The 57,671-nt window shown below is 49.2% G+C and carries 48 protein-coding genes, 1 CRISPR repeat array and 1 other annotated feature (1 of these 50 running past the window's edge); of the genes, 41 read left to right on the forward strand and 7 right to left on the reverse strand.

The features are described from left to right. Positions 1–666 precede the first annotated feature (666 nt). From iorA to J0X21_RS09685, 23 genes are all read left to right on the forward strand, one after another. A complete protein-coding gene (gene iorA, locus J0X21_RS09575) occupies positions 667–2,421 on the forward strand; it encodes an indolepyruvate ferredoxin oxidoreductase subunit alpha (protein ID WP_206811982.1) in 1,755 nt (584 codons plus the stop codon). Continuing rightward, positions 2,421–3,029, forward strand: coding sequence for an indolepyruvate oxidoreductase subunit beta (locus J0X21_RS09580; protein ID WP_206811983.1), 609 nt, complete (start codon positions 2,421–2,423; stop codon positions 3,027–3,029). The genes iorA and J0X21_RS09580 overlap by 1 nt, the downstream gene beginning before the upstream one ends. Positions 3,030–3,052: 23 nt before the next feature. Further along, positions 3,053–4,402, forward strand: a complete 1,350-nt coding sequence (locus tag J0X21_RS09585) for a phenylacetate--CoA ligase family protein (protein ID WP_206811984.1) — start codon at positions 3,053–3,055, stop codon at positions 4,400–4,402. A 15-nt stretch (positions 4,403–4,417) separates the two neighbouring features. After that, entirely contained in the window at positions 4,418–5,680 is a 1,263-nt protein-coding gene (gene leuC, locus J0X21_RS09590) for a 3-isopropylmalate dehydratase large subunit (protein WP_206811985.1), read from the forward strand. Positions 5,681–5,697: 17 nt separating this feature from the next. Then, positions 5,698–6,198, forward strand: coding sequence for a 3-isopropylmalate dehydratase small subunit (locus J0X21_RS09595; protein ID WP_206811986.1), 501 nt, complete (start codon positions 5,698–5,700; stop codon positions 6,196–6,198). Further along, the gene (locus J0X21_RS09600) at positions 6,195–7,262 is read left to right on the forward strand and encodes a 3-isopropylmalate dehydrogenase (RefSeq protein WP_206811987.1); all 1,068 of its coding nucleotides are present in this window, start codon (positions 6,195–6,197) and stop codon (positions 7,260–7,262) included. The genes J0X21_RS09595 and J0X21_RS09600 overlap by 4 nt, the downstream gene beginning before the upstream one ends. Positions 7,263–7,533: 271 nt before the next feature. Then, on the forward strand, positions 7,534–8,928 hold the full coding sequence (locus tag J0X21_RS09605; protein ID WP_206811988.1) for a LeuA family protein: 1,395 nt from the start codon (positions 7,534–7,536) through the stop codon (positions 8,926–8,928). 183 nt (positions 8,929–9,111) lie between these two features. Next, a complete protein-coding gene (locus J0X21_RS09610) occupies positions 9,112–9,312 on the forward strand; it encodes a CooT family nickel-binding protein (protein ID WP_206811989.1) in 201 nt (66 codons plus the stop codon). Positions 9,313–9,396: 84 nt separating this feature from the next. Beyond that, the gene (gene cbiM, locus J0X21_RS09615) at positions 9,397–10,443 is read left to right on the forward strand and encodes a cobalt transporter CbiM (protein WP_206811990.1); all 1,047 of its coding nucleotides are present in this window, start codon (positions 9,397–9,399) and stop codon (positions 10,441–10,443) included. Further along, positions 10,412–11,350 carry a cobalt ECF transporter T component CbiQ gene (gene cbiQ / locus J0X21_RS09620; RefSeq protein WP_206811991.1) on the forward strand — a complete coding sequence of 313 codons (939 nt, stop codon included), beginning with the start codon at positions 10,412–10,414 and terminating at the stop codon, positions 11,348–11,350. The genes cbiM and cbiQ overlap by 32 nt, the downstream gene beginning before the upstream one ends. Positions 11,351–11,367: 17 nt before the next feature. Further along, positions 11,368–12,189 carry an energy-coupling factor ABC transporter ATP-binding protein gene (locus J0X21_RS09625; RefSeq protein WP_206811992.1) on the forward strand — a complete coding sequence of 274 codons (822 nt, stop codon included), beginning with the start codon at positions 11,368–11,370 and terminating at the stop codon, positions 12,187–12,189. A 99-nt stretch (positions 12,190–12,288) separates the two neighbouring features. After that, positions 12,289–12,612, forward strand: a complete 324-nt coding sequence (locus J0X21_RS09630) for a nitrous oxide-stimulated promoter family protein (RefSeq protein WP_206811993.1) — start codon at positions 12,289–12,291, stop codon at positions 12,610–12,612. A 168-nt stretch (positions 12,613–12,780) separates the two neighbouring features. Next, positions 12,781–13,248 carry a MarR family winged helix-turn-helix transcriptional regulator gene (locus J0X21_RS09635; protein WP_206811994.1) on the forward strand — a complete coding sequence of 156 codons (468 nt, stop codon included), beginning with the start codon at positions 12,781–12,783 and terminating at the stop codon, positions 13,246–13,248. Next, positions 13,235–14,875 carry an MDR family MFS transporter gene (locus tag J0X21_RS09640; RefSeq protein ID WP_236006192.1) on the forward strand — a complete coding sequence of 547 codons (1,641 nt, stop codon included), beginning with the start codon at positions 13,235–13,237 and terminating at the stop codon, positions 14,873–14,875. Before J0X21_RS09635 ends, J0X21_RS09640 begins: the two co-directional genes overlap by 14 nt. 74 nt (positions 14,876–14,949) lie before the next feature. After that, the gene (locus J0X21_RS09645; protein ID WP_206811995.1) at positions 14,950–15,693 is read left to right on the forward strand and encodes a DUF2935 domain-containing protein; all 744 of its coding nucleotides are present in this window, start codon (positions 14,950–14,952) and stop codon (positions 15,691–15,693) included. A gap of 197 nt (positions 15,694–15,890) precedes the next feature. Then, entirely contained in the window at positions 15,891–17,627 is a 1,737-nt protein-coding gene (locus J0X21_RS16080; RefSeq protein ID WP_206811996.1) for a sigma-54 interaction domain-containing protein, read from the forward strand. Between the two features lie 15 nt (positions 17,628–17,642). Further along, positions 17,643–19,856 (forward strand): molybdopterin oxidoreductase family protein, encoded by a 2,214-nt coding sequence (locus J0X21_RS09655; protein WP_206811997.1) that lies wholly within the window; start codon positions 17,643–17,645, stop codon positions 19,854–19,856. 170 nt (positions 19,857–20,026) lie between these two features. After that, a complete protein-coding gene (locus J0X21_RS09660) occupies positions 20,027–20,452 on the forward strand; it encodes a universal stress protein (protein WP_206811998.1) in 426 nt (141 codons plus the stop codon). A 23-nt stretch (positions 20,453–20,475) separates the two neighbouring features. After that, positions 20,476–23,046: a molybdopterin-dependent oxidoreductase gene (locus J0X21_RS09665; protein WP_206811999.1), complete on the forward strand. Its 2,571-nt coding sequence runs from the start codon at positions 20,476–20,478 to the stop codon at positions 23,044–23,046. After that, positions 23,043–23,729, forward strand: coding sequence for a 4Fe-4S dicluster domain-containing protein (locus J0X21_RS09670; protein WP_206812000.1), 687 nt, complete (start codon positions 23,043–23,045; stop codon positions 23,727–23,729). Before J0X21_RS09665 ends, J0X21_RS09670 begins: the two co-directional genes overlap by 4 nt. 23 nt (positions 23,730–23,752) lie before the next feature. Then, the gene (nrfD, locus tag J0X21_RS09675) at positions 23,753–25,003 is read left to right on the forward strand and encodes an NrfD/PsrC family molybdoenzyme membrane anchor subunit (RefSeq protein ID WP_206812001.1); all 1,251 of its coding nucleotides are present in this window, start codon (positions 23,753–23,755) and stop codon (positions 25,001–25,003) included. Positions 25,004–25,392: 389 nt separating this feature from the next. Then, positions 25,393–25,995: an HPP family protein gene (locus tag J0X21_RS09680; RefSeq protein WP_206812002.1), complete on the forward strand. Its 603-nt coding sequence runs from the start codon at positions 25,393–25,395 to the stop codon at positions 25,993–25,995. A gap of 294 nt (positions 25,996–26,289) precedes the next feature. Beyond that, a complete protein-coding gene (locus J0X21_RS09685; protein ID WP_206812003.1) occupies positions 26,290–26,790 on the forward strand; it encodes a hypothetical protein in 501 nt (166 codons plus the stop codon). Between the two features lie 102 nt (positions 26,791–26,892). On the opposite strand, the gene J0X21_RS09690 is transcribed toward J0X21_RS09685, so the two are convergent. Both J0X21_RS09690 and J0X21_RS09695 read right to left on the reverse strand, forming a co-directional pair. After that, positions 26,893–27,564, reverse strand: coding sequence for an SdpI family protein (locus J0X21_RS09690; protein WP_206812004.1), 672 nt, complete (start codon positions 27,562–27,564; stop codon positions 26,893–26,895). Position 27,565: 1 nt separating this feature from the next. Next, positions 27,566–27,841 (reverse strand): autorepressor SdpR family transcription factor, encoded by a 276-nt coding sequence (locus tag J0X21_RS09695; protein WP_206812005.1) that lies wholly within the window; start codon positions 27,839–27,841, stop codon positions 27,566–27,568. 144 nt (positions 27,842–27,985) lie between these two features. After that, positions 27,986–28,232 (forward strand) — a binding site (T-box leader). Positions 28,233–28,286: 54 nt separating this feature from the next. On the opposite strand from J0X21_RS09695, the gene J0X21_RS09700 reads away from it, so the two are divergent. Further along, the gene (locus J0X21_RS09700; protein ID WP_206812006.1) at positions 28,287–29,816 is read left to right on the forward strand and encodes a 2-isopropylmalate synthase; all 1,530 of its coding nucleotides are present in this window, start codon (positions 28,287–28,289) and stop codon (positions 29,814–29,816) included. 48 nt (positions 29,817–29,864) lie between these two features. Beyond that, complete coding sequence (locus tag J0X21_RS09705; RefSeq protein WP_236006193.1) at positions 29,865–31,256, forward strand: C4-dicarboxylate ABC transporter; 1,392 nt, start codon at positions 29,865–29,867, stop codon at positions 31,254–31,256. Positions 31,257–31,489: 233 nt separating this feature from the next. Here the strand turns inward: J0X21_RS09705 and J0X21_RS09710 are convergent, their stop codons facing one another. The 5 genes from J0X21_RS09710 to J0X21_RS09730 form a co-directional block, all read right to left on the reverse strand. Further along, on the reverse strand, positions 31,490–33,649 hold the full coding sequence (locus J0X21_RS09710; RefSeq protein ID WP_206812008.1) for a hydantoinase/oxoprolinase family protein: 2,160 nt from the start codon (positions 33,647–33,649) through the stop codon (positions 31,490–31,492). Between the two features lie 2 nt (positions 33,650–33,651). Further along, the gene (locus J0X21_RS09715; protein ID WP_206812009.1) at positions 33,652–34,218 is read right to left on the reverse strand and encodes an acetone carboxylase subunit gamma; all 567 of its coding nucleotides are present in this window, start codon (positions 34,216–34,218) and stop codon (positions 33,652–33,654) included. A gap of 17 nt (positions 34,219–34,235) precedes the next feature. Beyond that, positions 34,236–36,464, reverse strand: a complete 2,229-nt coding sequence (locus J0X21_RS09720; protein ID WP_206812010.1) for a hydantoinase B/oxoprolinase family protein — start codon at positions 36,462–36,464, stop codon at positions 34,236–34,238. A gap of 35 nt (positions 36,465–36,499) precedes the next feature. Next, positions 36,500–37,837 (reverse strand): MmgE/PrpD family protein, encoded by a 1,338-nt coding sequence (locus J0X21_RS09725; protein WP_206812011.1) that lies wholly within the window; start codon positions 37,835–37,837, stop codon positions 36,500–36,502. A gap of 436 nt (positions 37,838–38,273) precedes the next feature. Then, positions 38,274–39,092, reverse strand: coding sequence for an IclR family transcriptional regulator (locus J0X21_RS09730; RefSeq protein WP_206812012.1), 819 nt, complete (start codon positions 39,090–39,092; stop codon positions 38,274–38,276). A gap of 336 nt (positions 39,093–39,428) precedes the next feature. Here J0X21_RS09730 and J0X21_RS09735 point away from each other — a divergent pair, with 336 nt between their 5' ends. The 16 genes from J0X21_RS09735 (at position 39,429) to cas2 (ending at position 55,530) form a co-directional block, all read left to right on the forward strand. Further along, complete coding sequence (locus J0X21_RS09735; RefSeq protein WP_206812013.1) at positions 39,429–40,616, forward strand: CaiB/BaiF CoA transferase family protein; 1,188 nt, start codon at positions 39,429–39,431, stop codon at positions 40,614–40,616. A 31-nt stretch (positions 40,617–40,647) separates the two neighbouring features. Next, a complete protein-coding gene (locus J0X21_RS09740) occupies positions 40,648–41,805 on the forward strand; it encodes an acyl-CoA dehydrogenase family protein (RefSeq protein WP_206812014.1) in 1,158 nt (385 codons plus the stop codon). A gap of 15 nt (positions 41,806–41,820) precedes the next feature. After that, a complete protein-coding gene (locus J0X21_RS09745) occupies positions 41,821–42,678 on the forward strand; it encodes a 3-hydroxyacyl-CoA dehydrogenase family protein (protein ID WP_206812015.1) in 858 nt (285 codons plus the stop codon). A gap of 11 nt (positions 42,679–42,689) precedes the next feature. Further along, complete coding sequence (locus J0X21_RS09750) at positions 42,690–43,466, forward strand: enoyl-CoA hydratase/isomerase family protein (protein ID WP_206812016.1); 777 nt, start codon at positions 42,690–42,692, stop codon at positions 43,464–43,466. Between the two features lie 66 nt (positions 43,467–43,532). Continuing rightward, positions 43,533–44,723, forward strand: coding sequence for a thiolase family protein (locus J0X21_RS09755; RefSeq protein WP_206812017.1), 1,191 nt, complete (start codon positions 43,533–43,535; stop codon positions 44,721–44,723). A 116-nt stretch (positions 44,724–44,839) separates the two neighbouring features. After that, a complete protein-coding gene (locus J0X21_RS09760; RefSeq protein ID WP_206812018.1) occupies positions 44,840–45,592 on the forward strand; it encodes an alpha/beta fold hydrolase in 753 nt (250 codons plus the stop codon). Positions 45,593–45,704: 112 nt separating this feature from the next. Further along, a complete protein-coding gene (locus J0X21_RS09765) occupies positions 45,705–45,872 on the forward strand; it encodes a hypothetical protein (protein WP_206812019.1) in 168 nt (55 codons plus the stop codon). A gap of 66 nt (positions 45,873–45,938) precedes the next feature. Beyond that, positions 45,939–46,187 (forward strand): hypothetical protein, encoded by a 249-nt coding sequence (locus tag J0X21_RS09770; RefSeq protein ID WP_206812020.1) that lies wholly within the window; start codon positions 45,939–45,941, stop codon positions 46,185–46,187. After that, positions 46,184–46,591: a ribonuclease toxin HepT-like protein gene (locus J0X21_RS09775; protein WP_206812021.1), complete on the forward strand. Its 408-nt coding sequence runs from the start codon at positions 46,184–46,186 to the stop codon at positions 46,589–46,591. The genes J0X21_RS09770 and J0X21_RS09775 overlap by 4 nt, the downstream gene beginning before the upstream one ends. A gap of 729 nt (positions 46,592–47,320) precedes the next feature. Continuing rightward, positions 47,321–48,001, forward strand: a complete 681-nt coding sequence (gene cas5, locus J0X21_RS09780; protein WP_456238515.1) for a CRISPR-associated protein Cas5 — start codon at positions 47,321–47,323, stop codon at positions 47,999–48,001. Continuing rightward, positions 47,991–50,120 (forward strand): hypothetical protein, encoded by a 2,130-nt coding sequence (locus J0X21_RS09785; RefSeq protein WP_206812022.1) that lies wholly within the window; start codon positions 47,991–47,993, stop codon positions 50,118–50,120. The genes cas5 and J0X21_RS09785 overlap by 11 nt, the downstream gene beginning before the upstream one ends. Continuing rightward, complete coding sequence (locus J0X21_RS09790; protein ID WP_206812023.1) at positions 50,113–50,997, forward strand: type I CRISPR-associated protein Cas7; 885 nt, start codon at positions 50,113–50,115, stop codon at positions 50,995–50,997. The genes J0X21_RS09785 and J0X21_RS09790 overlap by 8 nt, the downstream gene beginning before the upstream one ends. After that, complete coding sequence (locus J0X21_RS09795) at positions 50,994–53,186, forward strand: DEAD/DEAH box helicase (RefSeq protein ID WP_206812024.1); 2,193 nt, start codon at positions 50,994–50,996, stop codon at positions 53,184–53,186. The genes J0X21_RS09790 and J0X21_RS09795 overlap by 4 nt, the downstream gene beginning before the upstream one ends. Positions 53,187–53,439: 253 nt before the next feature. Continuing rightward, positions 53,440–54,189, forward strand: a complete 750-nt coding sequence (cas4, locus tag J0X21_RS09800) for a CRISPR-associated protein Cas4 (RefSeq protein ID WP_236006194.1) — start codon at positions 53,440–53,442, stop codon at positions 54,187–54,189. 3 nt (positions 54,190–54,192) lie between these two features. Next, positions 54,193–55,224 carry a type I-C CRISPR-associated endonuclease Cas1c gene (cas1c, locus tag J0X21_RS09805; RefSeq protein WP_206812025.1) on the forward strand — a complete coding sequence of 344 codons (1,032 nt, stop codon included), beginning with the start codon at positions 54,193–54,195 and terminating at the stop codon, positions 55,222–55,224. Positions 55,225–55,239: 15 nt separating this feature from the next. Further along, on the forward strand, positions 55,240–55,530 hold the full coding sequence (gene cas2, locus J0X21_RS09810; RefSeq protein ID WP_206812026.1) for a CRISPR-associated endonuclease Cas2: 291 nt from the start codon (positions 55,240–55,242) through the stop codon (positions 55,528–55,530). 172 nt (positions 55,531–55,702) lie between these two features. Further along, a CRISPR array of direct repeats spans positions 55,703–57,671; the repeat unit is 32 nt; unit sequence GTCGCACCCCTCGCGGGTGCGTGGATTGAAAC (it continues 6,425 nt past the right edge of the window).

Genomic DNA, 57,671 nt, shown 5'->3' on the forward strand with positions numbered 1-57,671 from the left:
GGAGACCACTGGCTGTAAATCTCCGGATATTTGGCAAGGTTTTCGAGGATTTCCGTGCTGGGGGTGCCGGGGTAGGCGGCGGCGACGCGCACGCCGTACTCATAGGCACCGCGGGCAATAGCCTCGTTGCCGGTCATTAAGGTTTTCATTTCCCTTCTCTCCTCCTTGTTCTAAAGACAGCAGAAGTGAACTTGGGTCAAGTGCGTAAGCCAAAATGTATCGAGACAAAATGGCGGGGGCCATTGTCTGAATTTTGAAACCAATATGGTCATAATTCTATCAGAAAAAAACAGGAAGTAAAGAGGGGGATTTTTTTAGCAGAGAAAATTCTGGCGAGGCGAGAGGACAATTTGAGAAGTCGAATTTATGGGTCTAAATATTTAGAAACTTGTGAACATACTGAAACTAAAACCGTTTACCCTCGCTTTTAATCCGCCCAGTACAAAAAAATTACGTTTGACAGAATTCTCAATCTAAATGTCGGAATCTTTTGATATCATATGCTCAACACAACGGAAGTGTAAGAAATTGGGACAGGGAGGTGCGGTTCAAAGCCAAAAGATCAGACAGGAGTTAGGGGAGGTTGCAGGCGGGGGCCACGCAGCACAAGACGACCTAGATTCCTGGAGAGAACAAGAAAGAGACTTAGAGGAGGGGGCACAGAGAATGTCATTGCCAAGTCCAGGCCAGCGTATTCTGATGGCCGGAAACAACGCCATTGCCCAGGGCGCTTATGAAGCAGGAGTGTATTTTGCTTCAGGCTATCCTGGCACTCCAAGTACGGAAATTTTGGAGGTCATTTCCCAGTATTCTGACATACGAGCCCAGTGGGGAGCAAATGAGAAGGTCGCCTTTGATGAAGCGATGGGAGTCGCCATGTCCGGCAAACGGGCCTTATGCTCGATGAAGTATGTCGGACTAAACGTGGCTGCCGATTCTTTCATGGTATTTCCCTTTGCCGGAACCGTGGGCGGGTTTGTCGTAATTTCTGCCGATGATCCCGGAATGTACAGTTCCCAAAATGAACAGGATAACCGCTATTTCGCGCGTCTGGCCCAAGTGCCGATGATTGAGCCGAGCGACCCCCAGGAAGCCAAGGACTTCCTCAAACTGGCGTTCGAGCTGAGCGAGCAGTTTTCCACGCCGGTGCTCTACCGGACATCCATGCGTGTTTCCCACAGCAAAGGGATGGTGACAGTCGGGGAGCGTACGGAAGCTCCCGCGGACAAAAAATTTGTAAAAGACGTTCCCAACTGGGTGGTGCCGATTTTCGCCAAATCCCTGCGGGCCAAACTGGACGCGAAAATGGCCAGGATGGCTGAATTTGCCGAAACCTATCCCCATAACCGCCTTGAAGCAGGCAGCGGCAGGATCGGAATTATTACCAGCGGTGCCTCTTACACCAACGCCAAGGAAGTTTTCCCCGAAGCTCCGGTCTTTAAGCTGGCCTTAACTTATCCCCTGCCCAAGCAAAAGATCCTCGACTTCTGCGCCCAATATGAACAAGTTTATGTGATTGAGGAATTGGAACCGTTCATGGAAGAGCAAATCCGCGCCTGGGGTGTGAATAACATCGTGGGCAAGGATCGCTTGCCGCGTACGGGAGAGTTCAGCGCGGATGTGCTGGCGCAGGCGTTTTTTGAAGAAGAGCCCGTGAAGGATTTTACCGGGGAGTTTGACATTATTGCCCGGCCGCCCCAGCTTTGCCCGGGCTGTCCCCACCGGGGCGCGTATTTGGCCTTGAAGAAGGCCGGGGCCCTGGTAACCGGGGATATCGGCTGTTACACTTTAGGCGCCTTGCCGCCGCTGGGGGCCATGCATACCTCTTTCTGTATGGGAGCCTCGATCGGCAATGCCTTCGGTTTTGAAATCGGGGGCACGGAAAAGGTGGCGGCGGTCATCGGGGACTCGACCTTTATCCACGGCGGGATCCCTTCCCTGATTGACGTTGTGTACAACGGAGGGAATACCACGACCTTAATCCTGGACAACCGCACCACCGGGATGACCGGACACCAGGAGCATCCGGCCACCGGTTTGACCCTGCAGGGCAAAGAAGCGCCGCGCCTGGATCTGGTGGGACTGGTTAAGTCCATCGGGGTTGAGCATGTGCAGGTGGCCGATCCTTTTGATCAGAAAGAGATGTATGCCTCAGTCAAGGAGGCCTTAGAGCATAACGGCCCATCCGTGATTATCACGAACCGGCCCTGTATCTTCGCCCGGGGTGAGAAAACCAGGCCCAAGACCCCGTATGTGATCAACGAGGATAAATGCACACAGTGCGGTGCGTGCCAGCGCATCGGCTGTCCCGGTGTCCTGCCCGGGGAGCAGCCGCGGATTGACGAAGTTTCCTGCACCGGATGTTCACTGTGTGCCCAGGCATGTAAATTCGATGCAATTGGGCTAAAGGGGGATGCGTAATGGCTCAGGTAACGAATATTCTCCTCTGCGGAGTCGGGGGCCAGGGAGTGCTCCTGGCCAGCGAAGTTTTAGCTTTAGTGGCTGCCGAGGAAAAGGCAGAGGTTAAACAAACGGAAGTGCACGGTGTGGCCCAGCGGGGTGGCAGTGTGGTCAGCCATTTGCGTTTCGGGGACAAAGTTTTTTCTCCGACCGTAAGAACCGGCACCGGGGATATCTTAGTCGCTTTTGAAAAGCTCGAAGCGGTGCGCTACGGGCATTATGTCAAACCGGGCGGTTTGATGCTAATCAATGATGTCGAAGTGATGCCCGGACAAATCGGGGAATATAAGCCCTATCCCACTGGGATTAACGAATTTTTGCACAAGAAGGGCTTTACACTCCAGGCCATCCCGGCAACGGCGAAAGCCAAAGAACTCGGAAACCCACGGGTGAGCAGTCTCATCATCCTGGGTGCTTTGTCGGCGCATTTGGATTTGTCGCCTGAAGCTTGGGAAAGGGTGATTGAAAGAAGAATTCCGGCCAAATTGTTGGAAGTCAATCTTAAAGCCTTCCAAGCCGGAGTGGAAATCGGCAAGAGTATGGCCCAAGCCGCGGCGGCCGGCGCGTAAGAATGAAGGAGGGGCAAGAAGAGATGAGAGTCAAGAAACCCGTGACCGGAACGAAACAATGCCTGATTTGGGACCGGGAGCATGAAACCATGCCGCGGCCCAAACTGGAGAAATTACAGCTGGAGCGCCTGCAGCGCACGGTGGAACGCTGCTATGAACGCGTTCCCTTTTACCGGGAAAAAATGGATGAGCTGGGCGTTAAGCCTGAGGATATTGTCACCCTTAAAGATGTGAGCAAACTTCCGTTTACAACCAAATATGACCTGCGGGAAAACTATCCCTTCAAGATGTTTGCTGAACCGATGGAGCGGGTGGTGCGCCTGCATGCTTCCAGCGGCACCACCGGCAAACCCGTCGTGGCCGGGTATACGGCGAAAGACCTGGACACCTGGGCCGAACTGATTGCCCGTGTCTACACTTCCGGTGGAGTCACCAATGCCGATGTGGTGCACAATGCTTACGGTTATGGGCTGTTCACGGGTGGCATGGGTTTCCACTATGGGGCTGAGAAGGTCGGAGCCACCATTGTTCCGGTGTCCGGGGGGCTCACCAAACGCCAGGTGATGCTATGGCAGGATTTCGGAGCCTCGGTGCTCTGTTCGACCCCGTCATATGCCCTGGTTTTAGCGGAACAGGCAGCCGAGATGGGAATTGACACTGCCCGGGACCTGAACCTGCGCGTAGGCTTCTTTGGGGCGGAACCGTGGACTTTGGAAATGAAAAAAGAAATTGAAGAAAAGCTAAACATTGAAGCCTTTGACATTTACGGCCTCACAGAATTAATCGGGCCGGGGGTTTCTTCCGAGTGCCCTTACCATGATGGCTTGCATATCAATGAGGATCACTTCCTAGTTGAGACGATTGATCCGGATACCGGAGAAGTGCTGCCGCCCGGAACTCCGGGAGAGATGGTTCTAACCTCTCTTACGAAAGAAGCCTTCCCGGTCCTGCGCTTCCGCACCCGGGACCGTACCATCATTAACCAGGAGACCTGTGCCTGCGGCCGCACCACGGCCCGCATGATGAGAGTCACCGGGCGCACGGATGATATGCTGATTATCCGCGGAGTGAATGTGTTCCCCTCTCAAATCGAGAGTGTGATTCTGTCCGTGCCGCATCTGGAGCCGCAATACGTGATCGTGGTTGACCGCGGAAGCACGCACATGGATGATCTGGAAGTATTGGTTGAGTGTTCAGAAGATTTATATAACAAGGGCGCGGAAGCTATGAAAGAGGCGCAGGAGCATTTAAGCCGGGAATTACACCAAGTCTTGGCCTTAAATGCCCGCATCAAGGTCGTAGGACCCAAGACCCTGCAGCGCAGTGAAGGCAAGGCCAAACGGGTGGTCGATCTGCGCGAGCTCAGCCATTAAGCGGGGGTGACAAGCATGGGCATGACAATGACGGAAAAAATCCTGGCCGCTCACGCCGGTTTAAGCGAAGTGCGTCCCGGCCAAATCATTAATGCCAAGGTCGATCTGGTCCTGGCCAATGAACTCTCAGCCATTGTGGCGATAGAGGAGTTCGGGAAGATCCGGGGAGCGGACAAAGTATTTGATCCGGGAAAAATTGTGATCGTGCCTGATCACTTTACTCCGAACAAGGATATCCAGTCAGCCAAGGTAGCCAAGGCCGTGCGCGAGTTCGCCCGCAAGCATGAGACACTTTACTATGAAGTAGGCCGGATGGGGATCGAGCATGTGCTTTTGCCCGAGCAGGGCCTGGTACGGCCCGGCATGCTGGTAATCGGCGGGGATTCCCATACCTGCACCTACGGCGGGGTGGGAGCGTTCGCTACCGGAGTCGGTTCGACCGACGTGGCTGTGGCTTGGGCCCTCGGAGAAGTCTGGCTCAAGGTGCCCCCGACCATCCGCATTGAATTCCGCGGGAAAAAACAACCCTGGGTGTCCGGCAAGGATATGATTCTCTATGCTATCGGAAAACTGGGAGTGGATGGCGGCATTTACAGCGCGCTTGAGTTTACCGGAGAAGCAATCAGCGAATTAACGGTAGCGGAGCGGCTGACTATGGCCAATATGGCGATTGAGGCCGGTGCTAAAAACGGGATCTTTGCGGTAGACGCCAAGACGGAAGAGTATGTTAAAAATGCTACGGATAAGCCGTATACCGTATACGCCAGCGACCCGGATGCTCAGTATGCCCAAACCATTGTCTTCGACATGGCGGAAATTGAGCCCCAGGTAGCTTTTCCCCACCTCCCGTCCAATACCAAGCCGATTTCCCAAGTAGGGGAAGTCGAAATCGACCAGGTTGTAATCGGTTCCTGCACCAATGGCCGGATTGAAGATTTGCGCGTGGCAGCTTCGCTATTGAAAGGGAAGAAAATTCATCCCAAGGTGCGCTGCATTGTCATTCCGGGGACGCAAAAGGTGTATATGCAGGCCATGAAGGAAGGACTCTTGGAGACTTTCGTCGAGGCAGACTGCGTGGTATCCACCCCGACTTGCGGACCCTGTGTCGGCGGACATATGGGGATTATGGCCGAGAATGAGCGATGTGTCTCCACCACCAACCGTAACTTTATCGGGCGCATGGGGCATGTAACCAGTGAGATTTACCTGGCAAGCCCGGCGGTTGCAGCTGCCACCGCCCTGGCCGGCAAAGTGATGGACCCGGGTGAGATCAAGTAAGGAGGGGGAGCAAGAGGATGATTGAAGGATCTGTCTGGAAGTTTGGCCGTGACATTGATACGGATGTGATTATTGCCGGCCGTTATTGCAATATTCCTGACCCTAAAGAACTTGCGAAACACGTATTTGAAGACCTCGATCCCACTTTCGCTTCCCGCTTCGTTCCAGGGGATGTGATCGTGGCAGACTCTAATTTTGGCTGCGGTTCCTCAAGAGAAGTCGCGCCTTTGTGCCTGAAGGCTGCCGGAGTGGCAGCCGTGGCGGCGCCGTCTTTTGCCCGTATTTTTTACCGCAATTCCATAAATATCGGACTCCCGATTTTCGAGATTCCGGACATTGCCAAATTTTTTGAGCAAGGGCAAAAGGTAAGGATTGATCCGGCCACCGGCCTGGTCACAAACTTGAGCACATCTCAGTCGTTTACGGCTGCTCCCTTCCCGGAGTTCATGGAGAAGATCATGGCTGCCGGAGGGCTTGTGAATTATGCCAGTGAGCGTTTAGGAGGGAGTAAAGCATGACCGGTTCTAAGCGTAAGTACAAAATCGGAGTAATCGGCGGCGACGGTGTCGGTCCTGAGGTTGTAGCTGAAGGACTGAAGGTGCTGGAACACGTTGCCCGTCAGTTTGGGTTTAGCTATGAAGTGAAGGAATACCCCTGGTCGGCCCAGCACTATCTCGATACCGGGGTCACCATGCCGGAGTCTGTGCTCGAGGAGTATAAGACGATGGATGCCGTTTACCTGGGAGCCCTGGGAGATCCGCGCCTTGAGCCCGGCTTTATTGAACGGCCGGTGATTATGGGACTGCGCTTCGGGCTTGATCTCTATGTCAACCTGCGCCCCATCAAGCTCTATGCTGAGGAATTCTGCCCCCTTAAAGGGAAGAAACCGGAAGACGTGGATATGGTGGTCGTCCGGGAGAATACCGAGGATGCCTATACCGGGATCGGAGGAATTTTCAAAAAAGGAACTCCCGATGAAGTAGCGATTGCCGATATGGTCTTCACCCGCAAAGGGGCGGAGCGGGCCATCCGCTACGCTTTCGAACTGGCCCGCAAACGCAATAAAAAGAAAAAAGTGACCTTAATCGACAAGGCCAATGCCATTCGTGCTATGGATCTCTGGACCCGCACCTTTGAAGAAGTGGGGGAAGAGTATCCGGATATCGAGCGGGATCACGCCTACATTGATGCCGCCTGCATGTGGATGGTGAAAAATCCGGAATGGTTTGATGTGGCTGTCACGAGCAACCTGTTCGGGGATATCATCACCGACATCGGCGCCATGATCCAAGGAGGTCTGGGCATTGCCGCCTCCGGTAATATCCACCCAGGGAAAGTTTCCATGTTTGAGCCCATTCACGGCTCGGCGCCCAAGTACGCGGGCAAAAACGTGGCCAATCCGATGGCAGCTATCGCAGCCATGGGCATGCTCCTCGATTATGTCGGAGAAGCGGAGGCCGCTGCCAAGATTGACCTGGCTTTACGCGGGCTCTTGTCATCCGGCAAGGTCCCGTCCCTGGGGGCGGACTCCGGCCTTTCCACCACCCGTGTCGGGGAAATGGTGAGGGAAGTGCTTGGCTAGGGATAAGGAGTCAGAAGACAGGAGACAGGAGTCAGGAGGAGTTAGGAGACAGAAGTAAGGAGATGGAAGACAGAAGCTCATGATACTCTGAGTACTGACTACTGAATTCTGAGTACTCTTGGAAAACAGGCTTAAAATACAGAACGATATTCCGCCAGCAGAACGGTAGGAGAAATCCCAGCAGGGGATGCTGGGGTACGGTAGTTGCAGAAATTATGGTGGCAGCTGGAGAAGGTTTATTCAGAAAGAAGATAAAAAGGGAGGAATATTTATGCTGCGTGAACCCATAGAGCAACTGCTCCACGGTCCGCTTGAGTTTACCAAGGGGATTCCATTCCCCGATCCGAAAGAACTGCGTATTTATGATTCAACCCTTCGCGACGGGGAACAGATGCCCGGTGTGGCCTACACCCCGGAGCAGAAGCTGGAAATAACCAAGATGCTGAGTGAAATTGGGGTGCATATTATTGACGTTGGTTTCCCGGGGGTGTCTGCCTCCGAGCAAAAGGCACTGCGACTGATTATGGAAGCCAAACGCCGCGGGGAGCTGCGTCCGGATCTTGAGATCGTGGTCATGTGCCGTTCCAACTACCGGGATATAGATGCGACCCTGGAAGTGCTGCAGGAGATTAATATTGCAGCTGAAGAAGTGACCTTCTTTATTTTCACCACCGCTTCCGATCTCCATAATAAGTATAAAATCGGAAAAACCCTGCTTCACCGCGAAGGCATTCCGGAAGAAGAGTGGCTGGATCGCCCCATCGAGTGGTACCGGGAAGCCAATCTTCGCATGATGGAAGATGCCATCCGCTACGCTCGTTCCAAGGGAGTAAAATATATCGAGTTTGGCGGGGAGGACGGTTCGCGGGCTGATATCGGTTACAACATCGAGCTGTTCAAGCGCGGTCTGGCAGCAGGCGGCACCCGGCCCTCTTTCCCGGATACCGTGGGAACACTTTCACCGGAGGCTACGGAATTCTACACTTCGCGCTTAGTGCAAGCGATTCCGGAAGCTCCGCTGCTGGTGCACTTCCACAATGATTTTGGCCTCGGCAGTTATAACACGATTAAGGCGATTCAAAACGGAGCCAGGGCTTTCTGCACTACCGTGGCCGGTTATGGGGAACGCGCCGGCAACGCCCCCCTGCATGAAGTGGTGGTCACACTTAAAGTCCTCTACGGCATTGAGATTCCGGGCTTCAAGTACCATTTGCTGAAAGACCTCTACCGTTTGGTGGAAAGCTATTCCGGGATTCCCGTTCAGGCCCATGCGCCGATCATCGGACCCCAGGTCTTTACCCATGAGAGCGGGATTCATACGGCAGGAGTCTTGATTGACCGCCGCATCTATGAGGCTATTCCATCGGAGCTGGTCGGGCAGCAGCAGCGCTTTGTATACGGTAAGCACTCAGGCGGCCAGATTATTGAATTTGCCTTGAAGCGCATGGAGAAGGAACTCAATGAGGCCGGAGTGCAAGTTACCCAAGAATTGATTGACAAAACCACCTCCGAGATGAAGCGTTTGCGGGAAGCCAAGGCTGCAACCGATTTGCTGCAAAAGCTCATTCATATTTACCATAAAACCCTGGATTCCATCGGGCTGACGGATAAGGATTTATTTGAGACGGCCATGCGCATCAGCAAGGAATTGGAGCAGGGAGCGTAATTAAAAAAAATTAAAATCTTTAAGTGAAGCAGGAAACTTAAAAGATATGTAGAACTATTCTGTATAAAGCAAAATTAATACTTGGAATAAAGGCCATGGAGGTCAAGACCCGGTAAATAGGGTCACTCCTTGGCCTTTTATTGTTTTCAAACCGGTGCATTAAATCAAAGGAGGAATACAGCCATGTGTGAAGCCAATGCGTATCTGCAAGAGGGAGAAGAAGAAGTATTGCTGATGGAGGGAGTGGATGTGATTGAGCCATATGAAGATGGGCTCAGGCTGGTGGATATTTTCGGAAAGCAGAAATTTATCAAAGCAAAGATTAAGGACATGACTTTGTTAAACCATCGCATTATTTTAGAAACCGGTGAAGATAAGAAATAAATTCTGAAAAGGATATGAAGACAAAGCGCGCGAGCTAAAGAAAAGAGTAACGATAGATTAAAATTGAGTGAGGAGGACGATATTATGCACATACCGGATGGGTATCTAAGCCCGCAAACAAACGCTGTTCTGGGCGCCGCAAGCGCCCTGGCCTTAGCGGCGGCTTCCTATAAAACGGCACGGACAGTGAAAGCGAAGTACATCCCCCTCTTATCCATCGGGGCCGCATTCTCCTTTACCATCCAGATGTTCAATATCCCGGTTCCGGACGGGACCACCGCTCATGCTGTGGGCGGCACGCTTTTAACCATTCTCCTTGGTCCATGGGCGGCGATGATTGCGATTTCGGTGGCCTTAACTCTCCAAGCCGTCTTTTTCGGAGATGGGGGAATTCTCGCTCTGGGAGCTAACATTTTTAATATGGGTGTGATTCTTCCCTTTGTAAGTTATGCCATTTATCGGGTCATTGCCGGAAGCAGCACGGTCTCGTCCAAACGGCGTTTGATCGCGGCAGGGATTGCCGGATATATAGGGATCACAGCAGCCGCTGCAATGGCCGGGGTTGAGTTCGGCTTGCAGCCCCTGCTCTTTCATGCGGCGGACGGCACCCCGCTCTACAGTCCTTACGGGCTGAATGTGGCCCTGCCGGCCATGCTTTTTGCCCATTTAACGATCGCGGGTCCGGTGGAAGGAGTGGTTACGCTTTTGGCGGTTGCCTATTTACAGCGTACGAATTCCTCTCTGCTGGCCGCTAATGGGGAAGGAAAAACTCGGAGTTCTATAAGCTGGAAGCGGGTTGCCATTATTTTTGCAGTCCTGGTAGCCCTTAGCCCTCTTGGCCTATTGGCGAAAGGCACAGCTTGGGGTGAATGGAGCGGGGAAGAGATTGGGGCTGCCGTTGGTTTTATCCCAGCCGGTATGGATAAATTCAGCAGTTTCTGGCGGCATTCCATTTTGCCGGATTATGGCCTTAGCGGCTATAACCATTCCTTCTGGCAGCAAACACTTGGTTATCTTTTGTCGGCACTGGGGGCGTTGGCTTTAATCGCCTTGGCAACCATTATCATTCAGCGTATCGCGCGCAGAGGAGGAGACCGTGATGGATCTGCCCCTTTGGCTCCTAGAAAATAGCTCTGGCTTATCGGAAACTTCTCACAAATCTAAGCCTCGCCGCAAGCGGGGCTTTATTCAAAAAACCTTGTCCGATATTGTGCATGTGCTCAGGGATTCATTCTTTTCAGAAGAACTGGCCGTGCGCCCCGGCTTCCTGCAGTCTCTCGATCCCAGGATTAAGATTCTGGCTTTAGTGTCCCTGCTGCTTGCGCTTAACTTAATCAGCCATTTGGGCCTGCTCTGGGGCAGCTATCTCATTTTGCTCGCTCTGGCCGCTGGGTCAGGGATACACTTGGGCTCACTTCTGAAGAAAGTGTGGCTGGTGGTGCCGCTTTTTTCCGGAATCATGGTTTTGCCTTCCGTGTTTAACTGGGTACGCCCGGGAGAGCCCTTGTTTACACTCTTTACGATGAACCAGCCTTGGAGTATAGGCTTTTTGCATCTTCCCGCAACTTTAGCCATTACCAAACAAGGTGTCAACGGAGCAGTGTTATTAGTAAGCCGGGTCGGGATATCGGTCACACTGACCTTGATCATGACTTTGACCACGCGCTGGACAGATTTGCTCAAGGCTTTGCGCTTCTTTTTCGTACCCCGGATTTTTGTCACAACCTTGGAAATGACCTACCGTTATATTTTCGTCCTGATCACGATTCTGGAGGAGATGTTCCTGGCCCGCAAAGCCAGAGACGCCGGACGCTCCTCGACCTCCGAACAGCGGGGCTTTGTAGCTTCGGCCATGGTCGCCTTGTTTGCCCGCTCTTTGCAGATGAGCGAAGAAGTATATGCCGCCATGACTGCCCGCGGCTACAGCGGGGAAGTGTATACCATGAACCGTTTCCGGATGCGCCTGCACGATTGGTTTTTCGCCTCCTTCGTCATTCTGTGTTCTTTCATTCTCTATGTGGCTGACAAAATTCTATAAAAAGGGGGTGGAGCACAATGAAAAAAAATACACAGCAAGATACAGTGACCACTCAGACAGAGCCGATCTTTCATCTTCGGGATGTGTTCTACTCCTATGTTCAAAATGAACTTGTACTTGAGGATATCAATTTAGAGATTCATAAAGGAGAAAGCCTGGTCATTCTCGGAGCCAATGGGAGTGGAAAATCAACCCTCTTAAAAATGCTGTGCGGACTGATTCACCCGACCTCCGGGACGATTGAGGCTTTTGGACGGGAACTGACGGAGAAAAGCCTGCAAGAACCGGACATCCTCAGAGAATTTAGGCAAAAAGTCGGTTTCATCTTTCAGAATTCCGATGCCCAGCTTTTTTCGTCCACAGTCTGGGATGAACTGGCTTTTGCCCCTCTTCAGATTGGGCTCTCCCCGGCGACAGTAAGGGAACGGGTGGAAGATACGGCTGAGTTACTGGGAATTCAGCCTTTGCTGAACCGTTCTCCCCACCGTTTGAGCGGGGGAGAGAAAAAGAAAGTGGCTTTGGCCTGTGTCTTGACCGTTAATCCGGAGGTCTTGTTTTTAGATGAACCGACCAATGGGCTAGATCCCCGCACGCAGTTTTGGCTTGTGGAATTTTTGATCGCGTTGCGCCAGGCTGGGAAGACAGTGATTACCGCTACCCATGATTTAGCGATTGTGGAGGATATAGCGGAACGGATCGTGATTTTCAGTGAACAGCATACCGTGGCTGCAGACGGCAAGCCCTTGGAATTACTTGCGAACAGGGATTTGCTCTTGAATTTGAATCTGATTCATGAGCGCTCGCATTTTCACGTGGGCGGATCCCGGCATCACGGGTAAGAGGAGAACCGGGGGGAGTCAGAAACGAATCGAGAGTCAGAAACATATCAGGAATCAGGAGAAGGAGATAAAGAGTAAGCAGCATGGAGGGGGAGAAAAATGCGTCGGCATTCCCGTATTGATACGGAAAAAGAAATCGTGCAAGCAATGATTACTCTCTATTGCAAGAAAAACCACGGTTCGGCACCGGGATTGTGTCCGGAATGCCAGGAGCTTTTAACCTATGCCCATAAACGCTTAGGCAGCTGCAAATTCGGGGAGGGCAAGCCTACCTGCGCCAAATGCACGGTGCACTGTTACAAACCGGATATGCGGGAACGGATAAAAAATGTGATGCGCTTTTCCGGGCCCAGAATGCTCTATATCCATCCTTTGATTGCTGTCCGGCACTTATGGGATGGGCGCGGCCGCAGAGACAAGTAAAAATCACAATTCAATGAGTTAAAGAAACCGGTCCGCTGCAAACTAAGGCAGTGGGGCCGGTTTTTTGCGCATGTTAGTAAGGATGAAAAAATTACTGGAATTTGCCACTTGACAAAGAAACTTATTTGATAAATAATTTACCAGGTAAACTATTAAGGAGATAAAGTTATGGACAAAAATGAAGCAAGATTTCTAGCCCAGGAAATGGCCCGAACCATGGGGCAGCTGAAACGGGTTGCGATGCGTCCGAGCCCTTGGCATGGGATTAAGCCGAGTGAATTTATGCTCCTGCAGACTTTAATTCATGCCCTGGCCCCGGATGCCAAAGGAATGAAAGTCTCCGATTTAAGCAATGAGCTTCAGATTACGCCTGCAGGGGTGACGCACACTCTTAATTCTCTGGAAGAAGGGGGATATATCGAACGCCTGGCGGATCCGTCGGATAGACGGATTGTACTGGTGCGCCCTACCGCCAAGAGCAGGGAAATGGTGGAATCCATGCACGTCAAGCACCTGGAATTCTTGCAGGAGTTGATCGATTTTTTGGGTGAGAAGAATAGCAAAGAACTGATTCGGCTTCTGACATTAACGATTGACTATTTTAAAGAAAGAAGGAGCAGAGATGGGGAGAAATAAAGAAATGCAGATGCAGATTGAGAAGGAAACAAAAATAGGCGGCTCAAAACGCCGGGTTTTATTGTTAGGCTTGCTCATAGCCATGCTCTTTGCGTCTTTGGATCAAACGATTGTCGGGACAGCAATGCCGCGGGTAGTGGCTGAGCTGCAAGGGCTGGATATCTTCGTCTGGGTTACGACCGCTTACATGCTGAGTTCGACCACGGTGGTGCCGATTGCCGGGAAACTGGCTGACATTTTTGGCCGCCGCATTATGTATGTCTTGGGAATATTTATCTTCATGCTGGGTTCGGCGTTAGCGGGGCAGGCTCAAAGCATGACTGAGCTCATTTTGTCCCGGGGCTTGCAGGGAATAGGCGGCGGGGTCATGATGCCGATGGCCATGACCATCGTCGGAGACATGTTTCCTCCGGGCCAGCGCGGCAAATGGCAAGGGGTTATGGGAGCGGTGTTTGGCCTCTCGTCCATCATCGGGCCGACCATTGGAGGCTGGATTGTAGACCACGCTTCCTGGCGCTGGGTATTCTATATTAATCTTCCGGTCGGGATCTTGGCAGCGTTTTTTATCTTCGTCGGTTTAAGCGGAGAGAACTACCGGAAAGATCAAGTTTCAATTGATTATGCAGGCGCACTGACCCTGATTATCGGTTCGGGTGCTTTGCTCTTGGGTTTAAGCCTGGGCGGGAAGGATTATCCCTGGGGCTCCTGGCAAATCATCGCTTTCTTTGCCACAGCTCTTGTTTTCATGACAGGCTTTGTTTTGATAGAAATGAAAGTGAAAGATCCGATTCTTAATTTGAACCTATTTCGTAACAGAGTTTTTACCGCGGTCAATATGGTCGGATTTCTTATGGGATTTGGAATGTTCGGCGCGATTATGTTCCTGCCTTTGTTCTTGCAGGGGGTAGTGGGAGTGAGCGCCACAAAATCCGGCAACACCATGATCCCGATGATGGCGGCCATGATGATCACTAGCATCATCGGCGGGAAACTGATTACCAAGGTTCGCTTCCGCACGCAATTGGCTGCAGGCATGAGTATCATGGCCATCGGGTTCTATTTGTTGAGCACCCTGACAGCCAGCTCCACGGTCCTCACGGCCATGAGCTATATCGTCATCTTAGGCATAGGGATGGGTTTAGTCATGCCGACCTTGACCATTGCAGTGCAGAGTGTGTTTCCTCCGGCCCAGCGGGGAGTTGTGACGTCGGCTACAGTATTTTTCCGCAGTATTGGCAGTACGATTGGGATGACGATTCTGGGAGTAGTCATGAACCACCGCTCAATCGCGACTCTGCAAAATGATTTTATCCCGGTCGTGCAAAAAATTCCGGGGATGCAATCCGGCCCGTTTGCCGGCATGCTGCAAAAGGCGCAGTCCGACCCGCAAAGCCTGTTTAACATGCTCTTGAGTCCGGAGACCCTCAAGAGAATTCCGGGACAGTTGCAGCAGATGCTGCTTCCTCCCCTGAAAACGGCTCTGGCCGATTCCCTGCATCTTGTCTTTTTGGTGGCGATGGGGATCGTTTTGGCCGGAATCCTCGCGAGTTTCATGGTGGGTGATGCCCGCATCGAGGGGGATAGAGTACGGGGAGTAAGAGAGGAGCGGACTCCGGTTCTTGATTGAGACTTTTCCCCTTCTGACCTGCATATAATACATCGGCAATTTGTCGAAAAGATTTTTGGTTGGAGGGGGATGCAATGTCTCACCATTTCCTGGCAGAGGCGCAGGCGCTCAATCTGTTTTGGCTGGAGATCATGAAAGAACATGCCATTTTTATCTATGCGGGCCTTCCGCATGAACGAGGGGATTTACTCGAACAAGCAATAAGGTTCGAAATCGAGTACCGCAATGAACGGGATGAATGGAAAAATAATTATAATCCCACCATGGAATCAGTAAGCATTGCTTTCAGCAATGCAATCAGTTTAACGGAAGAATTCCTGCATTTTAAGCTCGGGCTGCTGCAGCTCCAGAAAACCTGTCAATTAGGAGGGAGCCTATTTCCTCTGCAGCTTGACCACATTGCCCGTGAAGCTCGGGAATACCTAACCCTTCTTAATGTCTTGAGCCAAATGCTAGCCGCTTCCGGGATGGAGGGGTTATTGCACAAAGAACTATTCTGGCTGAGGATTATGGGAGAGCATGCTTCTTTCATCGCCCATTTGCTTGATCCCAGCGAACACATGATGATTCAAACTGCGCAGACTTTTGCCTGTGATTATGATAATCTCTTAGCCGCCGCAAGCAGTCTTTCAGGAGCTGACCCTGCCGGCGCTTCCGCGTTCACTGCCCAGATCGTTGCCGAAACAACCAATCTAAGGGATTGGAAAGCGCAAACGGCAGCGCTTAGAAAAGAATGCAAACTAATGGCGATTGTACCTGCTTTGTTCTTTGAGCATGTTAAAAAGGAAGCGAATTATTTTTTGAGTATTTTAAGCTAGTTTAGCCAGATAAGTAACTACACAAGTTCTCATCAATAAGTCTGACCATTTTTGAGTCAGGCTTTTTTGTTAAAAGCCAAAAGCTTCCAGGAGAAAGAAAGAAAACATCTCTAGGCAGATGGCACTTTTTTCGGTAAGATAGTATGTACAAAAAGGATTATACATAAAGATGGTGGTTCAAGGGCGGAGGTGAGAGTGTGGGTCAAAGTGTGATTATTGTCAACCGCCGCGGGGCAATTACCTTTGCGGACAGTGAGAGCGAGCATTTTCTGAAGATTCCGGCTGTGAAAGTGCTGGGGTACACCCTGGCTGAAGTGATGCCGGAGACAAGAGTGCTCGAAGTGTTTACTTCCGGGCAGGCTTTGTGCTGCCAACATATATTAGGGGATCAGGCCGTGCAGGCTCACTATCTCCCGCTGCGCAAACAGGACACCCTGACCGGGGTTATCATATACTTGCATGGGGCGGAGGACGAAGCAGAGAAAGAGGCCGCAGCCCGGGCGAAGCAAGAAGAGGAAGCGGCCCGGGTTTTAATTGGCCTTTACGAAGAGATTCTGGCGGATCTGCCCTTAGGCATGGCTGTCGTTAACCGCGAGGGCCGGATCGTAATGCTCAATTCACTGTACCGCCGCTATTTAGGGATAGACGGCAAGAATCCCACCGCTTCAAAATTGGACGGGCAGCTGCTGGCGGAGGTTGCACCGTTTACGCGCCTCCCGCAAGTGATGGAGACCGGAGAAGGGTTTTTGGATACCGGAGTGCGCCACCGGGGACAGACCTTTTTTCTGGCTGAAACTGCGATTGTAAGCAGGGGCAGCGTGCTGGGTGGCTTAAGCAAGCTCCTGGTCAAAGAAGGAGTCGAAGGCCAGGAATTTCAGAATTTCATGGAACGCGTGCGCCTCTTGGAAGGCAGGCTCATGTTCTATAAGGAAGAGCTGCAGGAACTGCGGCGTTTGCAGGCGCCGCTTCAGGAGATGGTCGGGGAAGGAGCGTCCATGCAGAAGTTGAAGCAGCAGGCCGCGCGCGTAGCCCGCGGGGACGCCAATATCCTGATCACCGGGGAGAGCGGCACGGGCAAGGGGCTCTTGGCCCAGGGGATTCACACCCTGAGCCCGCGCAGCGGTGAACCTTTTATCAAGATTAACTGTGCCGCGATTCCGGAGAATTTGCTGGAATCGGAGCTTTTCGGGTATGAGGACGGGGCCTTTACCGGGGCCGTCAAAGGCGGCAAACCCGGGAAATTTGAGCTGGCCAACGGCGGCACGATTTTGCTCGATGAAATCGGGGACATGCCTCTGGCGATGCAGGCCAAAATCCTGCGGATTTTACAGGAAAAGGCCTTTGAGCGCGTGGGCGGCACCAAAACCATCCAAGTCGATGTCCGCGTTATCGCCGCCACCAACCGGGATTTGCGCCAGATGATCGAGGAGCAGAAGTTCCGGCTTGACCTTTATTACCGCTTGGCCGTGATTAATCTCCATATCCCGGCTTTAAGAGACCGGCGTGAGGATATCCTGCTCTTGGCGGCGGAGATCAGCAAGAGGCTGGGGCTGAAATACGCACACACGGCTCCGAGATTGGATCCGCTGGCAGAGGAGATATTTCTAACCTATTCCTGGCCGGGGAATGTGCGCGAATTGGAGAACGTCCTGGAACATGCGTTTAATTTCATGGAGCCGGGCGAGGAAGTGATCCGGCCGGAACACTTGCCGGCGGTGCTCGCGGACGGCATGCTCCAAGGCGGAGTGACCGTAGAAACAAGTGCCCGGCCGGAATTTCTCGAATTGGATGAGGCGGTAGCCCGGGCGGAAACCGACGCCATCCGGCGCGCCCTTCGCCTCGCCAAAGGGAATAAGCAAGAAGCGGCGCGCATGCTCGGAATTCATCCATCCGGCCTCTATCAAAAGCTTAAGAAGTACGAGATTACCGAGTAGACCTGGAGGGCTAACATGAGCAGCATCTTAAAGCAAGCAATTGAATCGTTCTTTACCAGTGATAGCCCTGCAGCGGCGGAAACGCCCGATGAGTGGGTGTACTCCACCTGCGGTTACTGTTCGGTCGGGTGCGGCTTATATATCGGAACCAAGGATGGCCGGGCCGTGGCTGTCAAAGGGAATAAAGAATACCCGGTCAACCAGGGACGCCTATGCATTAAAGGACTTTATGAATGGAAAGTCCTGCATCATCCGGAACGGGCCGCCGTGCCCCTGATCCGCCGCGAGAGCGACTTGGCACCGGGGACCTGGGAGCAGGCCTTTGGACTAATGACAGGAAAAATAAAGGAAAACCTGCGGGCTTATGGCCCCGAATCTATTGGGATCTATCATACCGGCCAGCTCCTCTTGGAAGAATATTATGCCTTGGGCAAATTGGGCAAGGGAGTCCTGGGGACTCCGAATTTCGATGCCAATACGCGCCTGTGTATGGCTTCCACGGTCGAGGGGTATATCCGTTCTTTTGGTGCGGACGGGCCGCCGGGCTGCTATGATGATCTGGATCAGGCCAAGCTTATCTTTATTTTCGGCTCGAACCCGGCGGAAATGCACCCTCAGCTCTGGCAGCGGATTATGCGCAGCCGCGAGCAGAACGCGGCCAAAATCATCGTGGCGGACCCGCGCTTAACCCTGGCGGCGCAAGTCGCTGACCTGCATCTGAGATTACGGCCGGGGACCAATGTGCCCTTGCTTAATAGCATGGCCTATGTCCTCATGGAAGAGGGGCTGACTGACCCGGCCTATATCGCCGCCCATGTGAGCGGGTATGAGGAACTGCGGGCTTTAGTGCAGCACTATCCGCCGGAGCGGGCGGAGGCTTTAACCGGGGTTAAGGCAGAAATGATTGTCGAGGCGGCGCGCATGTTTGGCAGGGCTTCTGCGGCCACCACCTTTTTCTGCCAAGGAGTTAACCAAAGCATGTCGGCCACAGACAGTGTGACCTTGATCAACAATCTCCATCTCATCACCGGAAAAATTGGCAAGCCCGGGTCGGCTCCATTTTCGCTTACGGGCCAGGCCACCGCCATGAGCACCCGTGAAGTGGGGGCCGGACGATATCTCCCGGGATTCCGCAACCCGCAAAACCCTGCGCACCGGCGTGAAGTCGCAGATTTCTGGGGTGTGAAGGAAAACAGGCTTCCGTATAAAACTACGGATATTATGCAGATCCTCAAATTAATCGAAGAAGACAAGCTTAAAGTTTTGTGGGTGATCGGTACCAACCCGGCCGTCTCCCTGCCGGATCAGGGTTACGTGCGCGCCCTTCTGGACAAGGTATTTCTCATTGTGCAGGATGTTTACTATCCGATGGAAACGGCCAAGTATGCTGATATTTTTCTCCCGGCTGCGCAGTGGGGGGAAAAGACCGGCACCTATACCAATTCCGAGCGGCGGGTGAATGTGGGATATAAAGCTGTGGAGCCGCCGGGAGAGGCCAAGGCGGATTTGGACATTTTCAAGGAAGTGGGAAAGCGGCTCGGAGCCGGGCGTATGTTTTCCTGGTCGAGCAGCGAAGAGGTGTTCGCTGAGTGGGCAGCCCTTTCGCGCGGCCGCCCCAATGACATGTCCGGGATGACTTATAAACGGATGGAACAAGAGGGGGGGCTCCAATGGCCCTGTCCTGAGCTCGGGCATCAAGGGACGGCCCGGTTGTACAGTGAGGGTAATTTCCCTACCTGGGAGGGAGAGTCCCAGGCCTACGGGCCGAATAATAATGATGAAGGCCGGGCCCGCCTCTGGGCGGTGGACTACTCAGCCCCTCCGGAGGTTCCGGATGCAGAATATCCATTTTGGTTAAACACAGGCCGGATTATCGAACACTATCACACACGTACCAAGACCAAGCGGGTGCCGGAGCTGTCTGCTCTGGCCAAGCAAGGGTTTGCGGTCTTAAATCCGGAGGACGCAGCCAGGCTTTCCCTTGCCGAAGGGGATAGAGTAAAAATCACTACCCGCAGAGGCTGGATCGAGGTAAAAGCCGTGATTAACAACTCCGTGGCTCCGGGTCAGGTGTTTGTGCCTTTTCACTTCGGCGATCTTGATCCGGGGGAAGAGCACTTACACCAGGCGGCCAATCATTTGACCCTTAATTGGGTGGATCCGATTTCCCAGCAGCCTATTTCAAAAATCGCTGCCTGTCGCATTGAAAAAGGGTCTCTAAAAAACTAGAGAGCGTTTCGCGATTTATAGAGAGTTTTATTTTTAACCAAACCCGGCAGAGCCTAATTTTGTCGGGTTTTTTACTTTGCCTAAAGTTGGCACGGCCTTTGCAATAGCCTAAGATAAATTTTCGGCGGTGCTAATTTGAGAAGTTAGTAACTAGCAGGGAGGGAGAAAGAATGTTTAAGAAAATCCTAGTGCCGATTGACGGTTCACACTATTCCCAGCGGGCATTGGTTAAAGCCTTGGAATTAGCTAAGGTATTCGAAGCCGAAATTCTGGTGCTGCATGTAACTTATACCCCGGAAGCCCTGGGCTACACCTTGGCTAAGGATGCCTCCGTACTCCAGGATCAACTGGCAGGCAGCGGGGAGATACTGTTGGCGGCGACCATGGCCGAGATCGAGAAGGACGGAGTGCAGGTGCGGGCTAAGCAACTGCCCGGGCATCCTGCCGCAGTGATTGTCGAGGAAGCGATGCGGGAAGACAGCGACTTAATCGTAATGGGCAGCCGCGGCTTTGGCCCGATTGCCGGCCCGCTTTTGGGTAGTGTCAGCCAGCGCGTGCTTCAGCGGGCAAAGTGCCCAGTGCTGGTTGTGAAGTAGGAATCTATGTGGAGGTGTTGAATATGGAGAAAAGGAAGATTAAGCTTAGCCGCCGCCAGTTTTTGCAGGCGGCTGCGGCGGCCGGGGTTTTGGCCGGTACCGGGGGAGCGATGGCATTTGTGCGGCAAACGCCGGCCCGGGCTGCGGCGGGTGAGCCGGAATTGAAATACGTGCGGACTACGTGCTCCCCAAACTGCACCGGGGCCTGTGGGATGAAGGCGATTGTGGAGAACGGGCAGATCAAGGCGATTGTGCAAGCTGCCGATTATCCTGAGCCTGAATACAACCCACGCGGCTGTTTGAAAGGGCTGTCCATGCTTAATCTCATCTATGGACCGGACCGCCTCAAGAAGCCGTTGGTCCGGAGCGGGCAGCCCGGGAAGGGAGAGTTTAAGGAAGCGTCCTGGCAGGAGGCTCTCGATTATAGTGCGGGCCGGCTCAAAGAGATTGCGGACAAATACGGTCCCGAGTCGATCGGGGTAATATTTCAGGTCGGGGGCACGGGGTATGTGCACAAAGGAGCGGTTATTGCCCTGGCCACGCTGGCCGGGTGGAGTCTGCACCACCCCTATGACCAAAATGGAGATTTACCCATGTTCTGGCCCATGACTTTCGGCGTGCAGACGGAAGAGCTGGAGCCCTTGGAATGGCTTAATTCCCGCTATGTCGCCGTATTTGGCTCCAACATCCTGGCCACCCGGCTCCCCGATGCCCACTTTCTGGTGGAGGCGCGCAACCGCGGAGCCAAACTCGTGGTCTTTGACCCGAACTACAGCCCCACAGCCGGGAAAGCGGATGAATGGGTTCAAATTAACCCCAGCAGTGATGCGGCGGTAGGGTTGGGCCTAGCGCGCGTTATTATTGAGGAAAAACTTTACGATGAGGATTTTCTCAAGACCTACACCGATTTTCCCTTGCTGGTGCGCCTGGATAACGGCAAGCGCCTGAAGGCTGAGGAAGTCAAAGGCTTGAGCAAACCGGACGGGGTGCCGTCTTACCGTGAAGTTTACGTGGCTTATAACAGGCAGTTTCTGTCCGTGCACCCGGAAAAGCTTGAGCTGCCGCTTGATGTTGTACTCGAAGGAGAACTGGAAGTCGAACTGAAAGACGGGCAGAAAGTTAGCGTTAAACCGGGTTTTCAACTCCTGCGCGAGAGCTTGAAGGAATACACCCCGGATAAAGTCGAGAAGCTGGCCGGGATTCCCCAAGACAAACTGGTGCGCCTGGCCCGGGAAATGGCAGCGGCCAAACCCCTGCACCTTGTGTACGGGGCGAGCAATTACCAGTGGTATCACGGGGACTTAAAAGGCCGGGCCTTAGCCCTGATTCCGGTGCTCACCGGCAATATCGGCAAGAGCGGAGCCGGGATTTCCACCTATGCCGGCCAGTACCGGGTGCGCCTCAAAGTAGCACAGTGGTGGGTGCCGCAAGGGAAAAAACAGAACTGGCTCCCGTGGCTCTATGTGCTCCACGGCCCGACCAAGAATATGAAGGCCAACTGGCCCAAGCACGGGCTCAAAGCCTTAATCACCGGCTGGGGCAACCCCTTTGACCAGCACAATATGGCGAACAAGCTGAGGCAGATGGTGGAAAAAGGGGAGCTTGAATTTGTGGCCACCATGGATTTTCAGATGACGACCAGCTGTCAGTATAGTGATGTGGTGCTGCCGGCGGTGAGTTGGTATGAGAAGACGGAACTGGTAGGTTCTCCGGTCCATCCCTATCTGCAGCTGCAGCAGCAGGCGATCAAGCCGCTGTATGAAGGAAAGCCCGAGCTTTGGATTGCGCGGGAGCTGGCGCGCAGGCTTAACCCGGAATTTGAAAAACATTTCTTCCCGGATCTGGATGCGGAGGCTGCAGCTGAGAAGGCGATTGAGCTCATGCTCAGGACCGGCGGGCCCTCGGTAGAGGGAATAACCCTGGAACAACTGAAAAAGGGACCGGTGCGGGTTAAATCGGAAGTGCCGGGCAACCGCCAGATTCCTTTTTATGAGCAGATTGCCCACAAGAAGCCCTTCCCGCCGGTGAGCATTCCGGCCAAAATCGAACAAACTGCTCAGTTTGTCAAAAGCGGACGGATTGAGTTTTACAAAGACGAAGATCTGATGTTGCAACTCGGCGAAGCATTGCCGGTGCACAAGCCTCCGTTTGAGGAGAGCGAATATGCTCTGGATCCCACGGTGAGGGATAAATACAAGTTTAGCTATATCACCCGCAACGCCATCTACCGCGTGCACTCCACGCATTCCAACAATGTCTGGATGAATGAGCTGCAGGACGGGAAACCCAGAGTTTGGCTGAACCCCCAAGATGCCGAAGAGAAAGGCATTAAGGAAGGGGACTGGGTCGAGGTATACAACAACCGGGGCAGCCTGCATGCGTTTGCGGTGCTCGATCCCGGGGCCGGACGCAACGTGGCGGTGTTTGAACAGGGCTGGTGGAGCCGCTATCTTAACGGGGAGTCTTTTAATTCCCTCACTTATCCCTTTATCAAGCCCACGCATGAAATCTATTTCGTGCCCGGAATGTGGGCTCCCAATACCGCCTGGAACGAGTGCCTGTGCGATGTGAGAAAGGCTGGTGACACGAAATGAGACTGGGGATGGTAATTGACCTCGATCGCTGCATCGGCTGCCGTTCGTGCGCGGTCGCCTGTAAAGCGCATAATGCTCAGCCGCCTGGCACTTGGTGGAACCGGGTTTTCACCCCAGGGAGCGAGGAACACCAAGTGGCTGTAGGCACGAACGGACATCTGCAGATGAATTTCCTGCCCGTTTCCTGCCAGATGTGCGACAATGCCCCCTGTGAAAAAGTGTGCCCGGCAGGGGCCACGTATACGGATGAACGCGGCGTCGTGCTGGTCGACTATGAACGCTGCATCGGCTGCCGCTACTGCATCGCCGCCTGTCCCTACGGCGTGCGCCAGTTTAACTGGGAAGACCCGCACCAAGCTAAGGAGCGCGTGGGCTACCAGGAAGGGTATGAATACGGCTATCCCGGGGATTACCGCGACCAAGACGGGCGCCTGGTGTATACCCCGAACCGCCCGCTGGGAGTCGTGGAAAAGTGTACGTTTTGTGTGCAATATACCAGCAAAGGGGAACAACCGGCTTGTGTGCGGGCCTGCCCGTCCAAAGCACGCATCTTCGGGGATCTCGACGACCCGGATTCCGAAGTGAGCCGTTTGATTCAGGAACGCCAGGCTTTCAGGCTCAAGGAGGAGCTGGGAACATCGCCCAAGGTGTTTTACCTGCCCCCGACCAAGCCGAGCAGGTAAGGATTTTGTAGGAGGTGGAGAATATGAAAAAGAACTCCAAGATGATGTTAGCCCTCGCGTCCGTGATCCTTGTAATCAGCTTGATCGCCTGGGGCTATCAGCTTGGAAACGGCCTCGCCGTGACCAATATGCGCAATCCTTTTAGCTGGGGGCTGTATATCGCGACGTTTGCCTTCTTCGTAGGGATTGCTGCCGGGGGCTTGATCGTTTCCTCATCGGTTTATCTTTTTAATATCGAAAAGCTCAAGCCCTTTACCCGCATCGCGTCCCTGTCCGCGTTCGCCAGCACACTCGGAGCGGGGGCCATGATTCTGCCGGACATGGGCCGGGTGGACAGGGTGTTTAATGTGTTCCTGCATCCGAATTGGCGCTCCCCTTTGGTGTGGGATGTGATCGTGATTTCAACTTACCTCGTGTTAACTTTCCTCAGTGTCTATGTCCAGCTTTTGCCTGATTGGAAGCGGGATGGGACCGGGTTTTTGAATGGCTGGACGAAGTCCCGCACTCAGGAGCAGGTGGACGCTCTGGCTAAAAAATGGTCAAGGCGGATTTCCATAGTCGGGCTGCCGGTCGCTATCCTGATTCATACCGTGACCGCTTTAATCTTTGCTACCCAGGCTTCGCGCAGTTGGTGGAATACAGCAGTGCTCCCTCCGGATTTTATCTCCGTCGCCGTAGCCTCAGGCACGGCGTTGGTGCTGGTGATATCCCTGGCGGCGGTTGGGAGGGAACGCTTCAGCGAATACCAGGGGGCATTCAGGAACTTGGCCTTAATCGTGGCCGGTGCTTTAGTGGTGCATTTTTTCCTGGTGTCCGTAGATTTGCTCGTACACTGGTGGTGGGGCAAACCCGAGGGGCTGGAAGTGCTGTCTTTGGTGTTTGGCAAGTACGGGCCGCTCTATGCCACGGAAATCCTGCTCCCGGCCTTCACCATGTTCTACTTCTTCAGCAAGAGGGGTTCGAGCTCATTTAACAGCCTGGTTGGCGGCAGTGCCCTGTTGTTTATCGGAGTGTTCGCCCACCGCCTGATGCTGATGTTTCCTTCATTCAATGCAATTCCGCTGAGTCTGAGTTTGCCCGGTATGGGAATTGAGAATTGGGCTTATCCCATAGCCACAGGGCAGCTAAAAGAGGGGATGCCCGTATTTGCAAGCTCTTGGAGCTATGCTCCTTCCCTGATTGAATATGCTGTCGCCTTGCTCCCCTTCGGTTTGATCTTATTTGTCGTTTCATACGCGCTCTCAGCTTATAAGTTTGCGCCGCAGAAGAGGTAGCTTCATAAGATTGGTGCGTGTAAGAGCTCGTGACCATAAGAGCCGGCACCCATAAGGATTGGCGTATTTAAGCGTGGTGCGCGTGAATGCTGGCACCCAAACCAGCGGTATTAGGGGTATAATGTGAGGGGTTTGCCACGGCGAACCCCTCGAAGCAAGTAAGAAGCAAGTAAGAAGCAAGCAAGTCTGTTTCTATTTGGTATACCAAAAATTCCGCTTAAGGCTTTTTTCTCCGATAATAGTATGCTAAACTGGGCTCAGGGCAATCTTGGTATACCATACATTGATTGGCAGGGCGTATTATCGGAAGATTTGTGGAACTTATCCAACATGGGCACAGTAATAGTAGAGGGCTGGTTTTTCATGAAGCCCGGGTGAGGAGGGGTCAAATGCCAGAAGATAAAGGCGCAGGGGTAGAACGCACTGCGGCAGCACCTGGACCTGCATCAATCGAAAGTGATTTAGCGAGGGTGCGCTTGCTGGCGTATCTAAAAAAAATGAAGGGGAATCCCCGTACTACTCCTTTAATTGCTCCGCCGCTTTTCGATATCTTTATTTCCGGTGTGGGAGCCTTGTTGGGAATAGCGGCTGTAGCCTTTCTTTCATTAGTTCATGGGCTCCCTATGTTAGTGGCCTCATTTGGAGCTTCGGCTGTTTTGGTATACGGTGTCCCGGACGGCCCGCTGTCTCAGCCGCGTAATGTCTTTTTCGGACATACTATTTCAGCTACAGCGGGTGTGCTGACATATTCCTTATTCGGCCTTAGCTGGTGGTCAGCCGCCTTAGGCGTTTCTTTGGCGCTCGTGATGATGCTGATCACGAAAACCACGCATCCTCCGGGAGGAGCAACAGCCCTGGTCGCTGTACTGAATCAGGCGCACCCGATTTTTATCCTGACGCCGGTGGCTGCAGGAGCGGCGATCCTCGTTCTGGTCGGGATTGTCGTCAACAACGTGTCCCCTAATCGCAGTTATCCTCGCTACTGGATTTAGGAGGTAACAGCGAGAATCTCCGCCGTTTTACTGGATAGTAATTCACTTTGCAGGTGAACAGAGGAGCCAAAGGAATAGAGATTAGACGAATGGGAATTAAGGGGAAAAATGCTTGACAGAACACATGTTCTAGGATAAGATGGTATCAAAGCAAGTGAGCGGAGCAAGATTAGTGCAGTTGTTGAAAGAACTAATATAGTCTTTTTGAAGGAACGGGATATAGCCTACTGGAGAAACTGCTGGTACCAAGTTCTTAATTTATCTGTGCGTTTCTGTAAAGGAGGGAACGTTTGGGTGAGCGAACTGCAAGTTGTTCTGAACAAGCTGGAAGAGATGAGTGCAGACATTAAAGAGATCAAGACCGATGTGTCAGAACTCAAGACCGATGTGGCAGGGCTCAAGACCGATGTGTCAGGACTCAAGACAGATGTGGCAGAACTCAAGACGGATGTGTCAGGGCTCAAGACCGATGTGTCAGAACTCAAGACCGATGTGGCAGGGCTCAAGACCGATGTGGCAGGGCTCAAGACGGATGTGTCAGAACTCAAGACCGATGTGTCAGGGCTCAAGACCGATGTGGCGGGACTTAAAGAGGATGTAGCGGATCTAAAGGTTCGAATGGAACGAGTAGAGAACAAGCTGGAAGCTGTTTTTGTGGAAACAGCGGGACTGATAGAGTTTAGGCACAATACAGAAAAGACCCTTAATTATCTCCTCGAACGGCAGATTTCTCTCACGCATATTGTTGGTGAACATGAAGTTGATATCCGAACTTTGCAACGTCGCGCTGTCTGATTAAAATAAAAAGCACCGAGCATGGAATGAGTCGCTCGGTGCTTCGATTTTTTTCTGGCATTTATTTCGATCATTAAAAAGCGCAGCCGCATGCTCCTGGCTTTAACTCTGGGGTATATTCAGCTTGCGGAAAAGCCAGTAAGAGTAGACGGTAGTGATTATCAGTAAGGCTCCCACCCCGCCTAAGAAGATGACAAACCGAAGGACAGGATTGAGGAAAATCCCGATTAAACCCAGCACTCCGGTTAAGACAAAGAGTTTTCCGCCGAGGCGATGGGTTTTCTGCCATACTTGTTCGTTCGCCAGGGTCCAGGGAGTGCGAATCCCAATAAAATAATTGTGCCGGAAACGCCCCATATAGTTGCCGATGACGATGAACAAAACCGAGATGGCAGCTGGCACCAGTATGGAAATGTCCAGTGTATCCTCGCCACGAGCAAAGCGCAGAGCGCTGTAAAGAGTAATGAAATATAATATAAGCATGAAGAGATGGATGGTCCAGCGGATTATGGTGTAAGAACCGGAGAATAAGTCATAGTTCTTGCGCTTTGGATCAAGCTGGGGCAGGAACAAAAAGAGAAAATACATCGCCAGGTTGATTCCCGGAAAAAGGAAAGTGCCCACCGCTTTGCTACTGTAACCATCCACCTGTCCGTAGACATTCCAATGGGTCGGCATTTGCGCGGGCAATTGCCCATACAGAACCAACCCGGGGATGAAACTTAGAACGATGAGCGCTAAAAGGAGATAATCCGATTTTTTAAGACCTTTCATATTAGTCGCCTTCCTTTCCCCCGAAGTTTCCGAGTTGCATGAACCAGCTGATAAGTTCCTGAAAGACGGTCGCATTCAACGAATAATAGATGAATTGTCCTTGCCGCTGGTCGAGGATGATATTTGCCTGTTTGAGCAGGTTTAGGTGGTGCGAGATGCTGGGCTTGCTGATGTTGAAATGCTCAGCGATGTCGCCGGCCGTCATATCTCTTTCTTTTAATAAGGCAATGATTTGCCTGCGCGTGGGATCGGCCAAGGCTTTAAATGTTTCATTCATTGTCAATCCTTCCCTGCTATTATATATTTAGATAATTGACTAAATATATAATAGCATAATCTCGGGAAATGTCAAAGAGTTTCTTGGCCTTGACAAAAGATCTACATGGTGCCAAAATAAAGAAGAATACAAAATACAAAGGTTAAAATGACGATGAAAGGGAATAGTAGATTTCCTGAATCACTTTAGAGAACTGCCGGGTGGTGCAAGGCAGCAGTGCCTAGGGTGTTGAACTCTCCCTTGAGTAGCCGACCGAAATGATTAAAGTAGGCTCGGACGGAGCTTCCGCCGTTACAAGGAAGGAGATATCGGACTTTGTCCCGTATCTTATAGAGAGAACGGCTTTGGCCGTTAATTTGAGTGGTACCGCGAGTAACCCTTCGTCTCAAACTTTGAGCGAAGGGTTTTTTAGTGCTATGTTACTAATTGATAGGAGGAATGGTTTATGCGCAAATTGTACGTTTTTGACACGACCTTAAGAGACGGGGAGCAGTCTTTGGGGATTACTTTAAACGTCAAAGAGAAGCTGGAGGTCGCGCGCCAACTGGTAAACCTCGGTGTCGACATTATCGAAGCAGGCTTTCCGGCCTCATCACCGGGAGACTTTGAGTCCGTCAGCACGATTGCCAAGGAAATAAAAGGAGCGGTGATCTGCGGACTCACACGGGCCGTGGTCCAGGATATTGACCGGTGCGCGCAGGCACTGCGGCCGGCCGAGCAGCCGCGCATTCACACGGGCATCGGGGTGTCCCCCGTGCATATGGAAAGAAAGCTGATGCTGTCTCCGGAGCAAGTGATTGAGCGGGCGGTGGCGGCCGTGAAATATGCGAAGAAATATGTCAGTGATGTTGAGTTCTATGCCGAAGACGCTTTCCGAGCCGATCCCAAGTTTTTAGTCCAAGTATTGGCGCAGGTCATTGCCGCCGGGGCTACGGTCGTGAACATTCCGGATACGGTTGGGTATGCCAGTCCCTGGGAATACGGGGAGCTTATTTCCTATGTAAGGCAAAATGTCGAAAATATTGAAAAGGCCATTGTCAGCGTCCACTGCCACAATGATTTAGGAATGGCCACCGCCAATTCCCTGGCCGGGATCAAAGCCGGGGCCAGCCAGGTCGAGGGCACGATTAACGGGATCGGAGAACGGGCCGGCAACACCTCGCTTGAGGAAGTGATCATGGCGATTTATACCCGGCGCGCCGGCTATGGCGTGGAATCCGGAATTAACACGAAAGAAATTGCGGCCACGAGCAGGCTCGTCTCCCGGATTACCGGGGTGCCGGTGCCCGACCATAAAGCGATCGTCGGGGCCAACGCGTTCATGCACGCTTCCGGCATTCATCAGGACGGGGTCTTAAAAGACAGGGAGACTTACGAAATCATCAGCCCGGAAACCATCGGCGTCCCGGAAAACACCATCAGCCTCTCGGCCCGCTCCGGCAGGCATGCTCTTAAACACCGCCTGGGAGAATTGGGGTATACCGTTGAAGGAACAGAGCTGGATGCGGTTTACCAAAAGTTTTTGCAGCTGGCAGACCAGAAGAAAGAGGTTTTCGATCAGGATCTTTATGCCTTGATGGGGGATGCGGGGACTGCGGACACTGGGATTATCCTCAGGAACATCGCCGTTACCACGAACGGCAGCGACACGGCCACAGCCACTGTGACCTTGGAGCATGAGGGGAAAATTGTGACCGATGCAGCCTGTGCCAATGGGCCGGTCAATGCTATCTTTAGCGCGATTGACCGCCTGACCGGAAATACGGCGGTGCTCGAGGATTACACCTTGAAGTCCGTAACCAGAGGGAGAGAGGCTTTGGGCGACGCTACGGTCAAGCTGCGCCACTTTGATGGCAGCCTGGTCGTGGGCAAGGGGATCAGTACAGATATCCTGGAAGCCAGCGCCCGGGCCTATGTCAATGCCCTGACTAAGAATTTCCGTAAAAAGGCTCGGCTTGATCCGGTGGCGAAATAGGTCATGCATGAGACATTGACACGAGTGAGAAGCGGGATAACATTTTTATTGGCGGTTTCGTTTCTTTTAAATTTATTTCTAAAAGCCAATCTTGTCGATACTCTAAATTTAATCCTTATGGCTTTAGTGTTAGTCTTAGGGCTTTTGGCGGTGACCGGTACGGCGCGGGTTATCGGTTATTTTTCGTTTATAGCCAGTGCAATTCTCCTGGTCCATGCTCATGCACCGTTATCTGTCTGGGCCCAGGGCTTGCAAGAAAACCTTTATTTAGTTGTGATGTTTACTTTAGTGCCACTGTTGGGGATTCCGATCAGGCACGGAAGATATACCGAAGCCTTGAAGGGTGTATTCATGCGCTATGTCAGCACGGACAGCCGTTTCTACCTTTTAATCAGCGTGCTTACGTCCTTTCTGGCGGTCTTGATAAATTTAGCGGTGATCCCGCTGCTGCATCAAATTAGCTCCGCCAGCGAAAAAAGCAATGACAAAAAGCTTCTGACGTCTGCTCTTAGCCGCGGATTTGCCGCCAGTACGGTCTGGGCGCCGACCACAGCAGGCATGGCCTTGATACTTCAGCTAACCAATGCTGAATGGTATATATTTTTTCCTTTTGCCCTGTTCTTGGGGATGCTGGCAGGGGCAGTAGGGTATATTATGGCTGTGCTGGAGCAGAAGAAAAAGTATAGGTCAAAACCTGCTGCTCTTTTTCCGATGAAGGAGGTTGTTAGCGCTACTGCGCAAGTGCAACCTTCGGCTGCAAGTGAGCAAGAAATCCCCGAAGAGCTAAACTGGCGCAAAGTAGGGGAACTTAGCGCCTACGGAGCGGTTTTGATTACATTAATCGTCGTGGTTTCAGGATTGACCGGGATAGCCACGGTGGTTGTAGTGGCGATGGCCTCGCTGGTTTTTCCTGTCATTTGGATGGCTATGATCGGAAAACTGCCATTACTGGCACAAGAATTTGCCGGGGATTATTTCAAGGAAAGTCTGCCTAAGCTAAAAAGCGAAATTGTCCTATTTGTGGGGGCAGGTTTTTTGGCCACAAGCGTGGGCTATTCTCATATCGGGGATTATGTACCTCTGTTATTGCAGAATATGGTAGGAAACAGTGCTGAGGTGTATGCTTTTGTCGTTGTCTTTGGAATTCTAGTGTTTGCCGTCGTCGGCATTCACCCTATTATAACTACGACCATAATTGGGAGCACGGTAGACCCGTTAATATACGGGATATCTCCAACCCTGATGGCCTTAATCTTTACAATTAGCTGGGCTATGGGGATCTCCATCTCTCCGTCTGCAGGCAACGTAATCGCAATTTCCGGCTTGGCTGACCGCTCCCCGGTTTGCGTAGGTCCGGTGTGGAACGGTCCGTATGGGGTGATTTCGTCTGTGGTGTTGGTTGGGGCGTTGTTCTTGATGCAAGGGCTGGGGTGGATGTAGTGATATTGGTGTAGTAAGAAGGTTCATGACCTATGTTTTTTTAAGAGGATCGGGGTTTTCAAACTCGCAATATTTTTTCGTTTCTTCGATTTATTTAGAAGGGGGCTGTCTCATTTTCCTGCGATTGAGCTTTATATAAAAAAGGGTAAGCTCTCTCCCAATCGAATCCTGGGAAGGAGTTACCCATACGCTAAATACGAACAGTTTTAGTCGGCATACGATTAAATTAATGTTTAGATACCGGAAGTGTAGTGAATTATACGATACCTGTCAAGGTTTATCGAATCACCTTCTCCGACAACCAGAGTACTGATATCGTCGAATATTACGGCAGGTCCTTTGATCACGTTTCCTGCCTTCAGTTCGCTTAAGTGGAACAAATTGAAATCTGTCCATTTACCTCTATGATATACTCTTCTTGAACCGGCATAACTACTGTCAGATGGTTTGGCCGAGGACATTGCATACTCTTTTATCTTCGGCATCAGCTTTGGGCCGGTAGCTTCAATGAATACTTGAGTGATAGCATAACCTGCTTGAGTGAACTTTGCCGCGGCCGGGTATTTTTGCTCGTATCCCTTTTCAAAAGCAGCAGTTACTTTGTCAAGGTCTTCAGTGTTGCTAACCTCAAAATTAAGTTTCGTCTCAAAACTCTCCAGCTGCCCAACATAACGCATAAAGACTCCTCTGGCGAATTTTATATCTTCTTTATTAACTCCTTCAAGCTTGAATTCCTCTACTGCGGTATCCTCGAGAGCCTTCCACTCCCTTGTTAATTGATCCAAAAGATCTGCCTTGTCATGTTCATCCATTCCGGGCCGGATAAAGGAGACAACTCCCTTGTTATACCGGTGAACCAAGTCAGCACAGCCTACCCCGAATGCTGAGAATGTGCTGCCAAAGGGCGTAGTGATAACGTCTTTAAAGACATTTCCGCTTGCCAAGCCGTGCATGTTGACGAGACCTCCGCCACCACATGCTATGAGTACAAAATCTTTTAAGGAATATCCTTTAGACTCGATTGAAGTTCTGGTAAATTGTCTTAAATTAGTGAAGAAAATGTTGAGGAAACCTTCCCCTCCGTCATATAGATTGTTAATGCCGATCTTCTTTGCTGCCTTCTCTAACTCTCTACAAGCTTTGTCCCTGTCCAGAATGATTTTTCCACCCAGGAAACTATCCTCTGCGATATAGCCAAGAGCCACCTGCAGGTCGGTAATCGTAAGTTTATCATAATCAAGACAAACTCCCACGCGATAACCGGCGCTCTCCGGGCCTACTTCAACGTTTCCAAAATCATTTACCTTAACTTCGGTCCCCATACCATGGGCCATGGAATCCAGCTCAACCATCGGCATCGCCAACCTGTGTTTGGCAAAATCCGAATCAGTCCGCAGTTCGATTCTCTTATTAAGGATGACGCCAACGTCGTAGCTTGTCCCACCTATGTCCCCAACAGCCAGACGGTCAATGTTCAGCAGCTTGGCTATTTCTTTACCCGCAATCAAGCCACCGATAGGTCCGGAGATTATACTTTCATATAAGCGGGGATATTTAATACTCACCGCACCGCCAAACGAAAGTAAAGTTAAGAGTTCCTTTTGGTAACCGTCTTTTCTGGCCGCCAATTCAACATACTCTAACTGCTTGCGCGCCTTTTCCGCGGCAAAACACTGAACAAGCAGGCTCTTAAGCCTAAATGCATCCTTACCGACCGGGGCAATCTTGTTAGAAGCAACTACCTTAATATTTTTTCCGTGTTTTTCAATAACCTTGTTCGCTATTTCGGCAGCGCGGTTCTCATGATCGGGGAAAACATGAGAGTTCAAAAACATGACCCCAATTACTTCCACATCATTCTTAACCAGCTTTTCCGCAGCGGCTTCCACCTCTTTCTCGTTAAGAGGGATTAGCACCGTCGCTTCCGGCAGGTGGGCATCTCCAAAATATGACCCTCCTGTTACCCTTTCTGATACACCGAAGATGTTTTTCTTTTCCACGAGAGGTGCAGTATGTCTTCTTAACTGTTGATGTAAGATTTCTTTTTGGGATTGTCCGATATACGTTAACCCGTTTTCAATAATTGGCATGTGTTCCATTCCCCGGGTAATAATCAGGCCTACCTTATTTCCGTCCAAAGTAATCAGCGTATTAGTCATGGCAGTACCTGCGTAAATTGCTACTTCACAGTTTTCATGGACTTCCTGGGTGGTAAGTGACATCTGATCAGCCACCGCCTTTAAAGCACCCATGTAACTCTCGGACTCGTCTGCACGATATGTCCTGTATTTGCCAATCTGAAAAGATCCATCATCGCTGATGATGACGGCATCGGTCATGGTGCCACCCGCATCGATAGCAATAATATATGAATTTTGTGTTTTTGCAGCCATATCTAACCCTCCTTTGCCCAAGATTTAATCAGTTCTAGTGATTTGTCTTCATATTTATATTGATCCGCATCCGGTAAGGGAGAACCAAGTTGGTCCCGGTAAAAACCGTCAATATCTGGCAAAAACTCAAATTGCACGGGATATCCCGGCGGCAGAACCTCAACCGCTAATTGCGTACCACAATTCGGACAGAAAAATTCCCTGATTTCTTGCCAATCTGGTTCTGGACAAGCCGGTTCCGGAGAGTAAACCTCGCTCATTTCCTGGATCGTTCTTCTTACATTAATCAAGCAATTCAGCTTCCAGTTGACTCGATAATCACCAAACTCATGTCCACAAGAACATTTGCTAATCCTTTCCCCCGATGATTTTCGAACTACATAAATATGCTCTGATAACCGGAGTAAAATTTCATCTTTCCAAGGGACTCTTTCCTGTAATAGTTCCATATACTTCTGAAACCGGTCTTCATCTTTATAGGAGTTTAGAAGCCTCAAGACTTCCTGGTCGCTAATGACGCCGTCCAGCAATTTCTTTACTAATTCTTTGCTTACTTCCATCTTTTCCATGCTTTGCCCCCCTTTTTTTAATTGAGATCATAATTATTTTCCAACTGCCAAAAGTCAATAAAATTCTGTTTAAAACTGTCCCCGTCTTGGGTAGAGAAAGAACTATTGTACATGTATTTAACCGGCTCAATCAATTCTTTTTTGGCAACTTTTTTGCGCTCGTTTTCCCACCAGTCTTTAACACTCTGACACCGCAGCCTGGCGTTTCTTTTGTCTTCCCTTGCTTTTTGCGTAGCCGGTTCGTCAAGTAGATAACGCACTTCATTATCACTGGTCTCTTTGCGGGCAACAACTCCGTAACAGGTCAAAGCTATTTTTTCGCTGACCCATCCCTCGTTTAGATCCTTGATAACTGATTGAGCGTTTCTTTCCAACGGATCACCCCATCCTCCACCTGCTCCGGATGCATCAGAGAAAACATCACCGTCTTTCATCTTTAACTGGGGAGGATCGTACTTAAAGATCTGAACGTCTTGAGCAGTTATTTTCTCTTCAGCAAGGTAGTCCAGGATTTCGTCGGCGCTTCTCGGGTAGGGCATGCCACCCTTAATCTTGTCATTAAGATTGGAGTTGCGAACAGCAAGATACCATGAGTTAGGCGCAGGATATCCGCCTGCCTGACCGAGTGCAACATGGGTTGTCTGAGAGGTTCCGGCGCCTCCTCTACTTACGTACAAATCCTTACCGGGTTGCACAACCCAGTGTATAGAGGAGAGACCTATACCCCCACGGTACTTTCCGTGTCCACAAAAGTCTTTTACTAATCTTCTTCCCAGGTAGAAAAAGGGCGGAATAAGATATTCCCATTCCTCAACATTACCAATATTGGTTAATTGGGTCCACATTGCCCAGGTAACCGGTGAGCCGTCTCTGTATGGATAGGCTCCTTGTGCAACACCGCCGACCTGTTCGAAATTCGTAAAGCCGTAATTCTGATCATTGGCAAGAGTTCCCCCTCCCTGAATTCCGGCCCAGTCTCCCTCTACGGAAAGACATTCTTCCAGATACCCTTTAGCAAACATTGAGCGGGTAATAGCATTCCAATGAAGTGCACCCATTGCCATTGACTGTGCCCAAATATTGGAGAATGCAGCATAATCCGTATCAGGATTATATGTTGACCCTTTAGGATAGTAAGATTTAACATCGTAGAAGAGCCCCGAGGTCATCTTGGTGTTATGCACGAAATTTCCCGTTATAGGTAAGTAAAATGCGATGTCAGCTCCTCCGGGGTATCCATTGAAAGCGCAATAGTCCCACTTGGAAGTTCCCGTCATATCGCCAAGTATCGTAGCGTCAGAGTTAACATTCAGTGTCATCTTTGTATGCAGCATAAAATCTTTGTCAGCATGGGGCCAAAGTTTGGACAGACCCTTATACTTAACAACCCTGAAAGTCGCACCGTCGAATTTACCAGGCACACAAGACGTTCTGATGTTTTCTTTAATGGCCCGGCGTGAATCTTCAATAACTTCCCGAATTGCTCTCTTATAATAATCCAAGCCGTATTCCCTAACAATTTCTTTGATTCCATCAGCAATGATAACATTCCCAGCCAGCCTCATTTTATCATCCAGAACATTAAAAACACCCGCTCTTGTTCTGGATTTCCATAACTGTTCCCACCAGCGTGCCGGCGTTCTGTTTTCACCAACCTTCATAGGAGGGAACACTAGGCCGTCCATAGAAGTGTCTACAGAAAACCCTGGCCAGCTGCCGGCAATCGGTGCGCCTGCTTCCATAATGTGGTTTACTGCAACCGCCCAGCCAACAATTTCTCCTTCCGCGAATACCGGCATGTAGGAATATGTGTCTCCCGGATGAGGAGCGCCCCCGGTTTTGCCGTCATCTGTACTAAAAATGTCCCCGTCATTTATCCCCGGGTTTTCTTCATAATCATTGTCGATCATAAACCTAATACAAGTATCATAAGCCACCATATGAGTAGAAAATCCGAGACTGTTAGCTAATGTATCCCCTTCAGGAGTACATATCGACCATAATGACTCGCCCATTTCACGGCCACCCGGAGATGCGGCAACGAATCTGGCGCTTTCTCTTGCTCTCAGTGCCAAGTTGTGAATCTCTGAATAAAACCGTTCAAACTTAATCGGGTCTTCTTCTTTTAACCCTAGTACTTCGATGCCGAAATAATAACCTGTTTTTTGGGTAAGCTCATCCTTGGCACGCAACAATTCTTTAAGCGACTTTGCCTTCGCTAATGCCTCATTGGCGTGTTTATACATTCTTGTACCTCCCATCTAAAGATTTCTACAGTGTATTAACCGAACGTCAGTATGTGCATGAGTTGGCTTACATTCGGTTGCTCTTCCAGTTCCAGGATCATTTTGGCTGTTTCCTGGATTTGCCTATCTGAGAGGAAACCCTTCGTATACTTCTTATACAACTCTAAAAACTGGTCCTGGGTGAGGGGATTCTTGGAGCCCCCGAGAGGTTGTTCGGCTGTTTTTTCAATGACTTCCCCGCTTGTAAACCTTACTGATACTCTGGCGATACCGGAGTTAAACTCGGGTTTCCAAAAATCCCTATGTATAACCCGGACCTTTTCACGCATTTTTTGGAAAGCGGGGTCATTGATCTTATCTACGGTAAATGTATTATAGCTGACATCTCCGTCTATTAGGATTCCAGCCATAATGTGCTGAAAACTAAACCGACTGTCCTCAATATGTTTTGGTGAAGGACGATCACAGGTGGCATCTACCGGGCCGGCATCAATTTCGATAAGTTCGATATTATCCGGTGTCAATTCATGCTTTTCTTTGATCGCAAACATAATATCAATTTGACGATGGGTTAAAAAACAGCATGGATATTTTTTGATCCAGAAGTTATGAGTGTGCCATCGTGGTTCTCCTAGATCTTTCACGATCTCTTCGATTGGGAGGTCTTTTTGGTCGTGAAGTTGTTTAAGCCATTTTTCAAGGTTCCAAGTTCCTGTTAATCCTTTTTGAGCCATTATTGCGGCAAAGTAACCATCACGACAGGCCATTGATGACTCAAAGTAATGAGCATCTGTTCCAAAATTTTCAATATACCCGCTTGCCCTACCAATCGCAATACCTATGGCATTTTTTATTTGGTTTTCATCCAGCTTTAATGCTTTGGCAGCGGCTACTGCTGCCCCGATAATTCCGAAGAAAGGAAGATCCGTAATTCCTTTGTAGGCTAGCGAGAACATACCAATTCGGTTCATTACCTCGGAGGCAACTGCGGTAGCCTCGATGATTTCTCTACCCGATATTCCAAGTTTTTCAGCAAGTGGGAAAATTACCGGAACGATAGTAATGTCACTTGTAGCTGAAGGAAATTGGTCATCCTCAAGCTCAGCTGCGTGCGCGAAATGGCCATTGGCTAGTATGGAACCTTCCAGCGAACTTTTGAACTTACTGCCAATAACCCCGGCATCCTGAGAGATCTCGGTATCTTTTAGATAATTGACTATAGGTTTCCCTGCACCAGTGGCAGAACCCGCAACTATGCCAGCTAAAGTTTTCAAGGAGAACTCTTTGGTAAAACGGACAGTTTCAGACGGGATACTTTCGAATGTAGTTTCTTTTATGAATTTTGCGAAAATATCTGCCATCCTATTAGACATTTAACGACCTCCTTTGCTTTAAGTTGTAAACCCAATAGACCGTTTTTCAGAAAATACATTGTGTTTTTACTAAAAGTTATGGTCACCTCCTCATAGTACGGCTACCATTTGCACATTCTGTCTTACGACTTGGAATCCGCTTATTAACAATAGGTCAGCGCTTATTGTTCCATATGTGGAACAATATACCCTGCCTGTAACAATATTATAATCCTTTTTCTTGATTAATCAATATCTTTTTATATAATTTTCTGAAAAACAAAAATAATCTCATTCTTGAAATGAAAACGGCTTACGAATACTTCTTAGGAAAGAAAAAAGGAATCTTACCCCTCAATATTCGAGGAGCCAGATTCTCTTTAAGTATTCTTGAATATTGTAGAGGGCACAAGCAAGTTGAACTGGAGAACTTGATGCCTGACATTTCCCAGGGATGTTAATCTTCATCCTCATCTTTAATAAGAACTTCGAAGGGAGGCCTTCCTCCCGAGGTCTTGGTTAATTTGGTAGCTGCTTCTAAGACTTTGCTTCCGTAAAAGGATACATTATCAGTGTCTGTTTGTTGGGCTAGGAAGAGACAACTTATTACCTGTTTTACATTGCCATGTAAATCGAATACTGGTGCAGCAACCCCACAAACACCTGGCAAATATTCCTCATAACTTTCGGCATATCCCTTGCGCCTTACATGTTCAAGCTCTTGCATAAACTCTTCAAGGTTCGTTATCGTTTTGTTTGTAAATTGCCGAAGCCCAATATTCTTGATTATCTCTTCAGCTTTCATCTTGTCCATAAATGCTAAAAAGCATTTTCCAAAAGACGCACTAGTTAACGGGAACCGTTGCCCGATATTAACAGTTACTCTGATCGGCAAGGAGGGCTCTTCTTTGGCTATATACATTAATCTGTTATTAGAAATTGGTTCTAGTAATACAGCGGTTTGCTGGGTTTCCTGACACAACCATTTTAGATGGGGTTTGCTAAGTTCAAGGTAGTCTATAAACTCGGAAGCCCTAGTACCTAGCACTACAAGATGAGAACCAAGGCTATACTGTTTTTTCTCTTCGTTATAAAAGACAAAATTAGAGTTCTCAAGGACTTTAAGGATACGATGGCAGGTGCTTTTGTTGATAGAAATATTTTTTGAAATATCAGATAAAGTGCTCGCGCGATGCTTATAACGGCTAAGATATTCTAAAATCTTTATTGCTGACTCAACAGCTGGAACTATAGAACGTTCTTGTTTTTCAACCATATAACTACCTCTTCAGTATTTATTTAGTGTTTCGCTAATAAAAATTAGTTTCATATATCATATTAAATTTGCTCCGTTTATTCAACTATCGGAAAAAGATTTTATCAACAAATTATAGACATTTTAGATTTTTCAAAAAAGTATTGACTTAGGGGCTGAAGTGTTATACGATGGTTCCACAAGAGGTATATAGTTCCATATGTGGAACGCTATGAGCGATTTGTTTCTGTATGTTCATGTTTGGATTCTATACCCTTGGTGGAATCGCTGGTTTTTCCATATGGTTTTACTTATTTAATTAAGCAGATAGTTGTTTGTAGTAAGGAGGAGAAGGTTATGTCAGGCCCGTTAGCAGGCATTAAGGTATTGGAGTTGGCTAGAACACTGGCAGGCCCATATTGTAGTATGCTTTTAGCGGACATGGGGGCAGATGTTCTAAAAGTAGAACAACCCGGGATAGGGGATGAGACCCGGGGTTATACGCCGCCGGCCATGGCCGGGGAAAGTTGTTACTACTTAAGTCTTAACAAAAACAAAAAAGGCATTACGCTGAACCTCAAAACCGAAGAGGGCAAGCAAATTGTAAAAGAGCTGGTGAAAGAAGCAGATGTGTTGGTCGAAAACTTTCGCACCGGGACCATGGAAAAAATGGGTTTGGGATACGATGTGCTTAAGGAAATCAACCCGCGTCTGGTTTATTGTGCGGTAAGCGGCTTTGGCAGGACGGGGCCCATGAAAGACGAGCCCGCGTATGACCTGGTTATGCAGGCCTTTGGAGGTCTGATGAGTGTTACCGGGGAACCGGACCGGCCTCCTGTCAAAGTCGGTTTCTCCATAGTAGATTTAACCACCGGGATGCATGCATGTATTGGTGTCCTGCTCGCTCTGTGGGCCAGGGAAAAGACAGGCAGAGGCCAGTTTGTAGAGGCGTCGCTTCTAGAATCTATAGTTTCTTTGCAAACATATCTGGCCCAAGGCGTGATGGCTACGGGCACGGTTCCCGGGCGTCTGGGATCAGGACATCCTAACTTGGCTCCCTATCAGGTGTTTGAAACCAAAGACAGTTACGTCATTATAGCCGTTCCCAATGACTGGTTATGGCGCAAAATGTGCGATGCTTTGGGTTTGGATGATTTGAAAGAGCATCCCAAGTTTGCGGTTAATGCTAATAGGGTGAAGCACCGTACAGAACTTATTGAATTGATGACTGAATTTACCCGGAGCAAAACGACCAAGGAAATTTCTACTAAACTTAAAGAGGCTGGAGTTCCGGGAGGGCCAATTAACAACATAGCTGACGTTCTAGCTGACCCCCAGGTTATTCATAGGGGAATGATTCAAGAAGTTGAGCACCCCACCATCGGTACCCTCAAGCTGCTGGGAATTCCGATAAAATTGTCGGAGACTCCCGGCTCAATCAGGATGGCACCGCCTACCTTGGGCCAAAACAACACAGAAGTGCTCAGCCGGTTGGGATATACAGCGGAAGAAATCGCTGCTCTGAAGGATAAGGGAGTAATTTAGATAATTGTGTGGAGAAGGGAAGGAGAAAACAATGGATTTTACTATTGATGAAGACCTGGCGCTAATTGTTAAAACTATTAAAGACTTCGTCGACAACGAAGTCGATCCCCTGGGGCAAGCCATCGATGAACAAGACAGGATTCCTCAAGAAATTATTGACACTGCCAAAGATATGGGCCTGTTTGGTTTAAGTATTCCGGAAGAATACGGCGGGACAGGTCTAAGCATGTTGGGCAAGTGCCTTATTTTCGAGCAGCTGGGCCGGACTGCCAACGGGTTCACCACTTTTATTGGCGCCCATAACGGCATAGGTACGGTCGGAATCGTCGAACTGGGCAATGAAGAACAAAAGAAAAAATATCTTCCCGACTTGGCCGCTGGCAACCGCTTTGGAGCTTTTGCCTTGACCGAACCGGAGGCTGGTTCTGATGCGTCAAACCTAAGAACCGTTGCGTTTCGCAAGGGAGACAAATACATTATTAACGGTACCAAACACTTTATCACCAACGCCACTGAAGCCAGTGTTTTTACGGTAATGGCGGCAACGGACAAGTCAAAAGGCGCTAAAGGGATAACTTCTTTCATCGTTGAAAAGGACTTCCCTGGTTTCTCAATTGGTACGGTAGAAAGGAAAATGGGACTGCGGGGTTCTCATACTGCAGAAGTAATACTTGAAGATTGTGAGGTTCCTGCGGAAAATGTTTTGGGCCAAGAGGGTCAGGGTTATGTCAACGCTTTAAAAATTCTGGCCAACGGACGCGCAGGTCTTGCAGCCCGCAATTTAGGCTCTATGCAAAAACTGTTAGAGCTTAGCTCTCAATATGCTCAGCAAAGGATTCAGTTCGGCAAACCCATCGCCTCTTTCCAGGCTATCCAGCACTATCTGGCTGAAATGGAAGCAGATATCCAGGCCACGAGAGCCTTGACCTACCGCGTTGCTTGGATGGTCGATCAAGGCATGAAAATAATAAAAGACGCAGCGACTGTTAAATATTTCGCTTCGGAAGCATATTGCCGGGTTGCTGATAAAGCCTTGCAGATTTTCGGAGGGATGGGTTACATAAAGGATTTTCCAATCGAACGCTACTATCGCGACGCGAGGATTACCAGGATTTACGAAGGGACTTCGGAAATTCAGAAAAACATCATTGCCGCTCAGCTTTTAAAAGAGTATGAATTAGCTCAATAATTAGGGGGAATAAGTGTGAATATAAACAAAGTCGCAGTCATCGGAGCAGGCACTATGGGGCGGGGTATTGTCCATCTCTGTGCCCTGGGCGGTTTTCAGGTTAATATGCAGGATATTAGCGTCGAGCTTCTGAAAAAATCGGTAGATATCATTAGCGCTAACCTGCAAAAAGGGGTGGAGCGAGGGAAAGTAACATCCGAAGCTAAAGCTGCAGCCCTGGCCCGCATAAATTGTATCAGTGAATTAGAGGAAGCCGTTAGAGATGTGGATCTCGTCATTGAAGCCATTCCCGAAATTATGGAACTTAAACTTGAGACATTCGCCAAGTTGGACCAGTTTTGTCCTGAACATACGATTTTGGCCACTAACACATCAACCATGAGTATCACGGAGATTGCTTCAGCAACCAAGCGGCCGCAAAAAGTAATTGGACTTCACTTCTTTAATCCTGTTCACATGATGAAATTGGTTGAGATCATCCGCGCCTTGGATACCTCCGATGAGACATACAATGTTTCATCAGCCTTTTGTAAGGAGATTGGCAAAGAAACCGTGGAAATTAATGAATTTCCCGGTTTTGTCACCTCGCGCATTAATTGCCTGATCGGCAACGAGGCGTTCTTAATGCTGCAAGAGGGCGTAGGAACGCCTGAAGACATCGACAAAGCGCTTAAATTGGGCCTAAACCATCCTATGGGTCCCTTTGAACTCGTGGATTTAGTAGGGCTTGATGTAAGGTTAAGAAACCAGCAGTATTTGTACGAGACTCTGGGCGAAAAATACAGGCCCGCTCCTTTGCTGGTTAAATATGTAAAAGCCGGTAGATTGGGGCGTAAGGTTGGTAAGGGCGTCTACGATTACACTGGGGAATAAGGGGGCTCGATATGGGTTACAAGAATTTGCTCTTAGAATATGACGCCGAAATATGTGTCGTTGTGATCAATCGACCTGAGGTCAGAAATGCCTTAAACCGGGAGACTTGGGCGGAACTCGCCCAAGTAACGGAGCAACTGCAAAAAGACGAGAAGGTTAAGGTAATTATTTTTACCGGCGCAGGGGACAAAGCATTTGTAGCCGGAGCGGATGTAGCGGCTTTGAAAGACCGGAGTTTAATGGAGACTTTTTATAACGAAAACCAGGCCGTGCTGAGCAAGCTGGCTGCAGTGGATAAGATAACAATTGCTGCTATCAATGGCTTCGCATTAGGGGGAGGTTGTGAACTGGCGCTAGCCTGTGATCTGAGAGTAGCCTCTGAGAATGCCAAACTGGGCCAGCCGGAGTTAAACCTCGGTATCTTGCCAGGGGCCGGCGGTACCCAGCGTTTAACGCGCTTGGTTGGAATAGGAAAAGCCAAAGAACTCATTCTAACGGGTGAGGCCATTGATGCAGCAGAAGCATGGCGCATAGGCTTAATCAATAAGGTCGTTCCTGTAGGTCAGGCCGTCGCTGCTGCCAAAGAAATGGCACGCAAAATCCTGAGCAAAGGCCCCTTGGCGGTTCGCGTTGCCAAATCCGTGTTGGATTGGGGCAGCAATACAAGTCTTGACCAGGGATTGATCCTTGAGAGACTGGCTCAGACAATCTTGTTTGCTACGGAAGATCGGATCGAAGGGCTGAGCGCATTCTTGGAGAAAAGGCCACCCAATTATAAAGGAAGATAAGTTGTGAGAAAAATTCTATTAAAAAAGGGCGATGAGATCGTCCCAGGTCAGAGGAGGACAAATTAAATGCAAGAAGCAGTCATTTTGGCCGGTGTACGTACAGCTGTCGGCAGAGTTGGGGGCAGTTTGCAGGATGTAGAGGTTGATTTCCTGGCGGCTCGGGTTATCCGGGAAGTTCTCGATCGCAGCGGTATCCCGGATCAAGCTGTGGATGAAGTCATCCTCGGTCAGACTAAACAAAGCAGCGACAATCCAAATTTGGCCCGTCTGTCCCTATTGCGCGCCAATATGCCTGAAGACGTACCCGCTTATACTGTACACCGGCAGTGCGGGTCCGGTCTGACGGCAGTCAATAACGCCGTTCAAGCGATCTGGTCCGGTTATTCCGATCTTGTGATCGCCGGTGGAGCAGAAAGTATGAGTACTGCTCCCTACTACCTTAGAAATGCGCGCTATGGCTATCGTATGGGTAACGCTGAAATTTTGGACCCCAATACAGAAAGCCAGCCGCGTTGTCAGCCGGAGGAACGCTATGGCCGTTTGACCATGGGACTTACGGCGGAAAACTTGGCCGAAAAATATAACATCAGCCGCCAGGAACAAGATGAGTTTGCCTTGATGAGCCAGGAGCGGGCTCTGCGCGCGATTCGGAATGGATTATTTAAGGAAGAAATAGTTCCGTACGAAGTGAAACAAAAAAAAGGAGTTACCGTGTTTGACACAGATGAGCATCCGCGGGAGACGACCCTGGCCCAGTTAGCCAAATTGCCGCCGGTGTTTAAGGACGGTGGAAGCGTGACTGCCGGGAACTCAAGCGGCCGTAACGATGGCGCCGCTGTTGTGATCATTGCTACCCCTGAGAAGGCAAAAGAATTTGGCCTTAAGCCCATTGCGAAGGTAATCGGCATGGGGGCGAGAGGAGTGCCGCCCCAGATTATGGGGATAGGTCCGGTGCCTGCTACACAAGCTGCTTTGAAAATGGCTGGCCTCACTCTGGGTCAGATTGACTTGATTGAACTTAATGAGGCTTTTGCAGCCCAGTCTTTGGCCGTGGTTAAAGAATTGGGATTAGATCTCGAAAAAACCAATGTCAACGGCGGGGCCATCGCCCTGGGACATCCTCTAGGGGCCACAGGGGCAATTATTTTAATTAAATTGCTCAATGAGTTGCGGCGTACAGGGAAAAAATACGGCTTGGCGACATTATGTATCGGTGGCGGTATGGGTATTTCGACCATTGTGGAAAATCTAACCTGATTAGCCAAGCTGCTGAGAAACGTGAAAATGGATGTTCAAAATTCGTCAAAGGTAGTCAGTCATCGGAAGAATGGTATAATGAAGCAAAACTTTAATTAAACGAAAGGAACAGTCTCATGTCACACGTAACCGTAGCAGGGGCAGATATCTTTTATGAACAAATGGGCAATAAACAGCCAACTGTTGTTTTTGTCCACGGAGCAGGCGGATCGAGTCGGCATTGGTTCCGCCAACAGGTCGCATTAAACGGTGTTTGCCGGACAATAGCCGTTGATTTACCCGGCCATGGGGCATCGGGAGGCCGGCTTCTTAGTACCGTGGGCGAGTTCGCAAAATTTTTGGCAGATTTTACGTCATCATTATTCCTCGATGAGTTTGTCGTGGTGGGACATTCCTTAGGCGGAGCGATAGCACTAGAGTTTGCCCTGGAGTTTCCAGAGCGGCTAAGAGGACTGATATTAATCGGGACCGGTGCGCGCCTAAGGGTTAAACCCGATATTCTTGAGGCATTGGGCAAGGGAGAAAAACCCTTTCGTAATGCCGAGCATCTTTATTCCGCTTCTGCTCCGGCGGATGTATTAGAAGAAGCGTTTGCGGAAATCGAAGGCATCCCGTCTGAGGTTTACTTCGCTGATTTTAAGGCATGCAATACATTCAACCGGATGGAAGATGTTCGAAAGATTAAAATTCCCAGTCTCATAGTGGTTGGATCTGAGGACAAAATGACTCCGGTTAAATACTCAGAGTATCTTAATACTCAGTTAGATAACTCCGAGTTGACAATTATTGAATGTGCAGGACACCGATGTATGTCTGAAAGGCCGGATCATGTTAATAGACTGCTGGTTGATTTTCTCGCTCAATTGTAGGCTCGCAGCTTTTAGTTGCCGTTGCGAGGGTGGACTTGTCCATCGCGCACTGCGCTTAAGTAATTTCAAAAATCGGACCCTGATGACCTTAATCTTTAGGATTAGCTGGGCCGTGGGGATTTCTGTCTCCCCTTCGGCTGCGAATGTGATCGCGATCTCCGGCTTGGCTGAGCGCTCTCCGGTGTACATCGGCCCGGTCTGGAACGGGCCGTATGCGGTAATTACGTCTGTGGTATTGATTGGCGTGCTTTTTGGGATGCAGTGGCTGGGGTGGGTGTGAGCGGATAAGTGAGAATTCGTTTGGATTTAATATTCGTTTAAGTTCACATTATGAAGGGAGCATTAGGTGCTCCCGAATTTTTATGCAAATGAAAAAGGAAAAAGGAGATTAATGGAGAAAATGGTAAGGAGAGAAATGTTGGTGGAGGGAGGGCTGAAAAAGCGGAGAAGATTTTTTGGAGGAAGAGAAGTTGTTGAAAGAGATGGAGTGGTGCTATTGACCATAGCCGAAAAAAGTGCCGCAATTTATAAGGGACTTATTGCCAATATCGATCAGATTGGGAGTTATGTCAAGCACACGTCGACTCCATTATGAAGTTGGTGCGAGAGATCGCGAAAAACCAGGTAGCAGCGCGTCACTCGGATGTAATGGCCGTAGCCGCTTACTTACACCATTTCTATACCGGTGTAGAGGCAATTTTTGAACGGATTTCCATTGTTTTTGACGGAAGGCAACCTATTAGTGCGAATTATCAGCGTGAGTTGTTAAGTTCAATGACCTTAGAGATACCGGATGTTCGACCCCGGATAATTACAAAGGATCTTTGGAAAGTGTTAGATGAGTTGCGGGAATTTAGAGATATGTTCCGGCATGCGTACGGGGGAGAGCTGAGCTGGAGCAAGGTCGAAGTCTTAGCATCTAAAATTGACTCGCTAAAAAGCAGTCTTAGCTATCAGATTGAAAATTTTATCAAATCCGTAGAAGATATGAATAAATGATTCTACTGCAAAAACCCCTTCACTTTAACTGTATAAGAAGGATATTTATCTCCCCTGTTGAATTATTAAGTATAAAGAAGTAATCAACCGAACGATGGAGATAAATAGATTTTTGGGGGGTGCAAATGTTCCAAGGTATATCTTCCGATTAGAGGGTGATAACCCGTGAATACTTTGGCCAAACCTCATTTTCGCGATCTACCTCAAGGTGAATGTGCCGGAACCCCAATTTTGCTTAAACTATGGGATCGTTTTGTCTTTTCCTTTCTCCTCACTTAAGCTGGAATCAATAAAGTGAGTGGTGTGCCCACCTGGATGGCTGCTTTTCTCTATGTTGTCTGCATTGTCGCCAATTGTTCATCTGAAGCCAAAATGGCTGAGATGGCCGGTAGAGATGCGTTACTATGGTTAGTTGTTAGGTTAAAAAAAACTTGTGGTAATCACTGAAAGACTGCGATATGAAAAAGAAAGATTTGTAGACGTCTTAGTACTTGATCCATTACAAAGCATTAAAAAACCAAAATGTCAGAATAGTGCGCTTATAAAAGTGTGCACAGCCTTGGGTGTTATTTTAGGAGATATTATAGAACTGGTACCGGATACGTTAGATCATAAATTATAGCTTAATGTACTACGTCTCGCGCCAAAGTCCTGTTTATGGGACATATACGGCTGTAATTAATATTGTTTAAGACCATAAATAGTTTAAGTAATTTGAATGAAAGGTTGATGCTCATGGTACGATTGTCTTATCCCATTGCAATGGAGATAGCCGGCAACACTGCAATGTGGACAAGGCCGGATAGTGGTGACTGTCCGGTCAGCTATCCAGCTCCAACCTATTCTGCGGTTAAGGCTATTTTTGAATCCGTTTTATGGGGGCCAGATATAGAAATAATTCCCACAAAAGTAGAGTTGTGTACTCCCATACAATACCACTCTTATTGCACTAACTATGGAGGGCCTTTACGAAAACCCAAAGATATTAAAGAGGGAAATAATTATCAGTTGTATGCCACCGTGTTAATTGATGTCTGTTATAGACTGTATGCAGAGGTTGTTCCCAATAAAGAAAAAAGCAGATTGCCGGAAAGGGCTGTGCAATGGGATAAAAAAACGACCTCACCTGGTCATGCTTATAAAAACATTTTTGAAAGAAGGCTCAAACGAGGCCAGTGCTATTCCATTCCTACATTGGGGTGGAAAGAATTTACCCCCTCTTATTTTGGCCAATTTAGGGAGACAACACAGGTGCTGTCCGATGCGCGCCCCGTAATCATACCATCTATGCTGAGACAGGTTTTTTCCAAAGGATATGCCTCTTCGGTTTCCTATGTATACGACAATGACCTTGTCATTCAAAACGGAGGGTTGGAGTATCCGAAAAGGAGTGAAAACTATGCTCAATGAATTGTATAGTTTGTCCACTGCTTTGAAAAGTAAAGGGATCAGCACCAAGGAATGGCATAGGGAATATAAACCCCTACCCAAGGTTACGACTAAAGCACCCTGTATACGAATATGGCTTGCCAAGGACGGCTCGATCCGTGGACTTGAGAGCATAAGTGCAGAGGTTGCCCAGTCACTGAGAAAATACGGGAATAACCAAGGAACCTTTCCCGCTTTCAATATCGTTCCCCTTTACCGCCTTATCGATAAAGAACCGCTTTCCGAGTTGGAACGAATCGAAAAAGGTACTATACCCCTCGATTTTGACAAAATTAAATCATGGTGCGTCAATGACAACTGGAAAGAAAGAATTGTCAAAAAAATTGATAGAAGCTTGCACAATATTCCTCAGACCCTTTCAGATTTAATTGGAGATCAAGAACAACCTGAACGAACTCTCGTTTCAGAATTAATTCGATTAGCATCCGGTTTCACAAATGAGCCTGATAAAAGCTTTAAATCCGCACTGGAAAAGTGCATTTTCGCAAAGCTTCAAAAACAAGAAGACCTTGGCATTTTGCTTCCTATGCTATTCCACAAAGGTAACCCTAAGAAAGATCATAACGATGACACGGGTACGTCAATTTCAGTTGTTTTGGATTTGTTTGACTGGCAACAGTATGGATATCCCGTAACAAGCCAGCACACCACCGAATGGATCAACGATATGCTGCTGAAATCCAGCTTGCTGAGTGTATCCAAACAGTCTGAGGATGTCAGAAGTGATGCCTTTGGGATTCCTTTTATTAATCCCAATGAACCTATGCCGAGCGTGAAACTCAGTGGATTTGAGGTAACCTTGCGTTCAATGTTCAGCGGGCAGCCCTGTCAGTATCGTTATGAACAGATCGATGATGGTTCCTATCCCATTGCCATGGAAAATCGATCGCTTGCCAAAAAATCACTGGAATGGGTTGTCGGCCTGGAACGGGAGGGTGTTACATGGCGAAAAATTGATAAGAACGAAATCGTATTTGTTTACCCTTCCAAGTTGCCGGAGATTCAGCCAAGATTCGCTTCAATTTTCGGCTCCAGTCAAGCAGAAAGTTCCGCGCAGGCGGAAGCGCGTTTTGAAAACATCGCCAAAGACTTTATTAGGACGCTCAGAGGTCTTTCGGCAAAGGAAAAACCAGATTTTATCCAGATTTTCACAATCCGTAAACTGGACAAAGCCCGCTCAAAGGTGATATTTACCCGAAATTGCTCGCCGGAGCTGCTCATTCAAGCGGCGGAGGACTGGGAGGCCGGATGCCGCAATACGCCGGAAACAGACTTGAGTGAACGAATAATTCCTTTTCCGCTGCAAGTGGCTCGAATCGTCAACAATGTGTGGAAGCAAAACGGGGAGTTGGCACAAGGCAAGACTGCCGTTGAACGAATGAAATATTATCAGGGCATGGAATTACTGCTTGACCTTATGCAGGAAAGTATGATTGGCAATTACCTTCATACCGTACTTACCCATTCATCCGGGTTGGTAAGCTATACCGGCAATTGGGTGCATGGCGGTTCAAAATGCAAGGACAAGACAGAGGAGAAAACTTTAGAGAAATTAAAAAATGAAACGGTTCTTTTGTTGTCTGTACTTGGACTGCTACTTTATAAACGTGGTGATAGAAAGGAGAAATACATGGAAAATATGGCTTATTTAGTTGGACAGCTCTTGAAAATATCCGACGAGCTTCATACATTTTACTGCAAAATTATGCGAAAAGGGGATGTTCCGCCACAACTGGTGGGGAGTGCATTGTTTGTGACAGCCAGTGAAACGCCGAATCAGGCGATTGCGCAATTGTCTCTCCGAATGAACCCCTATTTAACCTGGGCGAAGCAATATCGTTTTAAGGACAAAACTAAAAATGAGGAGACTTGGAGAGCAGGCTGGCTTCTCAGTTTATATGAAGATGTGGCAAACAAACTATATTCTACAATGAAGGATCCAACACGGTTTGGTGATTTTGAAAAGGCACAGCTTTTTATTGGCTATCTTGCATCGTTTCCTAAAAGAGAGTCTTCGGTAACAGCAATCGGTGATGACAACAATAATGAAAATAATATAGGAGGGGCTAATCATGAATAGTGAAATCAAGCGTGCAACCGGTCTTTTGGTCATTGAAGTTGTAAACTCAAATGCGAACGGCGATCCGGACAGAGAGAGCGATCCACGCCAGCGTCCAAATGGCATTGGTGAAATCTCACCGGTTTCCTTTAAGCGCAAGCTACGTGATTTGTTGGAGGATCACGATAGTGCGTTTTATCAGAGCCTTCCAGAGGTTTATGTTAAGAACTCAGAGCATTACTGCGTATTAGAATCACGTGGGCGGGACAGGAAGTCCATTCAAAACGAGATGTCAAAAGATATTAAAAGCTTTGATCAGAAGAATTTCTTGGAGAGTACTTTTGTTAAGAAATATTGGGATGCAAGAGTCTTCGGGAACACTTTTTTGGAAGAAGGAGCGAATAAAGGATTTATAAAAACAGGCGTTGTTCAGTTCGGTGTGGGTACGTCGATCTCTCCGGTTAATATCATTCGCCACACCAATACGAATAAAGCTGGTGTACAAGAGGGTAAAAATGCCGGAATGGCGCCTCTGGCATTTCGAATTGTGGAACACGGCGTTTATTGTATGCCATTTTTCGTGAATCCAAATTTTGCCGCTAAGACAGGCTGCACGCAAGAAGATATTGACTTGCTTAAGCTTTTAATTCCCAAAGCGTATGATTTAAATCGTTCCGCCATTCGTGCTGATGTGCGCATTCGTCATGCTTGGTATATCGAACATCTGAATGCGCTTGGCAGTTGTCCAGATTATCTTCTTTTGGAAGCGCTTACACCAAAGCGTATTGGCGATATGACCATTGCGTCTACGACTTGGGCTGACTATGAGGACAAGACAGCTCTGCCGGAGGAATTGAAGGCTAAGGTGAGTTCCGTAACCGACCTGATGCTGGTATGATTTACTACGCACACAGTAAAAAAGGTGAAATCCCTGAGCAGGAGTACTCGGTACATATTCGCGGCGTAAGGTCGCTTGCCCACGAATATGTACAGGATATGAGTTACTATGCAAACTGTGACAAATCACTGCTATTACAGATAACAGAAAAAGCCTCCACATTTCACGATCTAGGCAAACTGAATCAAGAAAATCAGGATGTGCTTGCCGGGAAAAATCCAGCCAAATTTCTTCCGCGAAATCATGTCGATGCGGGAGCCGCATATTTTCTGAAGAGCGAACACTTTTCCGCTTTCTCCGCCGCTCTAATCCAGGCTCACCACATTGGCTTTCCTGATTTTACTGTCGAAATGAACAAGGGTGATGAGGCGATTTTTCGGGATAGTTCCATTGCTTCTGATGTGGATAGGGAGTTGCCGAAACTTGAAGTCATTCACAACAACCTCATTAATAGCCATTTTGAGTATGGTGGGGAAGAAATCAAAGGAGATCGCTCGGTTTTCCTGCGGATGCTCTTATCATGCCTTGTTGATGCGGATCACACCGATACGGCCATCCATTACCGGAAGTATCAGACTGAAATAAGCCCGGTTAAATTGCGCGCCGCTGAACGGCTTGCCCAATTAGACCGGCAGATTGCAGCGCTAAAACAAAAAGGAGCCGATGATGATCGGAATGCTCTGCGTAATGAGATGTATTTAGCGTGTCGAAACGCTGACATTGATGCTGGTATAACTTCCTGTGACAGCCCGGTTGGCTCTGGAAAGACAACGGCGGTCATGGCTCATTTGCTTGCACAGGCAGAAAAGCGCGGACTGCGGCGTATCTTTGTTGTACTGCCATTTACGAATATCATTAAACAATCAGTTGATATCTATCGGGATATGCTCGTTTTGCCGGGTGAAAACGCTGAGGAGGTTGTAGCGGAGTTGCACCATCGCGCGGACTTTGAAAGCGAGGATGCCAGACACCTAACCGCGCTTTGGCGGGCGCCCATTATTGTGACAACTGCTGTTCATTTTTTTGAAACGCTGGCATCGAATTCCACCGCAACCTTGCGCCGCTTACACGAATTGCCCGGAAGTGCTATTTTTGTGGATGAATCGCATGCTGCGTTGCCGGCCAAACTTCTGCCCATTGCCTGGAAGTGGATCAACATTTATGCTGCGGAATGGAAGTGCTACTGGGTTTTGGCGTCCGGTTCACTGAATCGATTTTGGACAATCCCGGAAATCGCCGGTACCAAAAACTCCAACATTGTACCGGAAATTATCGATGACGAACTGCGTAGACGTCTTTCTGTCTATGAAAACAATCGGATTACTTATCATAGTGATTTACGACCGAAAGGTACGGCGGAGCTTGCTAAGTGGATCGTCAATTTTCCGGGGCCGAGACTGGTTATCTTGAACACGGTTCAAAGTGCTGCCGTATTAGCAGACTATTTTTCAGAACGCTTTGGCCGAGAGTGTGTCGAACATCTGTCTACGGCTTTGACTTCAAATGATCGGGACAACACACTTGAACGGGTAAAAAAGCGCTTAGAAAACAAAAAAGATACCGATTGGACTTTGATAGCAACGTCGTGTATTGAAGCCGGCGTAAATCTGTCTTTTAGAAATGGATTCCGTGAGCTTGGATCACTGGTATCGCTGCTGCAAGCTTCAGGACGTGTCAATCGAGAGGGCGTTCTTGATGATGCGGAGATGTGGACATTTTGTATTTTAGAAGACGGAATGTTAAAGCTCAATCCGGGTTTAAAGGAGCCTGCCGCTGTTCTTAAAGGGTATTTTGAAAGGGGCAGAACCATTGCACCGGAATTGAGTACACAATCCCTTGCTGATGAAATCGCCTTATATGGACTATCGGGAAAACATAAAAAATTGGTCACCGATGAGGAATTACAAAACTTTCGTCAGGTAGAACGAGATTTCAAGGTGATTGACAGCGATACCTGTCTTGTAGTTGTTGATTCAACCGTGGCAAAGCGCTTGCAATATGGAAAAGTCGATTGGAAAGAACTACAAAAAGTCTCAGTTCAAATTGCCAAATATAAGTTGGATGAACTGAGAACGCCTATGATAATGGATAATATTTATAGGTGGAATCTCGAATACGATCGTTTTCTCGGGTATATGGCGGGTATTGTAAATTTGAAAAAGTACATCGGAAAAGCACTTATAATCTAATTGCTCATTTAATACTACACATCATATTGGAATTATCGGTTCTACAGCAAACAATAAAGACCAGACACTCCAAGTTATTATGCTTAGACATGACTGCTCTTTATAACCGGCTTGAAGCTGTACTCGCATTATTAATTCATATCTAAGTGAACACACTTGTTCCCTTTTTCTTGTCGAAGACGGGGGAAAGAGGATGGATGAAAAAATGTTGAAAGGTTAATTCTTATACTAATTTCTAGGCGGTGTAAATGATTTGGAATATTATGCACATTCTGACAGTCAGAAGGATATTAGGGAGTGGCATTTGTTAAGAGACAATAATAGGGAAATGAAAAATTCCCAATCATATGAAGATGAAGATTTACTGGCCTTATCCGGTATTCAGCATTTTGCTTTCTGCGAAAGGCAGTGGGCGTTAATCCACATTGAAAAACAGTGGGAAGAAAACGTCCTTACCGTAGAAGGCAAACAAATGCATGAGAGAGTGGATGACCCGTATTTTTCGGAAACCAGAAATAACGTTAGGATCGTGCGTTCTGTTCCTTTGGTTTCGAGGAGACTGGGTTTATATGGGGTAGCTGACGCAATTGAATACTGGCAAGACCCTGGAGATACCTCTTCAACAATAATTAGTATTGTTGAATACAAAAGGGGAAAACCAAAAGCAGATGACAGGGATAAAGTTCAATTATGCGCTCAGGCCCTCTGTATAGAGGAAATGTTAGGGGTAAAAATCGATACAGCCTATTTATTTTATGGTGAGACAAGGCACAGGCATCGGGTTGATCTTGACGAAACATTGAGAGCGAGGGTCAGAAAGCTCACGGCTAGAATGCACGATCTATACGAAAAAGGAATAACTCCCATGGTTAAAAAACAGTCAAAATGCAGGAACTGCTCCTTGGAAAACATATGTGTACCTGACCTCGGTACAAAACGGAATGTGACTGAGTACTATCTGAAGAATTTGGTTGAGGAAGCGCAAAAGGATGCGGGAGAATAGCTGATGAGGAAAATGCTAAATGTACTGTATGTGACAACTCCAGAAGCCTATCTGGCGAAAGATGGGGAGAATTTGGTGGTTAAGGTAGAGGATAAAGAAATCTTCCGCACGCCGATTCATTACCTGGAAGGGATAGTCACATTCGGTTATACAGGGGGCAGTCCGGCATTATTAGGTCTATGTGCTGAAAGGGGAGTATCAGTTACATTCCTAAGCGAGCATGGGAAATTTCTTGCAAGTATTTCCGGACCGGTTAAAGGCAACGTACTTTTAAGGCGCAAACAATACAGAATGGCTGATTCGCCGAATGATTGCACAAAATTAGCTTCGCGCTTTATCATCGGTAAAATAGCGAACTGCAGAACGGTGCTGAGACGTTTTATCAGTGATCATGGGGAAAAGTATAGTGTTGATAGGAATGAGCGCATTAATAAAGAGTTAGCCCGAAACATTGTTAGAGTTAGCAGGGCTTCATCCATGGATGAAATTAGAGGTATAGAGGGAGAAAGCGCAAGAGACTATTTCTCAGTATTTAACGATATGGTGCTCAGCCAGAGAGAACATTTTTTTATGGTAGAGCGAAGCCGAAGGCCACCAATGGATAACTTAAACGCTTTGCTTTCTTTCTTTTATACATTACTGGCAAATGAAACAAGAAGTGCCCTCGAAACTGTAGGGTTAGATCCCTATGTAGGTTTTCTGCACCGTGATCGCCCAGGCAGGCCCGGTCTGGCATTGGACTTAATGGAAGAATTCCGCCCTTATATGGTGGATAGACTTGTTCTCAGTCTGATCAACCGGCGGCAGGTTACAGCTGATCACTTTGTCAAGAAGGAGTCAGGTGGTGTAATCTTAAAGGAAAAAGCGAGAAAAATCGTATTAGAGGCTTGGCAAACAAGAAAAAGAGAAGAAATAACTCATCCTTTTTTGAACGAAAAGATAACCGTAGGGCTTTTGCCTTATGCCCAAGCTTTGTTGCTTTCCAGATATCTCAGAGGTGATATGGACGATTATCCACCTTTTGTCTGGAAATAAGGGAGGTAAGCTGCAATGATGGTGCTAATTACGTATGATGTGAACACCACATCAGAAGCTGGGAAGAAAAGACTCAGGCAGGTTGCCAAGCAATGTGTCAATTACGGGCAAAGAGTACAAAATTCCGTTTTCGAATGTCTTGTCGACCCTGCCCAGTTTGCCCAGCTAAAAAACAAGTTGGAGGGGATAATAGATTCAGAGGTAGACAGCTTGAGATACTACTTCTTAGGGAGTAACTGGAAAAGAAGAGTAGAACATGTAGGTGCAAAAACAACGTTTGATCCAGAAGGAGTGATAATCGTTTAAGTGAAGTGCGAACCTCATGTGAACATGATTTGCTGAGGGTATCGCATGCGGCTTGAATAGCTGCTTTTTGTGCAAAAACCGACTCTTTTGGAAGAGCCTGAAGTTATCAAAGCTAGGGTTCGCGAAGATAAGAACCTTAGCTATTGATATAGCCTGCTTTTTTGCAGGTGCTGTCGCACCCCTCGCGGGTGCGTGGATTGAAACACCTTCGCCAACTACATCACCTCCAATCAAGGCAAGTCGCACCCCTCGCGGGTGCGTGGATTGAAACGGCGCCCAAACCTCTGGGCTAAGTCATCACCATAGTCGCACCCCTCGCGGGTGCGTGGATTGAAACTTTCACGGGCTCGAACACCTTCACGGCTAGCTTGGTCGCACCCCTCGCGGGTGCGTGGATTGAAACCTCCCAGGTGTACCAGGAACGCCCAGTTTTTACAGTCGCACCCCTCGCGGGTGCGTGGATTGAAACTACACTTGCACTCATTTCAGCAAGTGTGCTAGAATCGTCGCACCCCTCGCGGGTGCGTGGATTGAAACCGCTGTGATGTTGCCAGCACAAGCATACCAGGTTCGTCGCACCCCTCGCGGGTGCGTGGATTGAAACATTGTTCCACTCTCTTCCTGGGCCTAAATATCACAAGTCGCACCCCTCGCGGGTGCGTGGATTGAAACCGGCGCTATCTTCTCCAGGTCGCGCCAGTCTCCCCGTCGCACCCCTCGCGGGTGCGTGGATTGAAACTTTTCGAGCTCTTCAGTGCTTTGATCATGGAGATCGTCGCACCCCTCGCGGGTGCGTGGATTGAAACATCCGCTGCCGGGGAGTGGTTGGCGGGCGCATGCAGGTCGCACCCCTCGCGGGTGCGTGGATTGAAACCGTACGGTCTTCGGCATAAAACACACTCAACAATTGTCGCACCCCTCGCGGGTGCGTGGATTGAAACCTGCCAGAAGCTTTTGGGTAAGCACGCCATCAAGTCGCACCCCTCGCGGGTGCGTGGATTGAAACATGATGACCAGCATTCGCTCATCATAACCAAGTGCGTCGCACCCCTCGCGGGTGCGTGGATTGAAACATTTTATATTCAGGGTAAATTTTCCTGTTGTCCCGCGTCGCACCCCTCGCGGGTGCGTGGATTGAAACCCTTATGGCCATGGCGAGAAGTCAGCCTTACTTGGTCGCACCCCTCGCGGGTGCGTGGATTGAAACCTGTGGACCCGGTTTCCAGCCGTTCTCCATCGACGTCGCACCCCTCGCGGGTGCGTGGATTGAAACTTGCACCCACGGTGGGATCTGTCTTAATCAGCTCGTCGCACCCCTCGCGGGTGCGTGGATTGAAACCCGGCTGACGTCGCAAAAGATAAGCTCAGCCCCCAGTCGCACCCCTCGCGGGTGCGTGGATTGAAACAGGCCGAACTTCTCATTGAGCGCCATTAGGTTAAGTCGCACCCCTCGCGGGTGCGTGGATTGAAACTTAATCTTTGCCTTGCTGGCCCCACAGGTGCATTGTCGCACCCCTCGCGGGTGCGTGGATTGAAACAGATTATTGGTGTTGGGAATCAGCTTGCCGATCTGTCGCACCCCTCGCGGGTGCGTGGATTGAAACATCATATTGATGGAACCAAACATAACCATGATCTGTCGCACCCCTCGCGGGTGCGTGGATTGAAACTGCTCCGGGATCCGTACTTGGCTGAGTGCATGGAAGTCGCACCCCTCGCGGGTGCATGGATTGAAACAAATTCTCAGTTAATAACAACATCGTAATTGGAACGTCGCACCCCTCGCGGGTGCGTGGATTGAAACGTGAGAAAGAGTATCATTTTTTTGTTAGTATTAAGTCGCACCCCTCGCGGGTGCGTGGATTGAAACCTTAATGTTTCAACATAATCAACAGATTGAAGTAGTCGCACCCCTCGCGGGTGCGTGGATTGAAACTTCCTTGGCACCGATTCTGCGAACAAACTCACTTTGTCGCACCCCTCGCGGGTGCGTGGATTGAAACAGAAGGCGTTGAATCCACTGTAGCGGCCACGGATTAGTCGCACCCCTCGCGGGTGCGTGGATTGAAACTTTACCATGATGGGGAAAAAGTGAAGATTGCCCGCGGGTCGCACCCCTCGCGGGTGCGTGGATTGAAACT

The organism is Paradesulfitobacterium ferrireducens (assembly GCF_017310645.1).
Classification (GTDB): domain Bacteria; phylum Bacillota; class Desulfitobacteriia; order Desulfitobacteriales; family Desulfitobacteriaceae; genus Paradesulfitobacterium; species Paradesulfitobacterium ferrireducens.

Bases quoted from the DNA above. Each gene is read 5' to 3' on its own strand.
- J0X21_RS09790 (WP_206812023.1), top strand. From the start codon at position 50,113: ATGAATAGTGAAATCAAGCGTGCAACCGGTCTTTTGGTCATTGAAGTT.
- J0X21_RS09605 (WP_206811988.1), top strand. From the start codon at position 7,534: ATGCTGCGTGAACCCATAGAGCAACTGCTCCACGGTCCGCTTGAGTTT.
- J0X21_RS09695 (WP_206812005.1), bottom strand. From the start codon at position 27,841: ATGAATGAAACATTTAAAGCCTTGGCCGATCCCACGCGCAGGCAAATC.
- J0X21_RS09655 (WP_206811997.1), top strand. From the start codon at position 17,643: ATGAGCAGCATCTTAAAGCAAGCAATTGAATCGTTCTTTACCAGTGAT.
- cas2 (WP_206812026.1), top strand. From the start codon at position 55,240: ATGATGGTGCTAATTACGTATGATGTGAACACCACATCAGAAGCTGGG.
- J0X21_RS09670 (WP_206812000.1), top strand. From the start codon at position 23,043: ATGAGACTGGGGATGGTAATTGACCTCGATCGCTGCATCGGCTGCCGT.
- iorA (WP_206811982.1), top strand. From the start codon at position 667: ATGTCATTGCCAAGTCCAGGCCAGCGTATTCTGATGGCCGGAAACAAC.
- J0X21_RS09720 (WP_206812010.1), bottom strand. From the start codon at position 36,464: ATGTATAAACACGCCAATGAGGCATTAGCGAAGGCAAAGTCGCTTAAA.
- J0X21_RS09750 (WP_206812016.1), top strand. From the start codon at position 42,690: ATGGGTTACAAGAATTTGCTCTTAGAATATGACGCCGAAATATGTGTC.
- cbiQ (WP_206811991.1), top strand. From the start codon at position 10,412: ATGGATCTGCCCCTTTGGCTCCTAGAAAATAGCTCTGGCTTATCGGAA.
- cbiM (WP_206811990.1), top strand. From the start codon at position 9,397: ATGCACATACCGGATGGGTATCTAAGCCCGCAAACAAACGCTGTTCTG.
- J0X21_RS09690 (WP_206812004.1), bottom strand. From the start codon at position 27,564: ATGAAAGGTCTTAAAAAATCGGATTATCTCCTTTTAGCGCTCATCGTT.
- J0X21_RS09680 (WP_206812002.1), top strand. From the start codon at position 25,393: ATGCCAGAAGATAAAGGCGCAGGGGTAGAACGCACTGCGGCAGCACCT.
- J0X21_RS09725 (WP_206812011.1), bottom strand. From the start codon at position 37,837: ATGTCTAATAGGATGGCAGATATTTTCGCAAAATTCATAAAAGAAACT.
- J0X21_RS09795 (WP_206812024.1), top strand. From the start codon at position 50,994: ATGATTTACTACGCACACAGTAAAAAAGGTGAAATCCCTGAGCAGGAG.
- J0X21_RS09645 (WP_206811995.1), top strand. From the start codon at position 14,950: ATGTCTCACCATTTCCTGGCAGAGGCGCAGGCGCTCAATCTGTTTTGG.
- cas1c (WP_206812025.1), top strand. From the start codon at position 54,193: ATGAGGAAAATGCTAAATGTACTGTATGTGACAACTCCAGAAGCCTAT.
- J0X21_RS09600 (WP_206811987.1), top strand. From the start codon at position 6,195: ATGACCGGTTCTAAGCGTAAGTACAAAATCGGAGTAATCGGCGGCGAC.
- J0X21_RS09785 (WP_206812022.1), top strand. From the start codon at position 47,991: ATGCTCAATGAATTGTATAGTTTGTCCACTGCTTTGAAAAGTAAAGGG.
- J0X21_RS09625 (WP_206811992.1), top strand. From the start codon at position 11,368: ATGAAAAAAAATACACAGCAAGATACAGTGACCACTCAGACAGAGCCG.
- nrfD (WP_206812001.1), top strand. From the start codon at position 23,753: ATGAAAAAGAACTCCAAGATGATGTTAGCCCTCGCGTCCGTGATCCTT.
- J0X21_RS09740 (WP_206812014.1), top strand. From the start codon at position 40,648: ATGGATTTTACTATTGATGAAGACCTGGCGCTAATTGTTAAAACTATT.
- J0X21_RS09585 (WP_206811984.1), top strand. From the start codon at position 3,053: ATGAGAGTCAAGAAACCCGTGACCGGAACGAAACAATGCCTGATTTGG.
- J0X21_RS09710 (WP_206812008.1), bottom strand. From the start codon at position 33,649: ATGGCTGCAAAAACACAAAATTCATATATTATTGCTATCGATGCGGGT.
- J0X21_RS09760 (WP_206812018.1), top strand. From the start codon at position 44,840: ATGTCACACGTAACCGTAGCAGGGGCAGATATCTTTTATGAACAAATG.
- J0X21_RS09580 (WP_206811983.1), top strand. From the start codon at position 2,421: ATGGCTCAGGTAACGAATATTCTCCTCTGCGGAGTCGGGGGCCAGGGA.
- J0X21_RS09700 (WP_206812006.1), top strand. From the start codon at position 28,287: ATGCGCAAATTGTACGTTTTTGACACGACCTTAAGAGACGGGGAGCAG.
- J0X21_RS09730 (WP_206812012.1), bottom strand. From the start codon at position 39,092: ATGGTTGAAAAACAAGAACGTTCTATAGTTCCAGCTGTTGAGTCAGCA.
- J0X21_RS09715 (WP_206812009.1), bottom strand. From the start codon at position 34,218: ATGGAAAAGATGGAAGTAAGCAAAGAATTAGTAAAGAAATTGCTGGAC.
- J0X21_RS09735 (WP_206812013.1), top strand. From the start codon at position 39,429: ATGTCAGGCCCGTTAGCAGGCATTAAGGTATTGGAGTTGGCTAGAACA.
- cas5 (WP_456238515.1), top strand. From the start codon at position 47,321: ATGCTCATGGTACGATTGTCTTATCCCATTGCAATGGAGATAGCCGGC.
- J0X21_RS09630 (WP_206811993.1), top strand. From the start codon at position 12,289: ATGCGTCGGCATTCCCGTATTGATACGGAAAAAGAAATCGTGCAAGCA.
- J0X21_RS09775 (WP_206812021.1), top strand. From the start codon at position 46,184: ATGAAGTTGGTGCGAGAGATCGCGAAAAACCAGGTAGCAGCGCGTCAC.
- J0X21_RS09665 (WP_206811999.1), top strand. From the start codon at position 20,476: ATGGAGAAAAGGAAGATTAAGCTTAGCCGCCGCCAGTTTTTGCAGGCG.
- J0X21_RS09660 (WP_206811998.1), top strand. From the start codon at position 20,027: ATGTTTAAGAAAATCCTAGTGCCGATTGACGGTTCACACTATTCCCAG.
- J0X21_RS09595 (WP_206811986.1), top strand. From the start codon at position 5,698: ATGATTGAAGGATCTGTCTGGAAGTTTGGCCGTGACATTGATACGGAT.
- J0X21_RS09610 (WP_206811989.1), top strand. From the start codon at position 9,112: ATGTGTGAAGCCAATGCGTATCTGCAAGAGGGAGAAGAAGAAGTATTG.
- J0X21_RS09640 (WP_236006192.1), top strand. From the start codon at position 13,235: ATGGGGAGAAATAAAGAAATGCAGATGCAGATTGAGAAGGAAACAAAA.
- J0X21_RS09635 (WP_206811994.1), top strand. From the start codon at position 12,781: ATGGACAAAAATGAAGCAAGATTTCTAGCCCAGGAAATGGCCCGAACC.
- J0X21_RS09755 (WP_206812017.1), top strand. From the start codon at position 43,533: ATGCAAGAAGCAGTCATTTTGGCCGGTGTACGTACAGCTGTCGGCAGA.
- leuC (WP_206811985.1), top strand. From the start codon at position 4,418: ATGGGCATGACAATGACGGAAAAAATCCTGGCCGCTCACGCCGGTTTA.